The sequence below is a fragment of the Myroides phaeus genome (assembly GCF_900099675.1).
GTDB lineage: Bacteria > Bacteroidota > Bacteroidia > Flavobacteriales > Flavobacteriaceae > Flavobacterium > Flavobacterium phaeum.
Genome location: NZ_FNDQ01000002.1, coordinates 1 through 57,671, shown reverse-complemented (window position 1 = coordinate 57,671; position 57,671 = coordinate 1). Strand labels below are relative to the sequence as shown.

Here is a 57,671-nt window from a genome sequence, read left to right as displayed (position 1 = left end):
GAATAGTTTGTAAAATATTATTTACAACCCCACGTTTTACACCAAGACTTTTAGCTTTACCTAAACCTAAAATCTCAAGTTTGCCATATTCATTCTTTTTACCAATCATTGCAACAATCTTAGTTGTTCCAATGTCTAAACCTACAGCTATATTTTCTTTTTCCATACTCCTTTTTACTATTTAGTGCATATCACTTGCTGGGTAAACTTCAGGTTTACTACTTTGTACTTATTTTGTTCAATATTTTCATTTACCATATACTGCACAAAAGCTTTATAATTCTTCAATTTTTTTTCTTTCTCGTCAAATCCCCCAAATTGAATATCGAAATTATTTGTTCGACTCATCAACTTAAGTGACCTATCTGACTCTACAATAATCCCTGTAATATCTTTTCTTAAAAATTCGTCTTCATTTATCAATTCCAACATTTCTTTAAGGTCTTTTTCATTACTCTGGTTTACTTTTCCTTGCACCATAGGAACCCGATCCGAATAATGAATTGACAAAGGCATTCTCTGTCCGTATTCATCTAAGTAATAGTTTTTAGAATCTTCAATAATTCTACCTATTGCCTTCTTTTGCCAAACATCAACAAACAACCTTCCGTCTACTGTTAAATATACGTCAGCATCCTTGATTAGGTCATTATTTAACACACCTTTTTCCAGATTATTCAAATCTAAAACAGTTCTATTTATCTCGGAAATTTTTGGAAAATTATTTTTAACCAAATCGCGAACTTCTTCAGCTGTAACAAAATGTTCTTCTCCTCCCTTAAATAAAACCTCAATGTCTGTAATCACACGAGAATCATTGCGTTTATTCGTGAATGAATATATAAATAATAAGACTAAACACAATAACAATATGCGAATATCTGACCATTTAATATTTTTTACCCATTTTTTCACTATAAACTAATCTTAATTTTCTAATTCTCTCTTTATTTCACTAACCATCTCACCAATATCTCCAGCTCCAATAGTTAAAATAACATCTGCTTCTACTCCTTTCAAATAATTAATTAATGATTCTTTAGCCACTAATTCCTTATTACTTGAAGTAATATCTTCTAATAATGCAGCAGATGTAATTCCTTCAATAGGTTCCTCTCTTGCAGGATAAATATCTAATAAAACAATATTATCAAATGTTGATAACGCTTTAGCAAACTCCCCCATAAAATCTCTTGTTCTTGAGAATAAATGTGGTTGAAATACTGCCACTATCTTTTTGTCTCCGTATAATTCGTGCACTGCTTGACTAACGGCTAAAATCTCTGTTGGATGATGTGCGTAATCATCTATATAAATCAATTTCCCTGAACGCAATTTATACGAGAATCTACGTCTAACCCCTTGAAAACTTTCAAGTCCTTTTACCAATAAATCTTTATCAACTCCATAAGTATATGCCATAGCAAAAGCAACTAATGCATTTGATAAATTATGATGTCCTGGTAATCCAAAACGTACATCTTTTATTTGTTCTGTTGGTGTAATAATATCAAATACATACCATCCATCAACAATTTTAATATTTGCTACTCTAAATTTAGCATCCTCTGCAAAACCAACCCTTACTCCTTCTAAACTTACACCATCAGCAGTAAAAACTCTTGTTTTATCTTCAACTTTATCCGCGAAATCATGAAATGCAGTAAGCATCTCATCTGCTGTTCCAAAAATATCTAAATGGTCTGCCTCTGTCGATGTAATACATGCAGTGTTCGGATATAACTTTAAGAAAGATCTATCAAACTCATCTGCTTCGACAACAGTAACTGTTGTACCGCTACCAATTAAATTCGTTTGGTAATTTTCTACTACTCCTCCCACAAATGCTGTTACATCAATGTTTGCTTGAAACAACAAGTGTCCCAAAATACTTGTTGTCGTCGTTTTTCCGTGTGTACCAGCTACCGCAAAGCAATAAGTGTCTTTTGTTATCAACCCTAATACCTCTGCACGTTTACGAATATCAAATCCATTATTTTTAAAATAAGCCCACTGCTTATGACTTGAAGGAATCGCAGGTGTTATAACAACTAACGTGCCCTCCTTGTCTTTATACTCTTCTTCTAATAATTCAACATTGTCTTCAAAATGAATGTCAATTCCAGCTTCTTCCAACTCATCAGTTAACTGAGTTGGTGTACGATCATATCCTGCAACATTCTTTCCTAAAAATTTAAAATAACGAGCCAAGGCACTCATTCCAATACCTCCTATACCAATAAAAAAAACGCTCTTTATCTTACTTATTTCCATAATCTTATTTCATTAAAGACTCTATTCGGTCTACTATATCTTTAGTTGCATTCGGCAAGGCTAATTTTTTAAAATTATTACCCAATACTCTTTGGTATTCTTCATCAACAATTAAGTTGCTAAAAACTTGAGAGAACTTATCATCAAGCTCACTTTCCTTTATCATTATAGCTCCATCTTTCTCCACAATGCTATTCGCATTCTTTGTCTGATGGTCTTCTGCTACATTAGGAGAAGGAATAAATATTACTGGCTTTCCAATTAAAGCAAGTTCTGATATTGATGATGCTCCTGCTCTTGAAATAACAAAATCAGCTGAAGCATATGCTAAATCCATTCTATCAATAAACGCTTTTACTTGAACACTTTCCCCTTCATATTTTTTATACTCTTCAAAGTATAATTTACCACACTGCCAAATAACTTGAATATTATTCTGTTTAAAAAAATCAAGATTTTTCTCTATCAGTTGATTTATTCTTCTTGCACCTAAACTTCCACCTAGAACTAATAGTGTCTTCTTATTGTTATCTAAATCTAAAAAAGAAATACCTTCTTCACGTTTTGCATTAACATCAATTAAATCCATTCGAACAGGATTTCCTGTTTTAAAGATCTTATCACTTGGAAAAAAACGTTCTAACTTATCATAAGCTACACATATTGCCTTTGCTTTTTTCCCTAATAATTTATTAGTTATTCCTGGATAAGAGTTTTGCTCTTGTACTACAGTAGGTATTCCTTTATCAGCAGCAACCTTTACGACTGCTCCACTTGCGAAACCACCTGTTCCAATAACAACATCTGGTTTAAATTCCTTTATAATCTTTTTAGACTTCCAAATACTACTCAGTAATTTAAAAGGAAAAGCAAGATTGTCTAAAGTTAACTTACGTTGTATTCCAGAAATCCAAAGACCTTCAATCTGATATCCTGCTTGAGGAACCTTCTGCATTTCCATTTTACCCTTTGCACCAACAAATAATATTTCCGCATCTGCATGTCTCGCCTTAATCTCATTTGCGATAGCTAAAGCAGGATAAATATGTCCTCCTGTTCCACCACCACTCAATATGACTCTCGGTGCTTTTTTCATTGTAATATCTAATTATATTAATTCTCTTTTTTCTAATTCTTGGCGCTCAATATCTAATCGCTCTAACTCCTTTTGAATAGCTTTATCTCTTTCTTTTCTCTCTTCCTCCTGTGCCTTTACTTCTTGCTCTTTCTTAGTTACACTTAAGATAATTCCAAAAGCAAAACACAACATGATTGAAGAAGTTCCACCACTACTTATCAAAGGTAAAGTTTGACCTGTAGTAGGTAAAAAAGACACTGCTACTCCCATATTAATTAAGGCTTGAAAGATGATATAAAAACCAAGACCAATAACTAATAATTTACCAAACATTGTAGGAGCTTTATGAGATGCTATTAAAAATCTATAAAACAACCATAGGTATAATCCTAATATCGTAAGTCCTGCTACCAATCCTAATTCTTCAACTATAATTGCATAGATAAAATCGGAAGAAGACTGTGGTAAGAAGTTCTTCTGAATACTCTTTCCTGGACCAACTCCAAGTAAGCCTCCTGATGCAATAGCTATTTTTGCATTATCAACTTGATATAAATCTTTTGTTCCATCATCTGGTCCTGCAAATCTATCAATACGGCTAATCCACGTATCTACCCTATTAGGCATTGCACCTGGAAATGCTTTAGCTGCTAAAACAAATAATCCCAACATTAATATACCAGCTAATAAAATAACTCCTAAATACTTCTTTGGATAAGGCCCTACAAACACCAGTAAAGCAGCCATAAAAAATATTAATCCGGCAGTTGAAAAATTGGCTGGTAAAATGAGCCCTACAACAATCATTACAGGAACCCACAACTCTAACACCGATGGCCAAAACTCCACAACTTTATCCTTTAAACTCACTAAATACTGAGCAACATACATAATCAATATAATTGCTGCTAAAGCCGAAGGCTGAAACTGTACAAAACCAAGGTTTAACCATCTACTGGCATTAGCTCCATTAATTGTTTGACCCTTTAATAATGTAACGAGTAAAAGAATTATAATAATTGGCATACCAAAAATTGATACTGCCCTAAAATATCTATAATCGCGAGTATGTATAAACCACATTACTCCAAAACCAATACTTAGAAAAGTAAAGTGTTTTAATAAATATGAAAAAGTTGATTTCCCTGTACCAATGGTATACACTAAGTTCGTACTTGCACTATATACAGGCACAAACGAGAATAAGGCCAATAGTAATAATATTGTCCAAATGTATCTATCTCCATATAATGTTGGGAGAAACTTTTTCATTTTACTTCTCTATAAATTATTAACTTCTTCTTTAAATTGTCTTCCTCTATCTTCGTAGTTAGCGAATAAATCAAAACTTGCACAAGCTGGTGATAACAACACTGTATCGCCACTTTCTGAAAAACTTTGTGCCATTTTCACAGCATCATTCATACTTTGTACTTCAACAAATGCATCTACTACATTTGCATAAGCCGTTCTGATCTTTTCATTATCTACACCTAAACAAACAATGCTTTTTACTTTCTCTCTTACTAATGGCATAAGCTCATCATAATCATTCCCCTTATCTACACCTCCTACTATCCAAACTGTTGGAGTTTTCATGCTTTCAAGAGCAAAGAAAGTTGCATTAATATTTGTTGCCTTTGAGTCATTGATGTATTGAACATTATCAATCTTTTGGACTTTTTCCAATCTATGTTCTACCCCTTGAAAATCCGACAAACTTTCACGAATACTTTGCTTTCTTATGCGTTTCAACTGTGCAACAGTTGTAGCAGCCATAGCATTCTTTACGTTGTGCTTCCCTTCAATACCAAGCTCGTTAATAGGCAATACAATAGTTTCCTTATCCATAGCTACAATAATATTTTGCCCCTCTAAATAAGCTCCATATTCTAATTTTTTTGTAATAGAAAATGGCACTTTTTTAGCAGCTGTCTTATGATTTGATAACCAGCGTTGAATCTCTATATCGTCATAATCATAAATCAAATAATCATCGGTGGTTTGATTCATTGTAATCCTAAACTTAGCGTCGATGTAATTTTCATATTTATAATCATATCGATCTAAGTGATCAGGACTAATATTCGTAATCACTGCTATATGTGGTCTGAATTGCTTAATTCCATCTAATTGGAAGCTACTCAGTTCTAACACATAGCATTTATTTGGGTCAACAGCTACTTGTTTAGCATAACTGTCTCCTATATTTCCTGCAAGACCAACATTTACTCCTCCATTACTTAATAAATGGTAAGTCAGCATTGTTGTTGTTGTTTTTCCGTTACTACCTGTAATTGCAACCGATAACTCTGGATTAAAAGCATAAGCAAACTCAATCTCAGAAACAATCTCAATATCTGCTTGCTTTATTTTTTGAATAATAGCTACTTTATCAGGAATTCCAGGACTCTTAACTACTATATTACTATTTAAAATAATATCTTCACTATGCTTTCCTTCTTCCCATTGAATCTTATTCTCTTCTAATAACTGTTTATACTTATCAGCTATTTTTCCGAAATCTGATACAAATACTTCATACCCTTTACTCAAGGCTAATATAGCTGTACCAACGCCGCTTTCTCCTGCTCCTAAAACAACTACTTTCATACTATCTAAGTTTTAAAGATACTACACAGAATACCCCAAGAAGGATTGCTATAATCCAAAAACGAGTAACTATTTTACTTTCGTGATACCCTTTCTTTTGAAAATGGTGATGTAGTGGTGACATTAAGAAAATCCTACGTCCCTCACCATATTTCTTCTTTGTATATTTAAAATATGACACCTGTAAAACAACTGATAAGTTCTCTGCTAAGAAAACACCACATAGTACAGGAATCAATAATTCTTTTCTAACAGCAATAGCCATTACAGCAATAATTCCACCAATAGTTAAACTTCCTGTGTCTCCCATAAATACTTGTGCTGGATACGTATTATACCACAAGAAACCTATGAGGGCACCAACAAAAGCGGAAATAAACACAGTCATCTCTCCGGAGTTAGGAATGTACATTACATTTAGATATGTTGACAATACAACGTTACCAGATATAAATGCAAAAATTCCCAATACTAATGTTGAGATTGCAGAAGTACCTGCGGCCAAACCGTCAATACCATCTGTTAAGTTTGCTCCGTTTGAAACAGCCGTAACAATGAAAATTACAATTGGTATAAAAATTAACCAAGCATATTTTTCATATCCGTCACCTAACCACGAAAGCAATATGCTATAATCAAATTCGTTATCCTTTAAAAAAGGAATTGTCGTTGCTGTAGATTTAACATCATACTTACTAACAACTGTTTCCACTAATGTCCTGTTTGCAGGCATTTCACGTACTGTAACACTCGGGCTAAAATAAAGTACAGCACCAACAATTAGGCCTAATCCTACCTGACCTATAACTTTAAACCTTCCTTTTAACCCTTCTTTATCTTTTTTGAAAACCTTAATGTAATCATCTAAAAATCCAATTACTCCCATCCATATAGTTGTTAATATCAACAACAACACATAGATATTATCTAACTTAGCAAATAATAATACAGGAATAAGTGTCGCTATAATAATGATAACACCCCCCATTGTTGGTGTACCAGCTTTTTCTTTCTGTCCTTCAAGTCCTAATTCACGCACAGTTTCTCCAACTTGCATATTATGTAAAAACCTGATAATCTTCTTTCCGTATATAATAGAGATCAGTAAAGATATAATCAACGCCATTCCTGAACGGAAGGTAATATACTGAAACACTCCTGTTCCAGGAATCTTAAAAAACTCTTCTAAATACTGAAATAAATAATATAACATAACCTAATACTTCTTCTAATCTATTGTTCTAAAAAATCAGTTACCGTCTCTAAGTCATCAAAATGACTTCTCACACCTTTAATCTCTTGATAAGACTCATGTCCTTTACCTGCAATTAAAATTATATCTCCAGGTTCAGCTTGTTGACAAGCAAGCTTTATTGCTTGTTTTCTATCCTCAACAACAATCGTCTTCATTGCATTTTGTGGCTCTACCCCTTTTTCCATATCCTCTAAAATCATATAAGGATCTTCAAAACGAGGATTATCTGAAGTGAATATCACTTTGTTACTCATTTCAGATGCTATTTGCGCCATTTCAGGACGCTTTGTTTTATCTCTATTTCCACCACAACCGACAACTGTAATTAACTTTTCATTGAAAGTTCGGATAGAATTAATTGTTTCAATTACATTTTTCAACGCATCTGGCGTATGAGCATAATCTACAATTGCTGTTACTTTTTTAGAAGAAACTATAAACTGAAATCTACCTGCTACACTATGTAATTTACTTACTTCAAGTAAAGCATCGTCTTCAGAAATACCTAATTCTACAGCAGCTGCATAAACAGCTAATAGGTTATATGCATTAAACGCTCCTATCAATTGTACCCATATTTCTCGTTGATTTACTTTCATCAACATCCCTGAAAACTGACTTTCTAAAATCAGTCCTTTATAATCAGCAACTGTTTTTAGAGCATATGTTTTCAACTTTGCTTTTGAATTCTGAGTCATTACTAACCCATTTTTATCATCAACATTTGTAATTGCAAAAGCCTTTTTCGACAATTGGTCAAAAAAAGCTTGTTTCGCATTTCTATATTCTGCAAATGTTTTATGATAATCTAAATGATCATGTGTCAGGTTTGTAAAAATCCCTCCATCAAAATCAAGACCGAATGTTCGCATTTGAACTATTCCATGTGAACTAACTTCCATGAAACAATAATCACATCCTGCCTTAACCATCTCATTTAAATACTTATTAATAGTTAATGAATCTGGTGTCGTATGTGTAGCTTCATACGCTACTCCTCCAACTTTGATAACAACAGTTGACAACAACCCTGCTTCATAACCTAAATTCCTAAATAAGTTATATAATAATGTAGCTATCGTTGTTTTTCCATTAGTACCAGTAACACCAACTAACTTTATTTTTGCAGAAGGATTATCGTATAAATTGCTCGCAATTACTGCTAAAGCTTTATTACTATCTGCTACAACTATATAAGTAACATCTTCTTGTTTCACTTCTGGCATTATTTCACAAACAATAGCCTTAGCCCCTTGTGAAATTGCTTGTTCAATAAACTCGTGTCCATCAACTACAGAACCAGAAACAGCAACAAACAAACAGTTCTTTTTCACCTTACGTGAATCAAATTCAACTGTTTCTATCCCAAGATCTGTTGACCCAGATACAAGTTTTAATTCTGCTTTATATAGTAACTCTTTTAAATTCTTCACGATAGTTCTAATACTACTTTTTGTTTTTTATTTATTTTCTCTCCAGCAATTATTGATTGCTTTTTCACCTTTCCAATTCCCTTTACAATCACTTCTAATCCTAAATTCTCTAATAAAGGAACAGCATCCATAACATACATTCCCTGAACATTTGGCATTACTCCATTAGGATCATTAATTTGTGTATAATAATCCTCATATGTAGCATCAATCACATTTGGTACTGCATCAATATTTTTCAATTGCTTTGTAGTAGGCACATCCGTATAAATCTTTTGAGCAATTCTTTTAAATACCGGTCCAGAAACATCTGCTCCATAATAACTCTTAGTTCTATCTGGTTTATGAATAACCACAATACACGAATACTTAGGATCGTCTACTGGAAAATAGCCCGCAAAAGAAGATGAATAATACATATCCTTCCCTTTTCCTTTTCCATAATTAACCTGTGCTGTACCTGTTTTACCCGCCATTGAAAAGTTAGGAGAACTCAATTTTCGTCCTGTACCTTTCACAACAACGTTAGCTAAAACATTCTGTACTTGTTTAATTACCTCGGGAGAAGCAATTTGTGGATTTAACACCTCCTTATCAAATTGGACTACCGTTTTATTAAACTCTTTTACTTCAGAAACAAATTGAGGTCTAACCATCTCTCCATTATTTGCTACAGCATTATATAATGTCAATGTATGCAATGGAGTAATAGACAACCCATAACCAAATGCCATCCACGGTAAGGCTAATCCACTCCATCCCTTAACTCCTGGTTTAGGAACATAAGGCACTCCCCCTCCTTTTATTGATATATCTAAGGCTCTATCCATCCAAATAGAACTAATATAATCAGTAAACTCACTTGGCTTATTTTTAAATCCTTCATTTACAGCTTGTGTAATTACTGTATTTGAAGACACTTCAATTCCCCTTGCTAAAGATATTTTTCCATATCCACCCCATTTAGAATCTCTTACTCTGGCATTATAAAATCTCACAACACCATCATAAGTATCATAAATACGTGCAGTGTCCGACTTCCCTTTTTCTAATAATGCCAATAATGATGCTAACTTAAAAGTAGAACCAGGTTCGTGCTTTTCTCCTACAGCATAATTTACTGTCTCGTAATAATCTCCACTTTCAGAACGGCCTAAATTAGAAATAGCTCTAATTGCTCCTGTCTTCACTTCCATTACTACAACACAACCGTGATCTGCACTGTAATACTCCAATTGTTTTAACAATGCATGATGTGCAATATCTTGTATATACACATCTATCGTCGATACTATATCTTGTCCGTCTATTGGCTCGATCTCATTTTCATCATTAATTGGCTTCCATTGATCTTTACCCAAACTCTGCATCTTTCGTCTACCATCAACTCCACTCAAATAATATGTAAATGCTCCTTCTATTCCAACCCTACTATAAGTATTATCTTCGAACTTACGTTCATACCCAATTGTACGTTGCGCAATCTTCCCTATTGGATGTTGTCTCACTGTTTTTTGTAATGAGATAAAGCCTCCTTTATAAGGTCCTCTTCTTAAAAGAGGAAAGTCCTTCACTCTTACATACTGTGTATAGCTCAATCCTTTGGCTATAAAAACATATCTACTTCTGTTTTTACGCGCCTTTCTAAGCATGTTTTCATAATAGCTCGAAGGCTTCTTAAACATTACAGATAAAGAATCTGACAATGGCTTTACATTATCATAAAAATCTTTTTCTGCTGGTGCTACAGCATCAAAACGAATTTCAAAGACCGGAACAGAAGTTGCAAGCAAACTTCCATCTGAAGAATAAACATTCCCTCTATTTGCAGGGATATCTACCTCTTTAATTCTTGTTTTATCTTGTGCTTTCGCTCTTAATTCTTTTCCTTCAATGCCTTGAATCTGAACTAAGCGATAGACAATTCCTCCTGCCATAAGTAATACAAATACAGAAACAAGATAAATATTAGTATAAATATTTTTACCTTTTACTGCCATAGCTTACTCCAAAAACTTTCTTTTCCTTTTTCAATTGAAACCTTAATTTTCATTGGAGGCGTTTCTGATGGAAAAATCCCATCCTCTTCCAAATTCTTTGTGATTGTTGACTCCATCTTCAACTCCATCAATTCTGATCGTGTATCAACAAATTCTGCACGCAACATTTTCACATCGTGTGTAAGCTTTGCTATCTTAAAAACTTTTGACTCATAAGATTGCGTATTCCCTATTAATAATAAACTCAGAACAATAACATAAATAATAAAAGCCCAAGTCTTAGCAGAACCTTCATTTACAAGGATCTTAGCTTTGATTATATCTTTTGGACTTGTTATTTTCATTTCTTATTTCTTTTCAGCAATTCTAAGTTTAGCAGAACGCGCTCTATTATTAATCGCGATTTCTTCATCTGTCGGAATTATTAATTTCCCTAATTGTTTCATAGGAACTTCAAATCTTCCATAAAAATCCTTTTCAGGTTCTCCTTCAAACATTCCATTTTTCATAAAACGTTTTACTAAACGATCTTCTAATGAATGGTATGAAATAATACTCAAGCGTCCTCCTGGTTTTAAAATTTCCAAACTTTGTTCTAACATTTCCTTTAAAACATCCATTTCTTGATTCACCTCAATTCGAATCGCTTGATATATTTGTGCTAATATTTTAGCACTTCTGTGAACTGGTAAAAACCTTGCTAAAACAACTTTTAGTTCATCTGTATTTTTTATTGGATTATCTTGTCTTGCGTTTACAATTGTATTTGCAATTGAACCTGCATTTTTCAATTCACCGTACATAAAGAACATTTGTCTTAAGCTTGCTTCATCGTAATCATTTACAACATGGTAAGCAGACAATTCCCCCGACTGATTCATACGCATATCTAATTCTGCATCAAATCTTGTAGAAAATCCTCTTTCTGCAACATCAAATTGATGAGACGAAACACCTAAATCTCCTAATACTCCATCAACCTCTTTAACACCATAAAATCTTAAATATCTTTTAAGATGTCTAAAATTTTGATTAATCAATGTAAATCTCGGGTCATCAATTGCATTCTCCAATGCATCTTCATCTTGATCAAAAGCAAAAAGTTTTCCATCAGGTCCCAAGCGCTTCATAATCTCTCTCGAATGACCTCCTCCTCCAAAAGTCACATCTACATAAATCCCATTCGGATCAACTATTAAACCATCTATACTTTCAGCCAATAAAACTGGTCTGTGATATCCGTATTCTTCTTCTTTACTCATCAAAACTAATATTACTCATTACATCCTGTGCTAATTCCCCAAAATCATCATCATCTTCGTCAATCAAACTAGCTTCATATAACTTTTTATCCCAAATTTCAATTATTCCTATCTTCGACGAGAAAACCAATTCTTTGTTTATCCCAGCAAATTCTATTAAATCTTTTGCTATTAATAAACGTCCCGCATCATCAATTTCTACATTTTTAACCCCTGCCATGAAACGACGAATAAATTTATCGTTTTTCTTGTCAAATGGATTTAGCTTTTTTAGTTTACCCATCATAACATTCCATTCTTGCATAGGCCAAAGCTCTAAACAGGTTTCAAAAACAGATCTTTTTAACACAAAACCATCGGCAATAGCAGGCAGCTGCTTCTTTAAAGAAGCAGGAACCAACACTCTTCCCTTAGTGTCTATTTTGCATTCATATGTCCCTATTATTGACGTCAAAGCATACTTATAATTGTAATCTTAGCAAATGTAGTCATTTTTTTACCACAATTTACCACTTTTACCCACTTTGTTGATAAGTTTTTCGTATGTATTGTATTTATTGAGATTCCAATGATAATCGATTGACAATTAGCCCTTAATTACCAACTTACAAATCGTTTTACATATCTTTTTAAGAGTAATTCAACACTTTTTCAGCACCAAAAGTTCTTCACAAATTTTATGTTTAAAATAGTTAAATCAAGTAAAATGCATATCTCCCTATAAATTATTACTTTATTTACAAATATTGTCACTTATAAAAGCGTATATTTGTGGGAATTTAAAAATCGCATTTAGAAACTACATGGAGCGAACTTTAAAAGAAGATGGTAAATTCCGTTATGTTGAAATTGGTGAAGGAACACCAATTATCATTCTACACGGATTAATGGGAGGTCTAAGCAACTTTGACGGTGTTACAAATTTTTTCCCTAAACAAGGTTATAAGGTGGTTCTACCAGAACTACCTCTTTATACAAATAGCATTTTGAAAACAAACGTAAAAGCTTTTGCAAAATTTGTAAAAGATTTTATTGATACAAAAGGCTATGAAAAAGTTATCCTGCTTGGAAATTCTCTTGGCGGGCATATTGCGTTATATTTTTCGAAAATGTATCCTGAATACCTTAAAGCTATGGTTTTAACAGGAAGCTCTGGACTATATGAAAGCGCCATGGGAGATAGCTACCCTAAAAGAGGAAACTACGAATACATTAAGAAAAAAGCAGAAGATGTTTTTTATGACCCTACTATAGCTACAAAAGAATTAGTTGATGAAGTTTTTTCGACTGTTAATGATCGAATGAAAGTTATCAAAACAATTACAATTGCTAAAAGTGCTATTAGACACAATATGTCTAAAGACTTACCTAACATTCAAATTCCAACTTGCCTTATCTGGGGAAAAAATGATAAAGTAACTCCTCCTGAAGTTGCTATTGAATTTAATGAACTTCTTCCAGATGCAAGCTTATTCTGGATAGAAAAATGTGGGCACGCCGCAATGATGGAACATCCAGATCAATTCAACGAACTTTTGTTCTCTTGGTTTAATGAAAGAAATATCAAATAATAATGAAAATAAACACTGCTGAATTTGTTGTAAGTAATTCTGAATCTAAGAAGTGCCCTAACGAACCAATACCAGAGTATGCTTTTATTGGTAGATCAAACGTTGGTAAATCTTCGCTTATCAATATGCTTACAAATCAAAAATATTTAGCAAAAACATCTTCTCGCCCAGGAAAGACACAATTAATAAACCACTTTAAGATAAACTCTAATTGGTTTTTAGTCGATTTACCTGGATATGGATATGCTAAAGTTTCTAAAAAAACAAAGTCTACTTTTCAAAAATTCATTACTGACTATTTTGAAACAAGACAACAACTTGTAAGTGCTTTTGTTTTAATTGATATTAGACATGATGCTCAAAAAATCGACTTAGAATTCATGCAATATCTTGGAGAATCTGAAATTCCTTTCAGTATTATCTTCACTAAAGCGGATAAAGTAGGTCGACAAAAGGTACCTCAACTTGTTGCTAAATATCAAAAACAAATGTTAGCTAATAATTGGGCAGAAATGCCTCCTTACTTCGTTACCTCATCTGAAGACAAAACAGGTAGAGATGAAGTGCTAAATTATATTGATGAAATAAATCAAGATATATTTAAAAATCAAGGACCTCTATAAAAAAAACTGCTTATCAGCAGTTTTTTTTATACCTAAAATTAAATGTAATACTCATTTACAGTTATTATTCCCGCTCTAATGGCATAGCGTGTTGCGTCATGAACGTTATTAACACCTAATTTCTTAAATATATTTTTCCGATGTGTAATTACTGTATGCACACTTATGCTTCTATCAGAAGCTATCTCTTTTGTCATCTTTCCTGATGCAATCTCTTTTAAAATTTCTCTTTCAGAATTAGTTAATACTTGCTCAACTTTTTTAATACTCTGCTCGTGCTCTAAAATCTTATTACTTATTCGTGGAGAAACATACCTCTCAGAACAAAGCGTCTTCAATAATCCTTCTTTAATAACAGTTAATCTATCATCTTTAAAAAGAATATTAAATTGTGGCTTTCTATTACCTAAAAACTGCCTTAACCAAGATTCATTCAATTCTTTAAAACACAACAACCACGAAGAAGTTGTAAACTGATTTCGCATACTTACAACCTGCTCTATTTGACTATCAACAGTAGAGCAATACGGATCTAAGATTACTACTCCATTTGAATGTGAAACTAAAAACTGACGCAATTCGACCAAATTTCCTAATTCACTTATCTCAAATGCTGAATTTGTAAGCTCACTTATGATATGCTTTAATGCATACCTCATAATATCTTGACCATCTAAAACTCCTATATGCAACATTTTTCCTCGTAATTATTTTCTCCAACAAAGATATGATATCTAAATTAACAACGTTATTTCTATCAAATATAAACGAAAAAGGTTGTCTGTAGCATTTCTTCTACATAACAACCTTCTTCTAATTTAAAGCTAATTAATTCAATTTATCATTTACTTAATTTAGATATTTCCATTCTCTCTTTCTTCAACCAATGGTACTCTAAATAAATAATATTTACTATTAGGGACAAAATCACTCTGATCTGGAAAATTTAAAATACGATGACCTAATGGCAATAGATTTACTGTTACTATATTCACTTTCCCATTTGAATCTAATACTTCATATGAAAAAGGAACCCTCTTTGTTTGTGGATAACTTTTCCTAACTACACTTTGTTGATTACGTATTATATCAACAAGACTAAACCCTTCTCCAAAAAGCTCTTTTCTTCGCTCGATCCAAATAGCTTCTAACAAATCTTTACCTTGTAATCCACTCACCTGACTTGCTCCACGAGCTACTTTTAGGGCATTCAATCTATTTAACGCATCTCCATCTCCCAATTGTGCTTTTGCTTCCGCATTAATCAAATAAATCTCTGAAGTACGCATTAAAACAATATCTGCTATTTGTCCTGCCTTGAATTTAAACTTTGCATAACGCATATAAGCTTCATCTCCTTCTTTTGGTTTATCATTTGCCGGATCAGGAGCCCAATATATCATCTTCTTTCTATAATCCTCTTCTTCAAACATTTCTCTAAAATAAGGATCTGCATTAAAGCTAAAATAAAAACTCTCTTTTGATGTAACATCTAAAAAGTTAAACTGATAAGAAGCATCACTTTGATTTGGTGTTTGTTGATGTCCCCAAATCCACTCTTTATTTGAAGCATCGTTAAAACCGTCTTTATATTCCTCCTCTGTCATCAAATAACTATTTATTGCTAATAATGCATCTGAATATTTTTTAGCTTTCTCCCAATCCCTTGCATACAAAGTTGCTCTGGACAATAATCCTAATACAACTTCCTGGTCGATTTTATCTTTAGCATTACCACGTTTATATGTCTGCGTATCTGGAATCAAAGACAATGCCTCTTCTAAATCTTTTATAGCTTGATTATACAACTCACTAACACTCGCTAATGCTTTAGGACTACTATTTATAGTTGTAGGTTCTAAATAAATCGGAGCTGTTAATGCGTTTGGATTTACATCTATCGAAAAAGAATAATTTGAAGCTAAATGTAAATACATAAACCCTCTTAATGCTAACGCCTGTCCTTTAATTCTTTTCTTATCATTGACACTTCCTTCTGCAGCATCCACTTTTGCAATAACGTGGTTGACATTATTAATTGTATTATAAGTCAACTCCCAACTATGTGTATTTGTTCCTCCTCTTCCATATAAAGCTTTAAACGCATAATGATCGCGAAAACCATACCTACCATTCAACACTACATCGCTTCCCATAGCATCTCCTGCTCTTAAAAATGCTCCATAACCAGGATTAGCATAGGTATAGAAAGATTCCATTAATTGCCCCCAAGCTCCTGTCAAAACCTTCTCGTTATCAGCGGTAGTCGTAAACACTTTTGACTCTTCAACAGCATCCGTTGGTGAAGTATCTAAACTACAAGACACCAAAGACGTTGAAATTACAAAAACACCAATTATATATTTAAAAATTCTATTTTTCATCTTTTAGTAAATTATAGTTTAACATTCAACCCTAATGAGATTGTTCTCATAGAAGGGTAACGAAAATATGTTGTTCCAGCAAAAGTTTGCTCAGGATCTAAACCTTGTTCTTTTGTCAACGTAAACAAGTTTTCTGCTTGAAAAAACAAGCTCGCTGAGTTTAGTTTTATTTTTCTTAACCACTCTTGTGGTAGGTTATAAGTCAGCGTTATATTTTTTAATTTTAAAAATGATCTATCTACTAAGAAACGATCTGACTCTTTTGTCCAAGAGCTTTTAGGATCAGTCGTTAACCTCACAACATCTGTATTCGGATTTTCCGGTGTCCAACGATCTAACATATCACGACTCCAAGTGCCCCCATCTCCACTTTCTCTATATAGACTTAACTTATCTCTATTGTATATCTTCCCACCAATAGTATAAGTGAAATTAGCTGATAACTCCCAGTTCTTGTAAGCCAACTCTGCTTGAAAACCACCAGTTACATCTGGTAGTGAATTGCCTTTATAAACCTTATCCTTTACTTCTAATTCTGAATAGTCTTCTGTAATTCTTTTTGTACCATCCGTATTCTGAATATACCATTGTGGATTTCCATTTGCTGAATTAACTCCTGCCCATTCTACCATATAGAAATCATAAATTGAGCCTCCTTCTATCCATTTCTTAGAACCACTCCACATCTCTTTGGTTGGAAGTGAAGTAATCTTATTTTTATAAGTTGTCAAATTCAACCCTAAATGCAATCTCCAATCATCAGTTTGTATTGGCGAACCATCTACTGTAAATTCCCAACCATAATTATTAACAGCTCCTACATTTTCTTGTATTGATGAAAAACCTAATGAGGGCGCCAATGCTTTATCAAACAATAAATCTTTTGATCTACGCTCAAAATACTCAATCGAAGTATTTAAACGATTATTGAAGAAACTAAGGTCTAATCCTATGTTTAAGTTCATATTAGTTTCCCAAGACAATTCTGGCGTTTCTAAACGTGAAGCAACTAATCCCGATTCTCCTAAATTATTATAGATAGAAAACAATGACTGATAGGCATAATATCCAATATTATCGTTCCCTTGTGCTCCATAACTTGCTTTAAACAATGCATTTGACAACCAAGTATCTCGGTAGTTACTCATAAAATCCTCATCAATAATTCTCCAAGAAGCACCTACTGACCAAAAATCACCCCATCTATTTTTAGGTGAGAAACGAGAAGAACCATCTCTACGATATGAAGCTGATAAATAATATTTCTTATCGTATGAATATTGCGCATTACCAAAGAAACTCATCATCTTATATGCATCTGCTTTACCGTAAAAATCTACTAACCTCGATGCTGCATCAGGCTCTTCAAACCCTGCCTTAATAATTTGCTGGCGAACACCTCCAAAATAATTTGAATCATATTGATAGTATTCTTGTCCTACCATTAATGACAATGAGTTCTTATCATCAATATCTAAGTTATAGTTCAAAACGTTATTAAAGGTCATACTAACAGTACGCGTATTTCTGCGAGATACACTTCCTCCATTAGCAGCTGATGGTCCGAAATCTGGATTTGACACATTGTGATTGTATGTACTATTATAATCAATGTTCAAAGAAGACTTAAACTTTAAATTCTCTAAAAACTTAATTTGACCATAGGTACGGAAAGTAGCTACATCTTTTTTAATTTCACTTTTATCTTGTGGCAACGTTGCTACTAAATTATACTTGTTATAAGAGGTTTTTCTATAATTCCCATAATCAAAAATACGTTCTCCTGTTGAAGGGTCTATCAGATACTCTCCTGTTGTTAGATTGCGTTCATAAATAGGATAGAAAGAGGGCAAACCACGGGCAAACCCAATTACATTCGTAATCGCACTATCATCTTGTTTTGGATAGTCTTGAATAGAATGAGAAGCTGAAACATTCATTCCTATTTCTAACCAATCTTTCGCATCCATAATGATATTTGAACGAAGATTAAAACGTTTAAAACCTGATTCTAAAACATATCCTTGATCATTCAAGTACCCACCCGAAACATAGTATCGTGATTTTGCACTTCCTCCACTTACTCTTAAGTTCACATCTGTATATCTTGCATTTTGTGACAATGCATCACTCCAATCGTCATTCCACAATGGTTTCAATCCTGGCAATAGTTTTCCGTCTAAACCTACTGGATTTGGATTGTCTAATCCGTAAGGATTAATACCAATAGAGTTTACTAAGTTTGTTGAAGCATAAGCGGCGGCTTCTGAAGCAGACATTTTTGAATTGTCCATTTGCCCGTTTCGAATTGCCTCCCATTGCAACTCCATATATTGATTTGTACTTAACTGTTTATAATCACTTCTGGCGCGATTACTTATACCGTGTTTTGCAGTAATTTCAATCTGTGGTTCTGTTTCTCTTTTCCCTTGCTTAGTTGTAATCATAATCACCCCATTAGCTGCACGAGACCCATATAATGTTGCCGCTGTAGCGTCTTTCAATACAGAGATGGACTCAATATCTGATGCTGCAATTGCAGATAATCCTCCTTCATAAGGAACACCATCTACTACATATAATGGATCACTTTTAGCATTGATAGAACCAACTCCTCTGATGCGAATTGTAGCTTCTGACCCAGGCTGCCCACTTGCTGAAAAAGATTGTAACCCTGCAACAGAACCTTCTAATGCCTTTGATACATTACTCACTTGTGACTTTTCAATTGTTTTGGCTTGAATTAAACCAACAGAACCTGTATACGTCTTTTTGTTTGCTGTACCATAAGGAACTTGAATTACAACCTCAGATAACTCACTTGACTCGTATTGTAATGTTACATTGATTACTTCTTGTCCTTTATAAGTTACTTTCTGGGTTTGATAACCAATAAATGAAAACTCTAAAACTTGTCCTTCATTTACTTTGATCGAATAACCTCCATCAAGATCAGTCATTGTTCCTTGATTGGTTCCTTGAATTATTACGCTCACTCCTGGTAGCGTTCCCCCTGTATCACTAACATTACCGGATACAAGTCTTTCTTGTGCTTGCAACGTAATTATACTCGCAAATACAAATAAAATAGTGTAGATTTTTTGCATATAAATATCCTCACAACAACAGTGAACTGCTATTGTGTATTATTAAAGATTAATGGTATAAAAAAAATGATTAGGCTAAGAAAAGTATGCCTATAAAAAAGATTGGCTACATACAGCAGCACATACACATCGAAGATGATGCTTGCAAAGAAATAAAAGAGTCAGTAACAGTAACTATACGGAAAACACCTTCCCGTTGTAAGTAATTTGAGTTCATACTATTTATTTTTAGATTCACATTCTTTAAAAGCAGAAGGCAGATAACCTTACAATTGTTTAAAGGCCCCGAACCAAAACAACTAATTCACTTAACATATAAAGATTATCTTTCCTCTACTTTCCTGTTACAAATGTATTTTGAATCCATAAAAACTGAAATACCATAAATATGGTAGATTTTTAAATAATGAAAGACAAACTACTCTGCCATACTCTGCACTCAAATCAGAAAACATACCAATAAAAAAGGCCACCTATTTTAGGTGGCCTTGAAGGCAATCACAGTGATTAACCTTTATATTTTAAAGGTAAATAAACTACTTTTTTTGTTTCAAAAAACTCGTTGTCAAAAATGTTCGTTAAATCAAATTCAACCGCCTTTGGAAAATCCTTCAATTCTTCTGTCAAATCTCCTCCTTTTAAATAAAGAATTCCATTCTCAAACTCGTGCTTATTTTCTTTTGCTGTCTTATGTCTTATCCATTTCACAAAATCAGACATATTTGTAACAGCACGGCTTACAATAAAATCAAACTTCTCATCTACTGTTTCAGCACGCTTTTGCTCTGCTACAACATTTTTCAATTCTAATGCTTGAATTACTTCATTAACAACTCTAATCTTCTTAGCAATAATGTCTATTAAGTAAAACTGTGTTTCTGGATACAAAATAGCCAATGGAATTCCAGGAAAACCACCACCTGTACCAACATCCATAATCTTTGCTCCTGGTAAAAACTCCATTACCTTAGCTATTCCTAATGAATGCAATACGTGTTTTGTATATAACTCTTGTATGTCTTTACGTGAAATAACATTAATCTTTGCATTCCACTCAGTATAAACCTCTTCTAATTTTTCGAACTGACTAATCTGTAAAGGTGTCAAATCAGGAAAATATTTTAAGATTTCTTCCATGTCTAAAATTTTGACAAAAGTAGCCTTTTTATTGGTAAAAACAGAAAACTCATAACGATTAAACCACAATTAATAATTACCTTTGAGATAACCGATTAGTAAACCTTTATTTTAATATGAATTCTCAATTTTTATCTGATAGAATTAACAGTTTAACAACATCACAAACTTTAGCAATGGCGGCTAAAGCAAGAGAACTAAAATCTCAAGGAATTGATGTGATTAGTTTAAGTTTAGGAGAACCTGACTTTAATGCTCCTGAGTTTATCAAAGAAGCTGCTATACAAGCAATCAAAGATAACTTCAGCAAATACCCTCCTGTAGACGGATACATGGAGTTAAAAGAGGCTATAAGCAAAAAGTTTAAGAGAGATAACAATCTTAATTATGCTCCAAACCAAATTGTAGTTTCTACAGGTGCGAAACAATCTCTTTATAATGTTGCACAAGTAATGATTAATCCTGGTGATGAAGTTGTTATTCCTGCTCCTTATTGGGTTAGTTATGCTGAAATTGTAAAAATAGCTGGTGGTATTCCTGTGGAAGTTCCAACGTCTATAGACACTGATTTCAAAATTACTCCTGAGCAACTTGAAAGTGCAATTACTCCTAAAACTAAAATGATTTGGTTCTGTTCACCTTGTAATCCAAGTGGTTCTGTGTACAGTCAATCAGAATTTGAAGCGATTGCTACTGTATTAGAAAAACATCCTAATATCTTCATCTTATCGGATGAGATTTATGAACATATCAACTTTACAGGGTCTCATTGCAGTATTGGTACTATTGGTAATTTACAAAACCGTACTATTACTGTAAATGGTATCGCAAAAGCTTTTGCTATGACAGGTTACCGTATTGGATACATCGGTGCTCCTGAATTTATTGCTAAAGCGTGTACTAAAATGCAAGGACAAGTAACTTCGGGTGCTAATAGTATCGCTCAAAGAGCAACTATTACAGCGGTTGAAGCTGATCCAAGTGTTTTAAAAGAAATGGTTCAAGCTTTCCAAAAACGTAGAGACTTAGTTGTTGGTTTAATCAAAGAAATTCCTGGTATGAAGATTAATGTTCCTGAAGGAGCTTTTTACGTCTTCCCTGATGTATCTGCCTTATTTGGAAAAACATACCAAGGTGTTCAAGTAAACAATGCAGATGATTTATCAATGTATCTACTTGAAAAAGCTCACGTTGCTACTGTAACAGGTGATGCTTTTGGTAATCCTAACTGTATTCGTATGTCTTATGCTACAAGTGAAGACCAATTAATCGAAGCATTAAGAAGAGTAAAAGAGGCTTTAAAATAAGCCTAATACTCCTTAGATATATTAAAGGTTCTATAATTATAGAACCTTTTTTTGTTTCCACTACTGAAATTAAGTACTTTTAAATCAACAATAAAACATCACATTTTGGACTTATTACTTTCAAGTATCGCTAAGCACGTTTCTCTTACGAAAGAAGAACAACAAATTGTTTTAGAATCTTTTACTACTACACGATATCCTGCAAAAACTAAATTACTATTAGCTGGTGATGTTTGTGTAAACTCTTGTTTTGTCCTTTCTGGCATCTTGAGAAACTATTGTTTAGATGATCAAACAACTGAACACACTATGAGTTTTGCAACGACCAATTGGTGGATTGCTGATATGTATAGTTTTCTTTCTCAAAAACCAGGAGAGTCATATATAGAAGTAGTAGAAGACGCTATTGTAATGACAATTAGTAGAGATCATCAATTAGCGCTATTTGATCGCGTACCTAAAATTGAACGATATTTTAGAATCTTAATTGAACGCTCACTTGTTGCTAACCAACAACGATTAATGGACAATATGAGACTGACAGCGGAAGAGCGATATGAACGCTTTTGCAATCGTTTCCCTGAGATTAAATACAATCTACCTCAAAAACAAATTGCCTCGTATTTAGGCATTACTCCAGAATTTTTTAGTAAAATGAAAAAACGTTTACTGACAGGTAAATAACCTTTACTGTTTCTTAACCTACGTTAAGCAATAACACCTTTGCTCAGTTGTATCTTTGTACTATCAAAATGAAACAACTATGGAAAATAAAATTTTATACAAAGCAGATACAAGGGGATACGCTAACCACGGTTGGTTAAAATCTCATCATACTTTTAGTTTTGCAAACTATAGAAACAACGATAGAATACACTTTGGTGTACTACGCGTTTTAAATGACGACAATGTTGCTGCTGGTATGGGCTTTGGAACTCATCCTCACGACAATATGGAGATTATCTCTATTCCCCTATCAGGAAGCTTAGAACATAAAGATAGTATGGGAAATGGCACTATAATTCGCCAAGGAAAAATACAAGCAATGAGTGCAGGAACGGGAGTACAACACAGTGAGTTTAACCCAAGTGAAACAGAAGAAAGTAAATTCTTACAAATCTGGTTATTTCCCAATAAATTAAACGTTAAACCCAGATATGACCAAATTCAAATAAACAAAGATGACCGTCATAATAAATGGGACCAAATCTTATCGCCTAATCCAGAGGACAAAGGAGTTTGGATTAATCAAAACGCTTGGTTTCACATGGCTGATTTAGATACTGGAAAAGAATTAACGTATGATCTTAAAGATAAAAGTAATGGTATCTTCCTTTTTGTCTTGGAAGGACAAATTACAATCGACGATATAACACTTGACAAAAGAGATGCTATTGGTTTTTGGAATCAACCTAACTTTACGGTTCACGCACACGAAAATAGTCACATCTTAGTAATGGAAGTTCCGATGGAATTACCTGAATATTTACAATAAAAAAAGGCTCATCAATTGATGAGCCTTTTATATTAATTTCCGTTTTTTAAATTACGTACTTCTTCTTCTGTTAAGAATCTCCATTTACCTCTTGGTAAATTCCATTTAGTCAATCCTCCGTACATTACACGGTCTAATTTGATTACATTGTATTTTAATGACTCAAAAATAGCGCGTACTAACTTTACGTTTGATGCTTTTAATTTAATACCCACCTCTGTTTTTGGTTGGTCATCTACATAAGCAACATCTTCTGCAAATACACGACGCTCGTCAATGTACACACCTTTTTTAATTTTCTCTAAATCTTCATACTTTAAATTCTTATCTAAAGAAACATGGTATAATTTAGAAGAACGTTGTTCTGTTTTATTCAACTTTTGAATTAAATCACTGTCATTTGTAAATAACATTAATCCCATTGTCGTTTTATCCATACGACCAATTGGAGTTAACGGATACTTAGAAGCTCCCTTAATTAAACTTAAAATGTTTTCAGGACTAATTACTGGTTCATTAATACTTGAAAAACCTTTTGGTTTATTCAATAATACATAGATTTTTTTCTCTGGTGTAAGAACAGTTCCATCAAAGTTTACAACATCACTTGGCTTAACTCTATAACCTAACTCTGTTACTACTTCTCCATTCACTTTTACATTACCTGATACAATATATAGATCTGCATCACGACGAGAACATACACCTGAATTACCAATATATTTGTTTAGACGAATTTCATCAGACTCTTTAGAAGAAGACTTTACTTTTGGCTTTTTATCAAAAGATTTTGAAGCAGTAGTATTCGCTTGAATTCTCTTTAAATCTGCACTTTTTCCATCATTGCTTTTCGCAAAAGACTTCTTAGCGCCATCTCCACTCTTACTAAAAGATTTCTTAGCACCATTACCACTTTTCCCAAAAGGCTTTTTACCCGCTCCACTCTTACTCCCTGAGCGACCTGAATTATTATTTCTTGAATTCGACTTACCGTTATTCATATCAAAAAGATTTTTGCAAAGATAGATATTCTCCGCTTTAATTAACATTACAATAAAAGTTTACAAAACTTTTATTACTATAAAGATTCTTTAAGTAGAATCTTACCGCTTACTACTACCTCTGGGTTAATCAATATAATTGAAAACACTCCTAATAGTATTAGCAACTTTAAGCTCACATGCAGACTATGGTACTCACCGATAGCATCTGATTTCCATAACTTGTACAAAAATAAGATCAATACACCAATACTCATATAAAAGTAATACACCATATACCCTACCTCTAAAGCGTGATCACTCACAATCAAATAGATTGGTACAAGTGTTAATACAGTTACTGCTGTGATTATTTGTTTTGCTTTCTTTTCTCCAAACCGAACCGGAATAGTTTGGTAATTGTTAGCAAAATCTCCCTTAATATTTTCCATGTCTTTAATCAACTCGCGTATTAGAATAATCAAATACAAAAAAGAAGCATGTAAAAATATTGTTGAGTAGAAAAATTTAAAATGCATAAGAATACTAAAGAAAGGCAATATGGCAAGTAACGATGCTGTTAAATTACCAATAATTGGATATTTCTTTAGTTTGTGGGAATAGAACCACAACAAAAATATATAACCCGAAAAGAATAAAGAAACATGAAAAGATACAGGTAGTACAATTAAAACAGACAAGAAGTTAAGCGCAAAATACACACGTAACTTAGTCGCTTGACTAACTAACTTATCTAACATAGACTTCGCAGGTCGATTGATCAAATCTTTTTCAGCATCGTAGAAGTTATTAATAATATAACCTCCTGCAATTGCTAATGAAGAAGCGAATATAATCAGGAACAAGCGCCAATCTAATACAACATCAAGTGCTCTTTTCTGAGGGGCAAATATAAATATAGACGCTAAGTATTGCGCCATTACAATGATAAAAATATTATAACCTCTCACTACAGAGAACAAGCTGAATATCTTAGCTAAGAGTAATTTATTTTTCCTAGATAACATTTCTTTCCTTGTATCTAAATTTATTCGCCTAAGCGAAAGGTTATAACATTTCTTCTTTCTAATTAGAATTGATATACAACTTCTAATTTATAATCTTTAAGAGATTCTTTTGCTTTTTCAATATCTGCTGTAAAACCTAAGATGTATCCTCCACCTCCAGATCCACATAACTTCAAATAGTAATCATTTGTCTCAATTCCCTTTTGCCAAACATTGTGGAATTGCTCTGGGATCATTGGTTTAAAATGATTTAATACTACTTTAGATAATTGTTTTGTATTACTAAATAAAGACTTAACATCTCCTTTCAAGAAGTTTTCAACACAAGCATCTGTATGTTTTACAAACTGCTCTTTCAACATCTGACGGAAACCTTGGTCTTTTAAGTTCTCCATAAATATAGTAATCATTGGAGCTGTTTCTCCAACAATACCAGAATCGATCAAGAAAACTCCTCCTTTACCATCTACACTTTGTGAAGGAATACCTGCTGGTTCAATATTGTCTTTTGAATTAATCAATATTGGCAAGCTTAAATAACTGTTTAAAGGATCTAATCCCGAACTCGTACCGTGAAAAAATGCTTCCATTTTTCCAAAGATGCCTTTTAAAACAAGTAACTTGTCTTTCGTCAAGTTCTCCAATACCGTTATCTTCTCAAAAGCATACTGGTCATAAATAGCAGCAACTAATGCTCCACTACTTCCCACACCATATCCTTGTGGAATACTCGAGTCAAAATACAACCCTTCCTCAATCTCGTTATTTAAACGATCTAAATCAAATTGCACTAATGTTGGTTCTGTCTCTTGCAAATCTCTTAAATAAGCAGCAAAATTTCTCAAACTCTCATTTGATTTTAATGCAACACCCTCTAATTTGTCTGCAATTTTCAAAGCTCCCTTATAAAAATTATAAGGAATCGATAAACCTTTTGAATCTCTAATGATTCCATATTCTCCAAAAAGAAGAATCTTCGAATAAAATAATGGTCCTTTCATAGCTATAAAAGTGAATTCACCCTGCAAAAATACATATTATATTCTCACAGGCCTTTCTTTCCTATATATTTTTTTATAAATACCTGTTTTTAAAGCCATAAACACAATGTCTACAACCATTCTGACAACATTGTCCTTTCATCAAATGATATAATTCTGTAAATACAAAGTACTCATTTTCCATATAATAATGTATTCCCTCTTCCATCTCACTTCTTCGCTTTGGAAATTCCTTGCCTTTCGCAAATTCAATCATCTCGTTAAACTTAACTAAACAATCATTACAAAGACATTTGTGATATGAACTTCCTAAAAAAGATCTTGTAGCATTAGAAATCGTTACTTCACTACACGCACAATGAGCAATATCTTCCGTTTTACAATCAATAGGTGCTTTACAATGTGTACATACTTTGTTCTTAGTCATAACTTATCGCATTGTTGCAAAATTATAAAACCTCATCTTACCATTCGCCTCCACTTCAATCGTTTGTTCTGTTCGTTGACCTGTTGGACGTTCAAGTTCAATTGTCAATTTATTCATACCTGTTTGAAGAGGAATACGAACATAGTTAATCTGGGCTGGTAATGTCTGCCAGTTACGAGTATCTGCTTTTTCGGAAAACATATTAAATAACTGTACTCCCAAACCAAGTCCCTCTAACAAAGCATTATTATCTCCGTTTTTACCATTTGAACGAGCTGCTGATTTCAACGCATATTCTGCTGATTTCTTTACAGCTACGCGAGTTAATATCTTACTTAATTCCTTACCTGCGCGTTCATCTAATGTTTTCACAGCTAAAACATCAATATCTTCAACTTTTTCAAATCTATATTTATCTCCAGTATTCGTTTTTACCGTTGCAAAGGTATAGGGTGGTTTCTGAACAATATATTTCGGGTAAGCAATATTCAAACTATGAACATCATTCAAACTTGTCTTTCCTGCTATTCCAAAGTCTATTGGAATCATAATTCCCAAGGCATTTGTAAAGAACACACCTCCATCTTCTCCTTTTACTAAAGAGAAAAATACGTTTTCTTGTTCTTTAATTGGCGCTCTACCATTTTCCCAAAAAACGACTAATTCTCCACCAGCAGTAGCTTGATAATCTTTGAACTTCATATTAAAATCGCGTTCAAACTTATCCAACTCACTTTTAAATCCCATACGCGAAGCCATTCTCATAACATCGTATTTAAGATTTTCAGGCATTGCTACTCCATAATAAAGTCCGCCTTTAGCATTCTGATATACCTCAACTGCATTTCGATAAGCGATAAACGCATCGTTATAATTTCCACTTGCTTCATAAATCAACCCTTGTAAGGTCAATGAAAATGCATCTTTTGAATAACGAGTACTTTTCTCTTTATACTTGTCGCCTTGTGCATAATTCTGTAGTGTAATACGACGAGCCTCAACAATAGCTTCATCAAACTGACCTAAGTACAAATAGTTTAAAGCTTTGTAATAATGTAACATAAAAATTTCAAACTCCTCTCCTTTGTAATTTTGAGACATTGAGTTTAAAAACAATCCTACCGCTACATCACCTGTACTTTTTAAACCATCTTCTATTAATAGATCGGCTTCATTAAGGTACTTATTACTACTCGCATAATCTCCTTTCAAATGAGCTACACGGCCTTTTTCCATATAAAACAACAACTTGTTTCTCGACTTTTGCAACAATGCATTTTTGTCCAAAGCTTTCTCAGCCTCTTCAAATTGAGACGAACCAAGTTTCTGATAATAATCCGTTATCCTATCGTGATAAGAAGCACATCCAAACACGAAAAACATCAGTGCAAATAACACTGATGTTTTTGTGAAAGAATATATGGTTTTGTATGAAACCATCTATAATATTTTAAATTAGTTCTTTACGTATTTAGCAATTTTCTTCTCTCCAATCCAAACAACTTCTCCAGATTGAATGTTTGTTAATTCTAAATTCACTTGGTAGTAAACTACTTTCTTCTTTTTGTGAGAGTCAACAATTGAGTTGATAGAACCTTGAAGAATATAATCTGCTCCATTCTCTAATCCGAATTTCTTCATTGTAGAAACAGAAGAGTTTGTTTGTTGATCAGCTCTTTCAGCTCTCAATTCTTCTCTTTTTGCTCCTCCTTGAACTAAACGTACTCTTTGTGATTGAATAAAAGATCTTTCAACATCTTTTACGAATGTTTCTGCATCAATATGCTCATGACTTTTATTTTGAACCATACCAACAATTACAACTGGTTTTTTTCCAGCATTGCTTTCTTGGTGATCTCCAATCCAAGATCCGCTTAAGATTTGGCTTGTCATTTGCTCTGCAACTTCTCTTGAGTCTGTATTGTTCCATCTACCGCTAATATCGATAGTTTCTTCAATCCCTACTCTTGTTACTTGACGTCCACATGACGTGATAAATATTCCTGATGCAGCCAATATTGTAGCTAACGCAATACGTTTAATTTGCATAATCTTCTTCTTATTATTTTTACTTTGTTCTATTTTACTTTGCAATCAATTAGATAGAAAACATCCAGTTTCCTGTGCGGTATCCTATGCGTGGTAACCAATTCCAACTGTTGTTGTAATAGCTACTACCATAATACCCATTACCATAGTAACCATTATTATAATACCCATTATTATATGAACGGTTTTTAGCGCGAGCCATTCGCTCTTCGTGGCGATATTCTCTTTTCTGAGCTTTGCGCTCTTGTTTTGCTTCATACCAATCATATGCTTTGTACGTGTCTTGTACTGTTGTACTAAGTGTTGCAGTCAACGAATCTTTCGCAGCCATATACTTAGACAAACTCGCTTTATAATTAGGGTTTTGATCTTCAACTAATTCTTGAGCATAAGCACTTTGAAATCCAAACAAACTACTTAATACTAATCCCAAAATTGATAATAACTTTTTCATATTTACAAATTTTAAGTGTTTAACATGCAATATGCATACCATACTATAAATTTACAACTTTTTATTTAATTCTCTCAGAACCAAAGCCTATTTGATCTTCTATGAAGTGTTTTCCCTGACAATGCTCTGCTAATTCTTGACGTATAAATGTCATAACAAAGTCTTTATCTTGTTTTGGAAACAATAAGTGAACATTTGCCCCAGCATCTAATGTAAAACATACCGGTATCTTTGTCTGTTCTCTAAAGCTCCAAATCTTCTCGATAATTTTCAAAGTCTTAGGCTTCATTAAAATAAAATAAGGCATTGAAGTCATCATCATTGCGTGCAATGTCAAAGCTTCACTTTCTACTAACGAAATAAATTCTTCTAAATTACCCTCAACTAAAATATTTTTCAACTTAGCTAAATTTGTATGGGCTTGTGCAAATCTCTCTTTTGCAAAGGGATGATTGTGCATCAAATCGTGTCCTACTGTACTTGATACTTTCTTCTCTCCTTTGTCAACTAATAAAATCACATCACAGTAATCTTTAAATACTTCGTGTACTTCTTCTGGAAAAGCAACCCCGTATAAATCTGAACTATCTGCTATATCCTTGTGCTCTCCCCAAACAACAACACTTCCGACAATACTTCTACAAGCACTTCCCGAACCTAATCTGGCTAAGAAAGATGCCTTCTTATCAAAATATTCGTCTGTCATCTCTGGAAATAATGCTTTTTCTAATGACATTATATTTACTGCCATAGCCGCCATTCCTGACGCTGATGATGCAATTCCTGAACTGTGTGGAAAGGTATTTTCTGTATCTATTACAAAGTGATAATCTTCGATATAAGGACAATAAGACAAAATTCGCTCAAAGAATTTTTGCACTTTCGGTTTAAAGTCTTCTTTTGGTTTTCCTTCAAACAACAAATCAAAGCTTATTCCCTTTTTTGTCTTTACTTTATATTCCAAAGAAGTAATTGTTTTACAATTACTCAATGTAAAACTCAACGATGGATTAGCTGGAATCTGATTATCCTTCTTTCCCCAATACTTCACCAAAGCAATATTACTTGGCGAACTCCACGAGAAAGTTCCTTGAACAACACTTGCCAAGTCAACTTCTCTATCAAATATAAAATCTTTTATTGTCATTTTTACTACTTCTTCTTTAAACAAAAATACTATCTTTTATTGTAAATGTCCTTATCAATGGCATTTTTCATCTAAAAGAGCTTTTTCTAATTTACGGATAATACGGTAATTACCAACCTATAAAAAACTACATTATAGCTTCAAATAATTCTTTCTAATTGCTTGCTCTACTCCTTTTCTAAACTGCACACTTATATACTCTCTTCCAACTGGAGCACTAAACATAAACATTGGGTTTTCAGGAAAACCTTCTGTTGTTCTAAATAGAATAAAATAACTTTTACCTAATTTACCTGCTTCCAACCACTCGTCTAACTTGTAGTAGTCAGGAATAGAACGTCGCTCTCTTACAACGATTAAAACATCTTTTATTTCTTCCCATTGCAATGCTTTTTCTTGAAACAGACTTTTATATAAGACTCCTTTTTCGTCAATAGTCACATTCATAAAGCTACTTTTGTATAAAAACACGACAAATAAGAATAGCATTACTACACTCAAAATAATCGTCAACACATTTCCTATACTCAAAAAGAAAAGAGCACAACCTAAAAAGGGTCCTATACAAATTAGAAATAGCAATATCCTACTGGATACGTTATAGTAGTTAAACTTCATACTTATTGGTTTTCTATTTTATCACAAATAGCATTTGCTGCTATAAATCCTGTTGTCCACGCATTCTGAAAGTTAAACCCTCCTGTAATAGCGTCTATGTTTACAACTTCTCCTGCAAAATACAAATCTGTATTGATTTTACTTTCCATTGTTTTAAAATTAATTTCCTTTAAATCAATTCCTCCAGCAGTTACAAATTCGTCTTTAAATGTACTCTTTCCATTAACCTGCATTTCTGCCTTAGTTAGTTCAGTAGCTAATACTTCTAACTGCTTATTAGTAACATCGGCCCACTTTACGTCGTTTGCAAAACCAGACACCTCAACAATTCTTTCCCATAAACGATTAGGCAAATCAATTTCCACTCTTTTGATGACAGTTTTCTTAGCGTGCTCCTTGCGTATTGTTTGCAATAATTCCATCACAGACTCAAAGTCGTGATTTGGCAACCAATTCACATTAATCTGAAACTGATAATTTTTATCTGCTAAAATACGAGCTCCCCAAGCTGACAAACGCAAAATACCAGGACCGCTCATTCCCCAATGTGTAATCAACAACGGACCACTTGCTTCTAACTTTGTTCCTTTTACTTTTACCTCAGCAGGAGTTGCTACTCCCATTAAATCTTTAATGCGTTTATCTTTGATATTAAATGTAAACAATGACGGAACAGGCGCTACAATTTTATGTCCAAGCTCATTGATTAATCCCCATATTTTAGGATTACTTCCTGTTGTCATCACTAAATGCGAACATTCATACCCTCCATTTGTCGTATCTAATTTCCAAGAGTTCTCTTTTTTAAACACACTTTGTACACTTGTTCCTGTCAAAACATCAATTTTCAACTGTCTTGCTGCCTTTAAAAAACACTCAATAATAGTCTGTGATGAATCTGTATCAGGAAACATTCTACCGTCTTCTTCAATCTTCAAGGTTACACCGTGATCTTCAAACCAAGCTATTGTATCTCCAGCACAAAACTGGTGAAAAGGTCCTAATAACTCCTTTGCTCCTCGCGGATAAAACTGTGTAAGCTCTTTAGGATCAAAGCACGCGTGAGTTACATTACAACGTCCTCCACCAGAAATTCTAACTTTTGAAAGAACTTCTTTTCCCCTTTCTAATATTGCTATTTTAAGCCCTTTTTTTCTCTCTGCAAGATTGATTGCTGTAAAAAATCCAGCGGCCCCTCCTCCTACTAATATGACGTCGTAATTCATTTAAAAATACAGTTTTAACATTATTCGCAACTTTTACAATTTTTTATTCTATTGTAAAAATTTATCTTTACCGCCACAAAGATACTTACTTACGATCGCATACTTATCATCGTTAAATTAAGAATATGAAAAAATTACCCTTCTTAGCATTAATCGTTTTGTTCTCAATGTGTAAATCAGGTTCGTCTGTTTTTACACCTAAAAAGGAACTGACTATTGAAGAAAAGATAGAAAAAATCAAAGAGGAAGAAAGACTTCCTGTCGAAAAAGATGTTGTTGACTTACCAGAATACGCACAAGTGAGAGATGATTTTCGCTCTGTATCTGAACAAACAAGAGACAACTATTTAAAAGGAATGAGAGCTTCTGAAGACAAATATTCTGTTATCATCTTAACAAAAGGATTTAAAGGAGAGAACATTACAGTAAAAAATGGTAGTAAATCTTTTTTTAGAGGAATGACAATGAGTGACCTAAAGTCTGGTATTGCTAAATCTATTCGAATAGAAAACGAACAAGATGTTATTATAACAGATAGCTTTACAGGAGGTGAGTTAACAATTGAGGCTGATCACGCTAAAATGTTTAAATTCATTTATGTAATGAAAAACAATGCAAATAAAGAAATTCCTTTTAAAGTTACTTTCAGCAACACATTAAGACCTGTCAAATAGTGGAAAAAAGGGATATGGTTCTTCGAATGATACAACAAGCGGCTCTTTTACTTAGGGCCGTTTTTAATTCGCTCCCTCTTGAAGATTTTAAATCAGAGGATGAGCTTCAAGCAATGGGCAAAAAACTTTCTGAAGACAACTTTATCCAATTGGATGATTTTATCGCGTTACCAAACAGTAAAGAAGCTATTGACTTTCTTTTGCATACCAAAGCTTTTGACCTAAACAATATTGAACTACTTGCTGATATCCTATTCACAGCCAGTAATAAAGTAAAAGCTATAGCTCCTAAACAGGCTATTGCTTATCAACAAAAAGCTCTACTTCTTTTAAATTATCTATCTCAAGAAACTAAAACATTTGACTGGAACAGAATTCAGAGAATACAACAGTTAGAACAGATATTATCTCAATAAAACATAAAGATTGAACAAGCAATGAAAGAAAAGTGTTCCAAATAAAGAGCAAAGTCTTGCTGAAGTATTGAGTGATTTTTAAAATGAATACATGAAATTTTAAATATAAAACACACAACAAGTGACATTTCTGTGGTACTTGGCGCCAGTTAAAAAATGGCACAACAATACACTAAATAGTTCTCTTTTCAGTCCTCTCTTTTACCTTTAATTTCTAACACTTATATAATATTCATATACAGAAAATACAATAAGTAAAACATGAACAATGTTATAAAATAAGTATTTACTATTCACCTTTCTCTTTTTATTAGCTGTATTTAATCTATATCCACTAACTATGAAATAGAACAAAATAAGTAAGTAAATAATTATAAACAATTTAATATTAATATAATGCATATTGTTATTTTTAAATTTTTACAAATATATAACAGTCTTATTTAATTAACAAAAATAATGTTAATCAAAATACAATCACGCCCATAAAAATCAGCAAAAAACTTCTTTATCCTTGTATAACCCTACAACTTCACAATCCTTTTCATATTTATCGGAACAAAGTCCTTTATCTGGCACAACTACATCTATATTAAAATAGACAAGTTTTATGCTGTCTGTATGTATATCCAATGTTTAATATATGTAGTATGCTTGTATACTTTTACATAGAAAGTATACAAGCAGTATACAAGTACTATACATACACTATACAAGCACTCTTTAAATGAAGTGTAAAAAATAGTGTAATAGCCTTGTTTTAACGTCCCTATCCCAACGCTTAACTCAATTGAAAAGAAACTACTGAAGTAACTAAGATTTTTATTTGACCAACTATTATTAGTTCTCAACTTATAAACAAATAGTAGGTGTAATGAAACAAAAAAAGGGCATCCTTTACGGACACCCTTTTACAATAGTTTAATCTCCCAATTTGCTCATAAAAAACTAAACTATCAAAACTTTGATAACATAGCACTATGTCATTCTTAATCGGGAGCAATATACTGTATTATGATTACAAATAGAACTTTATCTACTAAAAAGCAATCATTTTTTTATATGGTACGATAGTCATATACCCTTTTGCTTCAAAATACGAAGATGGATTTTCTTTAGTGGCTACCAATACAAAATCTCCTCCCCAAGCACCAAGGCTTTTAACTTCTCCATCAAAATCAGCAAACAAGTGCTGTTTCACGGTTTCTTGTTCAAGAATCTGACTCATCAATGCTTCGTGCTCTTTGATCAAATCACAAAAAAAATCAAAACTTACACACGCTTGCATTTCTTTTCCTAATTCTTCAATGCGATTTCCAATATCTCCTAAAGAGTTTTTCTTCTTGCGATAATTGGCAATTGCTTCTTTACTACTCTTCTTTTGATTTAAGTACACAAAATACAAGTGGTCTGTAAAATTAGGCGAAAAAGTAACCGGTGTAACTTCTGGCGAGTTGCCTTGTCTTCTATAAAAAATCGGTTTGTCATATTGTGCACAGGCAATGTCATAGCCACTACCTCCAAACGATTCATCTAACAATTGAAAACCGTTAATTCCAAACCATTGAGCAACATTGTTAATCCACGTTGATGATGTTCCCAGTCCCCAAATTCGAGGAAAAGTTAATTCACAGGTAACATCAAAGCCTTGTGCTTTATTTAACAACACCTCATTTTGTTGATGTGCTGCCCTTAAAACATCAATCAATACACCACGAAATGTAGAAGTATCTGGTTTATTAACATTAATTATTTCGTCAATAGTAACTTCCTCTTGCATCCACATCGTGCCATCTGCATCAAAATTAGTCCAACGAATTAGTCCTGTTGATGTTTCTGTTACTTCCATAGATTGTCCAAAACGAGTAGGCACAGCGAATGCACGTACACCATCTAAAACCAAGTACTCTCCTGTTAGAAGTAATTTTCCGTTACTATAAAACTTTTGTGTCTGCATTATTTTCTAAGGCTTTCTAATAATTCAACTACTGCGCTATGTGAAACAACATGCTTTTCAAAGTGTGCTACTACTTTTACACGCTCAGCATCAGTTGCTTTAAATTGATTTAAGATATTCATCAAGTGCATTTTCATATGTCCTTGTTGAATTCCCGTAGTTGTAAGCGATTTAACAGCTGCAAAGTTCTGTGCTATTCCGGCAACTGCAATTACTTGCATTAACTCAGTAGCTGAAGGTTTTTGCAACATTTGTAAAGCAACTTTCACCATTGGGTGTAATGAAGTCAATCCTCCTACTGTGCCCAAAGCTAACGGTAAATCAATCCAAAATTTAAAAATACCATTCTCTAAGGAAGCGTGTGATAAACTACTATATTGTCCGTTGCGAGCTGCATAGGCGTGAACTCCTGCCTCAATAGCGCGGAAATCATTACCCGTAGCAACAACAACTGCATCTACACCATTCATTACACCTTTATTATGTGTTACAGCTCTAAAAGGTTCTACTTCTGCAATGCGAACAGCTTGTACAAACTTCTCTGCAAATAAAATAGGGTCTTTAATATCCGCTGATTTCAAATCTTCAACCGGACAACTAACTTCAGCGCGAACAACACAATTAGGAACGTAGTTTGATAAAATACTCATTACTACATCTATTTGTTTTTCCTCTTCGGTAAAAGTTATATTAGCAATTGCTTTTGCTTTTAAGGTAGAAGCTATTTGCTCTAAACACGAGTTGATGAAATTAGCCCCCATACTATCTACCGTCTCAAAAGTAACGTGTAGTTGATAGTAATTTGGAATATCAGCAGTCTTATCTCTTAATTCGATTTTTTGAATTCCTCCTCCACGCTTTTGCATGTTCTGAGTAATTGAAAAAGTATCATCTAAAAAAGCTTGTTGCGTATTTGCTATAAATTCTTCCAGTTTTTGTTTATCTCCTTTGTAGATAAAGTGTACTTGACCTATTTTTTCTGTACCTAAAATAGTCGTTTTAAACCCTCCTCTTTCAGACCAAAACTTTGCAGCTTTAGATGCAGCGGCAACAACCGAACTCTCCTCAATTACCATAGGAATTGTGTACCACTTGTCATTGATAAGAAAGTTAGGAGCTACACCAAATGGTAAATAAAAATTCGTAATTGTATTCTCGATAAACTCATCGTGAAGTTTTTGTAACTCCTCGTCTGAATTCCAATATTGCTCGATTAATTCAACTACATCTTCAGGGTTTGAAAAATACGTCTGAGCTATCCAATTGATTTTGTCACGTTTACTTAACTTAGAAAAACCATTAATATTACCTGCCTTCATAATTTTTATTTAAGCGACAAAGATAACTCATTCTTACAAGGTTAAAAAAACTAAAAAATCAACAAACACTCATTTTTGTTTAATTTATTATGACTTTCTTTGGCAAAATTGCGTCAATAGATTTAAGCTTTTATTGCCTATTCCGAAAAATAAATTGGTGTAAATCATATTTTTTCATTAAAATTGGAAGTTTTTTCGATTAAATATATAATGAAACATCTTAAGATTACCCTACTATTTTGCATTATTACATCGCAATTTGGGTTTGCTCAAAAACAAATTGAACAGGAAGAAATTTGGAATGGTTCTTTCAAAACTAAAGTAATGCAATCTGTCAACGCTATGGAAAAATCCAACCAATACTCACGTATTGAGCGCGTTAACAAAGACATGCAAGAAATTAACCTATACAGTTTCCAAACACTACAAAAGGTTAATACAATCTTCTCTACAAGTGATTTTAAAGACATAACTTCTATTGATACGTATGTATTTGACCATAAAGAAGAACAACTGTTAATCGGAACAAATTCTACACCAATCTATCGCCGTTCGGCTTTGGCTGATTATTATTTGTTTAATCCTACAAAAAATACACTTGTCAAAATTGCAGACCATAAAATTTTAGAACCTACTTTTTCTAACGATGGGTCTAAAATTGCTTATGCGTACAAAAATAACTTGTTTATTTACGACATCACTTCTCAAAAAACACAGCAAATAACAAATGACGGAGAAAAAAATCACGTTATTAATGGTATTTCTGATTGGGTTTATGAAGAAGAGTTCAGCATTGTTCGTATGTTCGACTGGAATAAAGATGGTGATAAATTAGCTTATGTTAAGTTTGACGAAACTGACGTTCCTGAATATTCAATGGATGTTTACGGAACAGGTTTATACCCTACACAAGATAAATTCAAATATCCTAAGGCAGGTGAAAACAACTCTTTGGTTTCTATTCACATCTACGATTTAAAACAAAATTCTACAGCACAAGTTGATTTGTCTGAATTCAACGATTTCTACATCCCAAGAATTAAGTGGACAAATGACAGCAACCTTTTAAGTGCTCAGGTTATCAATAGACACCAAAATGATTTAAAATTATTCTTTATCGATGGTAAAACATTGACTAAAAAACTAATCTTAAACGAAACGGATAAAGCTTATGTTGATGTAGCTACGGTTAACTTTTTACAAGACAATAGTTTTGTTTGGTTAAGCGAACGCGATGGTTTCAACCACTTATACTACTATAACAAAGATGGAAAGTTAATTAACCAAGTAACTAAAGGTAACTGGGAAGTAACGGATTATTATGGAATTGATACCAAAGCAAAAAAGCTATTTTATCAATCTGTAGAACGTGGATCTATCTACCGTGATATATACGCAATTGATTTAAACGGAAAAAACAAAACGAGATTAACTGACAATTTAGGAACGAATACAGCTGTGTTTAGTCCTCAGTTTGATTTGTTTATCAATATCTACTCTTCAAGTAAAAATGCACCTACATACACTTTAAACAATTCTAAGAATGGTAAAGTGGTAAAAGAGATTTTAAACAATAAAGAGTTAGAACAAAAACTAACAGCTTACCAACTACCGGCTAAAGAGTTTATCCAAATTCCTACAGTAAACGGTTTAAAGCTAAATGCTTGGATGATGAAACCAGCTGATTTTGACGCTAATAAACAATACCCTGTTTTTATGTATCAATACAGCGGACCAGGTTCACAACAAGTAGCTGACAAATGGTTTGACTCTAATGATTACTGGCACGCAATGCTTACTCAGAAAGGATACATTGTAGTAACAGTTGACGGTAGAGGAACTGGATTCAGAGGAGCTGAGTTTAAAAAAACTACTCAACTTCAATTAGGTAAATACGAAGTAGAAGACCAAATTATAGCTGCTAAATACTTGGGAGAACAAAGTTATGTTGACGCAAGTAGAATTGGTATTTGGGGATGGAGTTACGGAGGCTTTATGTCGTCTAATTGTTTGCTTAAAGGAAATGATGTTTTCAAAATGGCAATTGCTGTTGCACCAGTTATCAACTGGAGATATTACGATAGTATCTACACAGAAAGATACATGACAACACCTCAAGAAAATCCTAAAGGGTATGATGATAACTCTCCTTTTACTCACGCTGACAAGCTTAAAGGACGTTATTTATTAATCCACGGTACGGCAGATGACAACGTTCACGTACAAAATGCTATGGCAATGATTGAAACTTTAGTTCAAAAGAACAAAGATTTTGATTGGCTGATCTATCCAGATAGAAACCACGGTATTTACGGTGGTAACACAAGATTGCAATTGTACACTAAAATGACAAACTTCATTTTAAACAATTTATAATACCTACACCAAACAACAATATACAATCACGTACTAACTTAAAACAAACTAATAAAATTACAATGGCAGCAGAAACAGCTACTAATTCAGACCTCTTTAAATCAAAGGTGCTCGGACACCCTGCAGGTCTTTTCGTTCTATTCTTTACTGAAATGTGGGAGCGATTCTCTTTCTACGGAATGAGAGTATTATTAATTCAATTCTTGACTGCAAAAGTCTTATTTGATGATCCTTTCTCAGGCTGGGGATGGTCCGCAGAACAAGCTGGTGCTTTATATGGTACTTACGCAATGTTGCTTTATTTAACTCCAATTCTTGGTGGAGTTATCGCTGATAAATATATCGGATCGCGTTGGGCGGTTATTGTTGGTGCTATTATAATGACAATAGGACACGCTGCAATGGGATTTGATGCTAAATTTATGTTCTTTATTGGACTTGCTTGTTTAGTTATCGGTACTGGTTTCTTTAAACCTAATATGCCTTCTATGCTTGGTGAGATGTATAAATATCTTCCTGAGAAAAAAGATGCGGCATATACAATCTTCTATATGGGAGTAAACTCAGGAGCTTTCTTCGGTATGATGCTTTGTGGATATATTGCTGAAACGCAAGGATGGCACTATGGATTTACTTTAGCTGGAATTTTTATGTTCTTAGGAACTGTACAATTCTGGTTAGCGAAACCTTTATTTGGTAATGTAGGAGAACTTAAAAAAGTGGATACAACAATACAAAAAACACAAGAAGAGATTAAAGAAGAAGAGGAAACAAGAAATCCTTATACTTCTATCGACTATGTGTTAATTGCATTTGTTTCTATTATCGGTTTATTATACGCATTCAATGACCCTTTATCTAAAAATGGGGTTTATGATATGTTCAAATTCATAGATACTGACGCATTAAGAGGTCAAAATATTATGGCTATTGTTGCTTTAATCGCTTTCTTATACTTAGTAATCTCAAGAATTTTACGTTATGGAAAGATTATTAGAGACAGAATGTTTGCTGTAATTCTATTAGCTTTCTTCTTAATGTTCTTCTTTATGAGTTTTGAACAAGGAGCTACTTCACTTGTATTGGTAGCGAGAGACTACGTAGATAGATCTTTAGAAGGAACATCATTATTGATTTTTAATATCGTAAATACTTGTTTGACAATTATTCCTTTAATCATTATTTCTGGAGTATTAATTATGTTAGCTAAGGCTACTTGGAAAAAAATTGCTTTATCTAACTTGATGCTATTCATCTGTTTTGCGGCAATTTGGACCGCAGCTATCTGGATGTTATCAAATGAATTTTCAAAAGAATCATCAGAAATTACAGTTTCTTGGTTCTCTATCTTAAATTCTTTCTTTATCATTTCTTTTGCTTCATCTGTATCAAAATTATGGGATTCTAAATACAATCCACCTGCTGCATTTAAGTACGGAATTGGACTTATTTTAGTTGCTATTGGTTTCTTAATTCTTGGTCTTGGATCAATGGGAAGTTCTGAAGGCGTAAAAATGTCGATGATATTCCTAATATTAACATACTTATTCCATACCTTAGGGGAATTATTTATTTCGCCAGTAGGTCTGTCTTATGTATCTAAACTTGTACCAGGAAAAATGCTTGCATTTATGTTTGGTATGTGGTACTTGGCACTTGCAATTGCACAGAAATTCGCTGCTATTTTAGGAGGTCAAATTGAAGTTATCAAAAATGACTACTCATTAAGTCACTTCTTCTTCCTATTCACATTAATTCCTGCAGCAGCTGGAATACTGGTTATGTTGATAAACCCAATATTGAAAAAATTCATGCACGGTATCCGTTAGGTATCGTGCATTATACGATAATAAAAATTATTAATTAAAATGAGTCAGACACAGACATTAGAAGAGATTCAGAGTTTCTCGGGTAAATACCCGAAACAAATCTGGAGTTTATTCTTCTCAGAAATGTGGGAACGTTTCAGTTTCTACGGAATGAGAGGGATGTTGGTATTCTTTATGATTGACCAACTTAACTTTGCGGAAGCACAAGCTAACTTACAATACGGAGCTACTCAAGCATTCGTTTATGCATTCACTTTCTTAGGAGGTATTTTTGCAGATAAAATTTTAGGTTTCCGAAAATCTCTATTCTGGGGGGGCTCCTTAATGATCTTAGGTAGTTTAATCTTAGCATACGAACCACATACTTACTTTTTTACGGGTATCGCTTTTACAGTAATTGGTACTGGTTTCTTTAAACCAAATATCTCTACTATGGTTGGATACTTATACAAAAAGGGTGATAGTCGTACAGATGCTGGTTTCTCTTTATTCTATGCAGGTATTAACTTAGGTGCCTTAATTGGAGGTTACTTATGTATTGCTATTGGTAAAGGACACATCTTTGCTGAAACGATTGATCAAGCACACCGTTGGAATGTTGCTTTTGGTCTTGCTGCTTTTGTAATGCTTGTGAGTTTAATCAACTTTACATTTACAAAAAGACACTTAGGTCCAATTGGTATTCAACCGACTGAAGTTGCTGCTGATGGTACTGAAAAAAGAATGGCTCTTTGGAAAGAGATCCTAACGTATGTAGGTACTTTTGCAATGATTCCTTTGATCGTATTAATGATTGACAATACAGCTTATACTGATTATTTCATGATGACTGTTGGTCCGTTGGCTTTAATTTACTTGTTCTATGAAATGTCTAAATTGACACCTTCTGAACGCAAGAAAATTATTGCTGCATTAATCTTTATCTTGTTCTCTATCCTATTCTTTGGTATCTACGAACAAGCTGGAGGATCATTGAGTATTTTCGCTGCTAAAAACTTGAATTCAGACCTTTTAGGTATGCATTTAGATCCTAATGGAGTGAACAACTCTGGAGGGGCTTTCTTTATCATCTTCATTGCTCCTGTTTTGGGATTACTTTGGATTTGGTTAGCTAAAAAAGGAATTGAACCAAACACAATTATTAAATTTGGTTTAGGATTTGTTCTTTTAGGTGCTGGATACTACGCATTATTTGCTACAAGATTATTCGCTGATTTACAAGGGATGACTTCTTTAGATTTCTTCACATTTGCGCTATTAATAATCACATTAGGAGAGTTGTGTTTGTCACCTATTGGTCTTTCAATTATGACAAAATTAGCAACACCTAATTTACAAGGAATGATGATGGGACTTTGGTTCTTAGCAAGTGCGTATGGACAATATGTAGCTGGTATTATCGGTGCTGGTATGTCAACTACTGATACAGAAAATGCTACAAACTATGATGCCCTGATTTCTTATACTGATGGGTACAAAGATTTAGGTCTTTATGCTGTAGTAGCTGGTATAGTGTTAATGGCACTTTCTCCAGTAATTAAAAAGTTAATGCAAGATGTAAGATAATTTCATCTTCTTTTTATAAGATAAAGCGCCTTAGCAAACTAAGGCGCTTTTTTTTGCTTAAAACTGAAACAAGGTTACTTTGCAGCTTAGCAACAGCATATTTAGGCTGTTTCTGCAAATATTTCTCTGTTATTCATTGCTAAATAAAATATACAGCTTAACTTAACCTCCTTAATTATATAAATAATCAATTACCATGTCGCAGAACAATAAAACTTTTGGACAAACGATAAAATCGTTCAATAAAAACTTTTGGATAGCCAGCTTTATGGAGCTTATGGAACGGTGGGCATGGTATGGTATCTACACCCTGTTAGGACTATACTTAGTAGGCTCAACGGACACAGGTGGTCTGGGCTTTGATCACATACAGAAAGGGAGCATCATGGGAGGTATTGTTGGAATATTGTACTTCTTACCGCTTTTCTTTGGTGTTATTGCTGACCGTATTGGTTATAAATTATCCTTGATTATTGCGTTCATCATAATGATTACCGGTTATTATTTGCTGGGAGAAGTAACAGCTTACAACAATGTATACGCGGTATTCTTGTTAGTAGCCATAGGAGCTGCTTTCTTTAAACCTGTTGCTTCTGCTATAATTGCACGTAATACAGATGAATCTACAGGAACTCTTGGTTTCGGTATTTTCTATATGATGGTGAATATTGGTGGGTTTATCGGGCCTGCTATGTCATCAGGATTACGTACAACTTATGGATGGAAAATCATTTTCATACAAGCAGCTGTTGTTATTGGTATCAACCTTTTAATCTTATTGTTGTTTTACAAAGAACCAAAAGTAGAAAAGCCAAAAGACTCGATTGGAAAAGCTATCAAAGATTCGATATTAGGGATTTTTGAGGCGTTGAAAGATATTCGCTTAGGAATTTTATTGTTATTAATGATCGGATTCTGGACAATGTTTAATCAGCTGTTCAACACCCTGCCTAACTTTATTGAAGATTGGGTAAACTCTTCTATCTTGAGTAATTGGATTAATGAGAACGTATCGTTTTTAGGTCCGTTACTAACACAAGACGGACAAGTAAAACCAGAATGGTTTACCAATATTGACTCATTGATGATTATCTTATGTCAAGTATCGATCTCGTACTTCGTTACCAAAATGCGTCATATTAACGCAGTAATTAGAGGTGCTGTAATTGCAAGTATTGGTGTTGGATTAACTTTCTATACCCATAATCCAATATTTACTATTATTGGAACAATGATTTTCTCTATTGGAGAAATGATGTCAAGTCCTACAGTTTCATCTTTTATTGCTCTTATCACTCCTAAAGGAAAAGAAGGTCTTTATCAAGGAACATACTTCTTACCAGTAGCGGCGAGTTACTTTGTTACGAAATACATCTCTGGAGATTTATATCAAGCGTGGTCAGACAAATTATCATTATTAAAAACAGAAATGTCTACACGCAATATAGCAATGCCTGAAGTAGTGAGTCACGAACAATTCGTTGAACAAGGTTCTAAAACCTTAAATATGTCGTTGTCTGCTTTTGAGAAACAATTTAATCTAAAAGCAGATTCTGTTGACTGGACAGTTGTTAAACAATCCTTTATTGACTTCGCTACATCAAAAAATATAGATATTAGCCAAGTTCACTTCCCTTTCTCTAAGAATGAGTATTTTACTTTAGCAGAGCAAAAGTTAGGAATGTCTCATTGGGAAATGGTAGATATGCTTTGGAGTACTTATAACCCTAATAAGATATGGTACGTGGTATGTGGTATCGGAATATTTTCTGTTATTACTTTAGTGATTTACGACCGCTTAGTTATTCGCCCTTTGGAAAATAAAAAAGTATAATTGCTATTAAATCATATATAAAAAAGCACTTTGGTTTATTCCTTAGTGCTTTTTTTGTGGATTCTAAAGCCCATTCACGGTTTAGATTATTACTAATAATCAACCAAAGAGATAAAACATTCTACAGAAATATAGTATTTTTTTTCAAAGAGAATTATTTATGACTTTATTTTATTACTTTTAACGCTTATGTAAACACAACGTTAATAAACTCACAACACCAAACTTTATAAATATAATGAAAACTGACACTACGGCACAGCCGAATTTCTTTGACACAAAAGTACTGGGACATCCAGCAGGATTATTTGTTCTGTTCTTTACTGAAATGTGGGAACGCTTCTCATTTTACGGAATGCGTGTTCTTTTAATTCAGTTCTTAACAATGTCTGTTATTGGTCTAAACCCTGGTTGGGAAATGACTACTGCTAACGCGGGTGCAATCTTTGCAACTTATGCTATGTTACTTTATATTACACCAATCTTCGGTGGTATTATAGCTGATAAATATATCGGTTATCGATGGGCAGTTGTAGTTGGTTCCTTAATTATGACTCTGGGACACGCTGCGATGACTCTTGAAACTGAATTCTTTATGTACTTAGGACTTGTTTGTCTTGTTATAGGTACTGGTTTCTTTAAACCAAATATGACTTCTATCTTATCTGAAATGTACAAGGCTTTCCCTGAAAAGAAAGATGGTGCTTATACTATTTTCTATATGGGGGTAAACACTGGTGCTTTCTTCGGAATGATGCTTTGTGGTTATATTGGTGAGCGTATCGGATGGCATTATGGTTTTGGATTAGCTGGTATTTTTATGCTTTTAGGTACGCTACAATTCTGGTTAGCTAAACCTATCTTTGGAAATATTGGAGATGTTCCTAACAAGAGTATTGAGATTAAACCTGAGGATATTGTCAATGCTCCAACATTAACTCAAGAAGAAAAAGATTCTTTAAAACCTAATCCTTTTACGAAAGTTGACTATATCTTGATTGCTATTTCTACTATCGTTGGATTCTTATATGCTTTTGATGATCCGTTTAGAATTATTGGAAATATACAGTTATTCCCTACTACTCTTTTTGGAATGGATGGTAAAACTGTTGTTATTGTAGGAGGTCTTCTTTTATTCTTATACTTGGTTATTTCTCGTATTATGAGATATACTAAAATTGTAAGGGATAGAATGATTGCAGTAATTATTTTTGCTTTCTTCACTATTTTCTTCTGGATGTCTTTTGAACAAGGAGCCACTTCTTTGGTAATTTTTGCGAGAGATAACACACAGAGAATTTTATCTGGAAATAAAGCTTTATTGTTTAATATATTCAACTTATTGTTAACTGTTATCCCTTTACTTATTGTTTCTTGGGTACTTATTTTGTTGGCAAAAAGAACATATAAAAAAGCATTAGTTTCTAATATCGTTTTAGCTATTACGTTTATTGGCGTATGGGGAGCTGCTATCTGGATGTTAAACAGAGACTGGTCTTCTCACGCGTATGAAGTTCGTTATAGTGCTGTTGAAAAACCGGTATTAGATGAAACTGGTGTTCAAAAGAAAGACGACAACAATAATTTAATGTTTACTTACGTTCCTGTATCTGAGTCTGCTCCTGCAAAGGAAGGAGATGTAGTGGTGGAACAAACAACTATTATTTCTGAATTGGTTAGTTTAGAAAAAGGTGATAAACTAAAAATATACGAAGAACTTGGAAAGTACAATATCCTTGACGCTAAAGCTGAAGAGAAAATAAAAGGAGAGTTACAAGCGTATAATCAAATTACAGACATTGAAAGTCAAAAAGAAATTCACGTTGTACACGCTGAAGTAAAAGAAATTAAAGATAATCAAGTAGAGATTACTGCTTCTTGGTTCTCAATTTTAAACTCGTTCTTTATTATTGCGTTTGCTTCTGTTGTTTCTAAATTATGGGATTCTAAATACAATCCTCCTGCTGCTATTAAATACGGTTTAGGTCTTATTATTATGGCTATCGGATTTGGAGTATTAGCTTATGGAGCACATGGTATTACAGAAGGAACAAGGGTTTCTATGATGTGGTTAGTATTTGGTTACTTATTCCACACACTCGGAGAGCTGTTCTCTTCTCCTGTGGGACTTTCTTATGTTTCTAAATTAGTGCCTGCAAGAATGATTGCACTTATGTTTGGAATGTGGTATCTTGCAATCGCTATTGGTAACAACTTAGCTGCAAAACTTGGAGGACAAATTGAAGTAATTACAGAGAAGTATTCATTGTCTACTTTCTTCTTAATCTTCACTATTGTACCAATTATTGCTGGTATTTTAGTTATCGCTCTTAACCCATTGATGAAGAAATTAATGCACGGAGTAAAATAATTTATAAAATCTAATTACAACTTTATACATGAAAAAACTGTTTTTCTTATTCGCTATCGCTTTATTGAGCTTTTCTATGAACGCTCAAGAAATTAAATGGATGACTTTTAATGAAGCAGTAGCTGCGCAAAAAAAAGAAGCTAAACCTATCTTTATGGATGCATTCACTGATTGGTGTGGTCCTTGTAAAATGTTAGATAAAAACACTTTTACTGATAGTAAGGTGATTGAACATATCAACAAGAATTATTATGCTGTTAAGTTTGATTCGGAAGGTAACGAAGAGATCAGCTATAAGGGAAAAAAATATACTAACCCTGGATACAATAGCAATAGAAAAGGTAGAAATGCGACACACGACTTTACTATGTTCTTAAGAATTCCAGGATATCCTTCTATGGTTATCTTTGATGCTAAAGGTGAAGTTACTAATGTAATCGTTGGATATAAAACTCCTCAACAATTGTTAGAACAGCTTTAATCGCTTTTAAATAATTTAGACCAATATCCCTTTTCAGATATATCGTGAAAAGGGATATTGTTTTTTATACAAGTTTCAATACACTTCTCTTTAAACCACATTGGCATTGAATTATGTAACACTACTTCTTTTGGCTGGTGATAATTCAATACACGTGCTATATTGACCTTAGGATGCTTTGTAAGCAATATAACTTCTGCTTGAAATCCAATGTCATAAATCGTTAGTGAGTCGCTTAAAACTAATAAAAACTGTTCCTCTATTGGCATTAGTGGTTTTAATTCTATACTCTGTATAGTCATATTACTTATTGTACTATTCAAAGCAGTCAATTCTGCTGAGTAACTGCCCTCTCCTTGAGGATCGCTTTCACAATTCAACAAATGACTTCCCTTTTTATACCATAAACTAACTTGCTCTCTATTTTGTGAATACGGAATAATAAGTTCACTCCTTTTTTCTTCTGAGTACCTTGATAGATATGGCACAACTTGTAACGTAAAAAACAATACAAAGCTACTCAAAACCCACACACGCGATTTTCGATAGTAGAATAATAGTAAACACATTAGTAAGGCTAAAAAAATAAACACTTGTGTTTTACTAAACTGCACATTCTTAATAACAATTCCTTCAAACTGAGCTAAAAGGGAAACACTTTTATACATTATATCTGTTAATAGATTAAATGCAATCCCTATCACCTGATTTAAAAACGGAATAAAAAGCGTCATAAAATAAAGAACACCTAATACGATCAAAACTGTAACTAAAGGAATAACGATTAGATTTCCAATTAAAAAAAGTAAAGAAAACTGCTTAAAATAATAGAGCTGTATTGCCATTAAGCCTATTTGAACACTTAATGACACATATACAATGCCTTGTATGTATTTTACTATGCGATTAGCACTATACCTTTTAGCAAATAAAGGCAAAATATAAACGATGCTTATTACAGCTAAATAACTCAGTTGAAAACCAATATCAGTAACCCAATTTGGATAAAAAAACAAACTAAAAAACAATGCAAGACCTACGTTGTGCTCTAATGACTGCTCTCTACGAATTATACGAGCCAATGAAAAAATGGTAAACATAAACACAGCTCTAAAAACAGAAGGAGAAAAACCGGATAAAAAAACAAAAAGCCATAATAACAAGACTACAACCACTTGCTTACTAATAGGTTTAAGAAAACCAAAAGCAGTCAATAACATCAGGTAGATTAGGCCAACGTGTAATCCAGAAATAGCCAAGATATGCATTACACCAAGTTCTTTGAACTGAGCTAAAACACCTTTATCAATATCATTGCGCTTTCCTAATATTAAAGCATTCAATAAACCTTTAGCATTGTCGCTTAAAACATCACTATTCTTTACTTGTTCTGTTAAATAAAACCTCCAACGTAATATCTCATACTTCAAACCATTCGCTCGTGCAACACGTACAAACTCCTTTCCGTATAGTTGAAAGTATACACCTTGCTGTTTAGAATAGGTTTGGTAATCAAATTGACCAATATTTCTTGGAGCTTCAATAGTACGAATAAAAGTATAGGTTGAAATAATATCTCCAGGAATGAAAGAAGTTTCCTGTTCCTTTAAGGTCAAATACGCTTTTGTATAAACAACAGTATCGTTTATTCTAAGCAATTGAACAATGTAACGCTTTCCTGAACTTGAAGCCACTTCCTCCTCTATTCTTACATCTGCTTTTACAGATTGTTTTACAAAACCAGCTACAAAGTCGTTCGTATTTACTCTACTAAAAGCAAACCCTTGTCCTTTCATTACGCTTACGCCTAATGAAATAAAAAGTAGGCCAATTGCAATAACATCACTTACAAAAGAAAATTTAGTTGGATAAAATGTAAACTTATTCTTATAGCTCAACGCTATAAAAAAAATAGCTCCTACCATACACAGGAGCGCTATTACGAATGGTATATAGTCATAAAGGAATATTCCAATGATTAGGAATAAGGTATAAAACAAAAAAGAGAATTTTAATGTCTTCATCTATAGACGAATGCATCAAAATTCTCTCCAAAGAATAAAATTCTTTACTATATTTTAGAAAAAGTTTCTGTTTATTGTACTACTCTATTAATTTGAGCAAAAGTTCTTTGGTAATAATTCTCTTTCGTTGACGAGACAATTACACCTCTACTTGTTGAAGAATGAATAAACTTGATTTCATCATCTAAAACCTCAGTTACTATTCCAACATGACTAATTCTGTTTCCTCGTGTTTTAAAGAATATTAAATCCCCTTTTTGAGCATCTCTTTGTTTCACTCGTTCACCAACTTGAGCCATTTCACTTGAACTACGAGGTAAGCTAATTTCAGTATCTCCAAAAGCAGTTTGAACTAAACCTGAACAATCCATCCCTTTACGAGACATACCTCCAAATCTATATCTCACACCTTCATAATCAAAAGCAGTATTGATTACTTGACTTGTCAAATTATCGAACTCTAATTTGTTGTTATCCATTTCTTTCATGAAATCGTCTAACAAGGCATCTAATTCATTTTGAACCTGATCGTCTACTTTTTTACTTTCGTTTATAATCGCTGTTTTTTTCTTTTTAATAGGGGAAGTTTCTTCCGCCTTAAAATTAAGTACACTATTGTTCTTCACATTAGTGTTCTTTCCTTCTACTTTATTAAAACTAATAAACGTTACAAAACTGAATAGTAAAACCGTAAACTTTCTCATACTCAAAATATTTTAGCTGCTTTTTCTCATAAAATTCTTAATCATTTCTTCTGCTGCATGATCACTTGCTCCTCCGCCCCCTAAAGTACAAATTAATTTGTCATATTTCAATAAAATTTCTTCGCGTTTTTTACCATTTATTATTTTACTGAATTCTGACTCAATTCTTTTTGCATTACAATCACTCTGAATTAGCTCTACAACTACATCATCATCCATAATTAAATTAACCAATGAAATGTATTTTAACTTGATAATTCGCTTTGCTATTTCATAAGAAATCTGATTTCCTTTATACAATACAACTTGAGGAACTCTAAACAAGGCTGTTTCCAACGTTGCTGTACCTGATGTTACTAATGCTGCATGAGCTATATTCAACAACGCATAAGTTTCATTGAATACAAACGATATATTTTTATCTTGTATAAATTGCTCATAGAAAGATGCTTCTTGTCCTGGTGCACCAGCTATCACAAATTGATATTGTGGATAGTGATGAATTACAGACAACATCTCATTTAACAATCTACTTATCTCTTGCTTTCTACTTCCCGGCAATAGTGCAATAACTGGTCGGTCATCTAAATTGTGCTTAGCGCGAAAGTCAACGTGCACTTCTGCTCTATATGTTTCAATTGCATCAATTAAAGGATGGCCAACAAACGTTACAGGAAACTGATGTTTCTTCTCATAAAAGTCCTTCTCAAATGGAAGAATCACATACATAAAATCAACATCGCGTTTAATCGCTTTAATACGATTTTCTTTCCACGCCCAAATCTGTGGAGAAATATAATAATGTGTTGATATACCTTTTTTCTTTGCCCATTCAGCTATACGCATATTGAACCCAGGATAGTCAATAAAAATCAACATATCTGGATTAAAGGCTTCAATGTCATTTTTACAAAAAGATATATTTCGAAGAATTGTACGAAGGTTTTGTAAAACTTCTACAAAGCCCATAAAAGCTAAGTCTTTATAATGTTTCACCAACTTCCCTCCTACGTTCTGCATCAATTCACCTCCCCAAAAACGTATATCTGCCTCTGGATCTTTCTTATAAATCGACTTCATTAAATTAGATCCGTGCAAATCTCCTGATGCTTCTCCTGCTATGATATAATACTTCATCTACAACAAATATGTTACCACTGTTAAAATAATAACGGCTAAAATACAACCTCTCGCTAAAAAATCTAACTTGCGATTAATAAAAAATGTAAACAATAACAGATTTAGTAAACTACCTATAGCAGTAACCCTGCCAAACATTCCCGCTCGTCGAATAAAGTCAAAGTCTACAAATAAATCATAATTTGTAAACAGCCTTAAATAAAGCTCTGTCCCTATTACAGTAACAATAGCCCCGCATAAGAAACCGAGTAATATATGTTTTAACCTTTCGCCCATTACAGATCCCAACTATTAATTCTTTTTATAACTTGATGTGCTGTCATATCAAAATGAACTGGTACTAATGACACATATCCATTGTGTAATGCCCACTCATCTGTATCTTCTCCTTTATCTTGATTAACAAACTCTCCTTTTAACCAATAGTACTCTTTACCGTGTGGACTTACTCGTTTATCAAAATTCTCAACCCAAGTAGCTTTTGCTTGTCTACAAACTCTAACTCCCTTGATGTCTTTTGTCTCTAATTTTGGGAAGTTAACATTCAAAACTACATCAGTAGGAATACCATTCTTCAACGCTTCTAAAGTAATTTTCTTTATAAACGGTTTTATCTGTTCAAAATCTGCATTCCAACTAAAGTCTAATAATGAAAAACCAATTGCAGGAATTCCACTCATCCCAGCTTCTAATGCGGCACTCATCGTACCTGAATAAATAACATTAATAGATGAATTAGATCCGTGATTTACTCCAGAAACACATAAATCAGGTTTGCGGTCTAAGATTTGTCCCAACGCAATCTTTACACAGTCAACGGGTGTCCCAGAACAAGCGTATTCCTTTTCAATTTCGCTATCGATTGTAACCCTTTCTAAGGTCAATGTATTATTAATTGTTACAGCGTGTCCCATTCCTGATTGTGCACTGTCAGGTGCTACCACAACTACATCTCCAATTTCTTTCATTACAGCGATTAAAGCTCTCATACCTGGAGCAGTTATACCATCATCGTTTGTAACTAATATTAAGGGTTTTTGCATCATTTCGTTTTTTTATTTACATTCGCTAAAGTAACAAATATTCGGGGAACTCTATTAATACTCGAATATCATTTTAACCCTAAAACAAGTACATTACTCCCTATATAAAAGGGTTTTAACAAATTATTATCGAAGGCACCATCTAAATCTTCACTTTTTTAACTACTTTAGATGAAAACTAATTAATGAATACTTTTAAGTTATTTATGAAAAGAAATTATAAGGTTATACTTCTTCTAATCGGAGTATCTGCTCTGCTATGGAGCTTCATCCCTAAGAAGGAAAAAGAGACTCCTGAAAAAGACCAATTACTTCTTGAGTTGGTTACTTATTTGCTGGAACGTACTCATTATGACCCAGCTAAAATTGACGACAAATTCTCAGCTACAGTTTATAAAGAATATCTAAAGGCATTAGACCCTATGAAAAGATATTTCTTACAGTCTGATATTGATGAGTTTTCTAAATACGAGTATTTAATCGACGATATGATCGAATTAAAGGAATTATCTTTCTTTGATTTGACTTATGAGCGTATTACTAAACGTATGGAAGAAGCAAAAGGCATTTATACAGATGTACTTAGCACTCCTTTTGAGTTTAATTCAGACGAAGTTTTCGATGCTGATTATGACAAATTAGGGTATGCTAAAGATGAAGACGAATTGAGAGACCGTTGGAGAAAACAATTAAAGCTAAACGTGCTTTCTACTATTACAGATAACCAAAAAATCCAAGAGGGAAAAGAAGTTACTGAAGATGAGGGAGAGATAGATGAGTTTGGTGAGCCAATTGAAAATTCGACTAAAAAGAAAAAAGTTGACGACAAAAAACCTGTTGAAAAGAAAACTTTTGAACAATTAGAGAAAGAAGCTCGTGAAAGTGCGGGTAAATCTTTAGATGAATATTTCGAATTATTAACGGATTTAGAACGTAAAGATTGGTTCTCTATTTACATCAACTCTATTGTTGAACGCTTTGACCCACATACATTCTACTTTGCTCCTGAAGACAAAGAAAAGTTTGATGCAAGTATGAGTGGTAGCTTTGAAGGAATTGGTGCTGTTTTAAGAAAGAAATCTGAAGGGGTTGAAATTAACGAGTTAGTACCTGGTGGTCCTGCTTGGAGAGGTAAAGAAATCGAAGTTGGAGATATAATTCTTAAAGTTGGACAAACAAAAGATGAAGACCCAGTTGATATCGTAGGAATGCGTTTAGATAATGTAGTTAAACTTATCAAAGGAAAAAAAGGAACTACTGTTTATTTAACACTTAAAAAGATTGATGGTACGATAAAAGTTACACCTCTTACACGTGAAGTGATTGAGATGGAAGAAACGTATGCTAAATCAAGTATTATTCAAAACGGAGATAAAAAATACGGATTAATTCATTTACCTAAGTTCTACATTGACTTTGAAAACAAAGACAAGAGAAATGCTTTTACAGATGTTGAAAAAGAGATTATAGAACTTAAAAAACAAAATATTGACGGTATTATAATGGACTTGCGTAACAACGGTGGTGGTTCATTGCAAACTGTTGTTGAAATGGTTGGTCTATTCTCTAAAGAAGGACCTGTTGTTCAAGTAAAATCGTCAAGAGGGAAACAACAAGTATTAGATGACAAAGGTACGCCTATCGTTTGGGAAGGACCACTTGTTGTACTTGTTAATAATTTCTCAGCTTCTGCTTCTGAAATCTTTGCTGCGGCAATTCAAGATTACAAAAGAGGGGTAATTATTGGTAGTAAACACACATACGGTAAAGGTACTGTGCAAAACCTTGTTGACTTAAACGAGTTGTTGAGAAAACAGCCGTTTGGAGATTTAGGTGCGCTTAAAATTACACTTCAGAAGTTCTATCGTATTAATGGGGGATCTACACAAAGAGAAGGTGTTTTAAGTGATATCGTTTTACCAGATCGATATTCTTATATTGATATGGGAGAAAGAGATATGGACAATGCTATGCCTTGGGACAAAATAGACAGAGCTTCTTATGTTGCTTATCCTTACGATTTCTCTAACGTAATTGAATTAAGTAAAAAGCGTATTGCTACTAATGAACAATTTAATTTAATAGATGAAAATGCGAAGTGGATTAATGAAAGAAAGGATGAGAAGACATTTTCTCTAAACATTGATAAATACAAAATCAAACAAAAAGAAACGGAGGAAAAGGCTAAGAAATTTAAAGCTATTTCTAAATATAAAAACACTTTAAAATTCAGCTCTCTTCCAAGTGAATTGGAAAGAATTAAGAATGATACTATCTTAGAAAACAAACGTGAAAGATGGCATGAAATGCTTAACTCTGATGTATATATCGAAGAAGGTGTAAACATCCTTAAAGATTTAGGCAACAAGTCGGCACATAAACAAATAGACAATAAAAACAGAATATCATCTAAACACTAAGATGTATCAAAAAAGTAAATCATATACACAGATTGCGCTCCAAAGATTTAAAAAAGATTTTTGGGGCGTTTTCTGTTTTTGGATAATTATAGTAATTGCTCTTATAGCGACTTTCGCTTATTTCATTATTCCTGATAATTCAAAAAACGCTAATGCTGGAGACTTAGCTCTTCGTTCTGAATCCCCAGGGTTTAAAGTACAAACTATCGTTATTCCTACAAACGAAGGTATCAAGTTTAGTGAATTGTGGTTTGGACGTGAACAGGCAACACAGCATATCGCAATTAACGAGTTTCATATACAACAAGACTCTATCTTTTATAAACCTTATAGCAATCAACCAGAATTAGAAGAATTCAAAGCACTTCCACTATCTCTTTTTAAAAGTGCTAATGAGAAAGATATTGTACAAACAAAAACATACTGGCTCGGAACAGATAATCAAGGTAGAGATTACCTCAGCAGATTAATAATCGGAGCAAGAGTGTCTCTTTCAATCGGTTTTGTAGCTGTTTTGATTTCTTTAGTTATCGGAATTACCTTAGGAGCAATCGCAGGATATTATGGAGGAAAAATAGATGCTTTAATCCTGTGGTTAATCAATGTATTTTGGTCTATTCCTACTCTACTATTAGTAATTGCAATTACCCTGGCTTTAGGAAAGGGGTTTTGGCAAGTATTTATAGCCGTAGGATTAACTATGTGGGTTGAAGTAGCTCGTGTTGTAAGAGGACAAGTCATCAGTGTTAAAGAACAACAATATGTAACTGCAGCCAGAGCATTAGGTTACAATAACTACAGAATTATTACTAAACACATCTTGCCCAATTGTATGGCTCCTGTTATTGTAATTTCAGCAGCTAACTTTGCTTCTGCTATTTTAGTAGAAAGTGGCTTGAGCTTTTTAGGATTAGGAACACAAGTACCCACACCCAGCTGGGGGGCAATGATTAAGGAGAATTACAATTATATCTTGCTTGGCAAACCCTATTTAGCCCTTTTACCAGGCTTTGCTATGTTTATCCTTGTTATAAGCTTTATGCTAATCGGTAATGCCTTAAGAGACGCCTTAGACGTAAAAAAATAAGTATTCAAACTTAATTCCATAAAAAAATGCGAAGACTACTTTAATAGTAGTTTTCGCATTTCTGTTTTATTGCCATTATAAATATTCAAATCTACTTTCCCTTCAATACCATTTACAATCCCTTTTTCCGTAAACTGCCAAAAGTGCCATTCAGGTTTTATTTCTTCTACAAAGAAATTATAGTTTGCAATCCACAATATATGATCAGGAAACCATTGCTTCAAATGATTGGTGTAATAATGTTCTCCAGAATATAAAATTGGCTTAACCTTATAATGTTCTTCCACCAATTCAATCCATCGTTTTAATCCTAAGCGAAGGTTTTCTACTGATTGCTTTTTAGGTAAATCTTCAATATCTAAAACAGGAGGTAAATCTCCAGGTGCTAATTTTACTGTTTTTATAAAATTATTCGCTTGTTCAACTGAATTCTCATCTGGTCTATAGTAGTGATATGCTCCTCTGATAAAATGATTTGCTCCTGCTCCTTTCCAATTCAACTTATAAGCCCTATCAACACCATCAACTCCCATAGTTGCACGAACAAACACAAACTCCAAAGCAGACTTACTTGCAACAGAATCTACTCTCCCCCAATCAATGACTCCTTGATAGTGAGACACGTCAAATCCAATCATTTTACTATCGTGTCGTGCTAACACCTCAGCCGTTCTAAAATCAAATAACGACTTCTCAGGAGCATTCTTTCTATCTTGACTAAAAAAGTACTTAAATCCATCTTGAAAGTGAATACCTAACCATATCCCACCACCCAATAAAACATTGATTATGATTATCCATTTAATCCCTGTCCACGATGATGAAGAGCTCTTTGTTTTCTTCTTAGTATTTCGAGTAGTTTTCTTTCTTGGCTGTTTATTTAACCCTTTTAAAGTTTCACGAGGATTAGATGTATTTCTTTTAGTTGATGTTCGTTCCATAGCACTTTTAAAAGTTCAGCAAAGATATTTAATATAAGTAAATTACAAACTACTTATCTGTATTATCCAAGCGTAAAACAGGCACAGGCAACTGAATATTATTTAATTTAAATTTCTTATCTATTTCGAAGCGAATTTCACTTGCAATACGATCGTTATCAAAAGCATTATCTATAAAGTAATATAATATAAAGCGAATTGACGATTCACCAAACTCATCAATAAAAACAATTGGTTGTGGTGTTTTCAACACATCAGCATTATTTTCAACAGTAGTTAATAAAACCGCTTTTACAAGCTCCACATCTGTACCAATATAAGCTCCAACATCAATACGCGCTCGGATAATTGGGTCTTCGTGTGTCCAGTTATAAACTACGTCATCTATCAACTTTCTGTTTGGTATAACTAAATCCTTTCTATTACGCGTCTCTACAACCGTACAACGCAAACTTATTGTCTTAACTCTTGCAACGTGTCCTCCTGTTTCAATTACATCGCCTACGTTTAGCGTTTTATCTAACAAAATATAAATACCAGCTATTAAATCTCTAAAAATCGATTGAAGTGCTAAACCTAAACCAACAAATAAAGCAGCAGAAGTAGTCAAAAACATACTAATATTAATCCCTATCGCATTTAAGATAAAGAAAAACATAATGACGTAAATAAAGTAATTTACAAAGTTAAACACACTACTTAGGCGCGCAGCTACATCTGGTGTAGCCATATTGATAAACGTCTTTCTTAAAAAGCGTAATCCATATTTTGTAATCACTAAAGTAAATACAATAAACAATATGGTTCCTATTGTTATTGTAAGCGATTTACTTGCATATAATTCGTATTCTAAAAGTGTAGAAAGTATTGTTTTTAAATTCATTATTAACTCAAAAATTGTATTATCAGTTTATCTGGATCAGGTGCAAAAGTTGGGGACTAAGCAAAAAGTTTCGTCAATCTAAACAGGAAAAATGACTTATCTCTTACACCTCTATACATCATTCTAAAGTACTTAAT

Annotated in this window: 49 protein-coding genes (1 of these 49 running past the window's edge); 15 read left to right on the top strand and 34 right to left on the bottom strand. The window is 33.3% G+C overall.

What is annotated here, in order from left to right; translation table 11 throughout:
- The 12 genes in view from ftsA to mraZ are tightly spaced (at most 20 nt apart) and all read right to left on the bottom strand, a layout consistent with a single transcriptional unit that may run on beyond the window.
- A protein-coding gene (ftsA, locus tag BLT46_RS01260; protein WP_090405000.1) for a cell division protein FtsA crosses the window boundary here: on the bottom strand, positions 1-166 show its 5' end (the start). It extends 1,277 nt beyond the left edge of the window; the window shows 166 of its 1,443 coding nt (coding positions 1-166); its start codon is at positions 164-166; its stop codon lies beyond the left edge, outside the window.
- Between the two features lie 11 nt (positions 167-177).
- The gene (locus BLT46_RS01255; RefSeq protein ID WP_090404997.1) at positions 178-915 is read right to left on the bottom strand and encodes a cell division protein FtsQ/DivIB; all 738 of its coding nucleotides are present in this window, start codon (positions 913-915) and stop codon (positions 178-180) included.
- A gap of 12 nt (positions 916-927) precedes the next feature.
- On the bottom strand, positions 928-2,274 hold the full coding sequence (gene murC, locus BLT46_RS01250) for a UDP-N-acetylmuramate--L-alanine ligase (RefSeq protein ID WP_090404994.1): 1,347 nt from the start codon (positions 2,272-2,274) through the stop codon (positions 928-930).
- Positions 2,275-2,278: 4 nt separating this feature from the next.
- Positions 2,279-3,370, bottom strand: coding sequence for an undecaprenyldiphospho-muramoylpentapeptide beta-N-acetylglucosaminyltransferase (murG, locus tag BLT46_RS01245; RefSeq protein WP_090404991.1), 1,092 nt, complete (start codon positions 3,368-3,370; stop codon positions 2,279-2,281).
- Between the two features lie 12 nt (positions 3,371-3,382).
- On the bottom strand, positions 3,383-4,624 hold the full coding sequence (locus BLT46_RS01240) for an FtsW/RodA/SpoVE family cell cycle protein (RefSeq protein ID WP_090404989.1): 1,242 nt from the start codon (positions 4,622-4,624) through the stop codon (positions 3,383-3,385).
- A 9-nt stretch (positions 4,625-4,633) separates the two neighbouring features.
- Positions 4,634-5,965 (bottom strand): UDP-N-acetylmuramoyl-L-alanine--D-glutamate ligase, encoded by a 1,332-nt coding sequence (gene murD / locus BLT46_RS01235; RefSeq protein ID WP_090404986.1) that lies wholly within the window; start codon positions 5,963-5,965, stop codon positions 4,634-4,636.
- Position 5,966: 1 nt separating this feature from the next.
- Positions 5,967-7,178 (bottom strand): phospho-N-acetylmuramoyl-pentapeptide-transferase, encoded by a 1,212-nt coding sequence (mraY, locus tag BLT46_RS01230; protein WP_090404982.1) that lies wholly within the window; start codon positions 7,176-7,178, stop codon positions 5,967-5,969.
- A gap of 20 nt (positions 7,179-7,198) precedes the next feature.
- Positions 7,199-8,653, bottom strand: a complete 1,455-nt coding sequence (locus BLT46_RS01225) for a UDP-N-acetylmuramoyl-L-alanyl-D-glutamate--2,6-diaminopimelate ligase (protein ID WP_090404979.1) — start codon at positions 8,651-8,653, stop codon at positions 7,199-7,201.
- Positions 8,650-10,653, bottom strand: coding sequence for a penicillin-binding protein (locus BLT46_RS01220; RefSeq protein WP_090404976.1), 2,004 nt, complete (start codon positions 10,651-10,653; stop codon positions 8,650-8,652). The genes BLT46_RS01225 and BLT46_RS01220 overlap by 4 nt, the downstream gene beginning before the upstream one ends.
- Entirely contained in the window at positions 10,644-10,997 is a 354-nt protein-coding gene (locus BLT46_RS01215; RefSeq protein WP_090404973.1) for an FtsL-like putative cell division protein, read from the bottom strand. The genes BLT46_RS01220 and BLT46_RS01215 overlap by 10 nt, the downstream gene beginning before the upstream one ends.
- A gap of 3 nt (positions 10,998-11,000) precedes the next feature.
- Entirely contained in the window at positions 11,001-11,915 is a 915-nt protein-coding gene (gene rsmH / locus BLT46_RS01210; protein ID WP_090404970.1) for a 16S rRNA (cytosine(1402)-N(4))-methyltransferase RsmH, read from the bottom strand.
- Positions 11,908-12,369, bottom strand: a complete 462-nt coding sequence (gene mraZ / locus BLT46_RS01205) for a division/cell wall cluster transcriptional repressor MraZ (protein WP_090404967.1) — start codon at positions 12,367-12,369, stop codon at positions 11,908-11,910. The genes rsmH and mraZ overlap by 8 nt, the downstream gene beginning before the upstream one ends.
- Before the next feature lie 349 nt (positions 12,370-12,718).
- On the opposite strand from mraZ, the gene BLT46_RS01200 reads away from it, so the two are divergent.
- Together BLT46_RS01200 and yihA are read left to right on the top strand one after the other, a co-directional pair.
- Entirely contained in the window at positions 12,719-13,486 is a 768-nt protein-coding gene (locus BLT46_RS01200; RefSeq protein WP_090404964.1) for an alpha/beta fold hydrolase, read from the top strand.
- 2 nt (positions 13,487-13,488) lie between these two features.
- A complete protein-coding gene (gene yihA, locus BLT46_RS01195; protein WP_090404961.1) occupies positions 13,489-14,109 on the top strand; it encodes a ribosome biogenesis GTP-binding protein YihA/YsxC in 621 nt (206 codons plus the stop codon).
- A gap of 38 nt (positions 14,110-14,147) precedes the next feature.
- Here the strand turns inward: yihA and BLT46_RS01190 are convergent, their stop codons facing one another.
- The 4 genes from BLT46_RS01190 to rsmG form a co-directional block, all read right to left on the bottom strand.
- The gene (locus BLT46_RS01190; RefSeq protein WP_090404959.1) at positions 14,148-14,804 is read right to left on the bottom strand and encodes a response regulator transcription factor; all 657 of its coding nucleotides are present in this window, start codon (positions 14,802-14,804) and stop codon (positions 14,148-14,150) included.
- Positions 14,805-14,963: 159 nt separating this feature from the next.
- Entirely contained in the window at positions 14,964-16,493 is a 1,530-nt protein-coding gene (locus BLT46_RS01185; RefSeq protein WP_090404956.1) for a RagB/SusD family nutrient uptake outer membrane protein, read from the bottom strand.
- Between the two features lie 11 nt (positions 16,494-16,504).
- Complete coding sequence (locus tag BLT46_RS01180) at positions 16,505-19,600, bottom strand: SusC/RagA family TonB-linked outer membrane protein (RefSeq protein WP_090404953.1); 3,096 nt, start codon at positions 19,598-19,600, stop codon at positions 16,505-16,507.
- Positions 19,601-20,107: 507 nt separating this feature from the next.
- A complete protein-coding gene (gene rsmG / locus BLT46_RS01175; RefSeq protein ID WP_090404951.1) occupies positions 20,108-20,737 on the bottom strand; it encodes a 16S rRNA (guanine(527)-N(7))-methyltransferase RsmG in 630 nt (209 codons plus the stop codon).
- Positions 20,738-20,853: 116 nt separating this feature from the next.
- Here rsmG and BLT46_RS01170 point away from each other — a divergent pair, with 116 nt between their 5' ends.
- From BLT46_RS01170 to BLT46_RS01160, 3 genes are all read left to right on the top strand, one after another.
- Positions 20,854-22,044: a pyridoxal phosphate-dependent aminotransferase gene (locus BLT46_RS01170; RefSeq protein WP_090404948.1), complete on the top strand. Its 1,191-nt coding sequence runs from the start codon at positions 20,854-20,856 to the stop codon at positions 22,042-22,044.
- Positions 22,045-22,149: 105 nt separating this feature from the next.
- A complete protein-coding gene (locus BLT46_RS01165) occupies positions 22,150-22,728 on the top strand; it encodes a Crp/Fnr family transcriptional regulator (RefSeq protein ID WP_090404945.1) in 579 nt (192 codons plus the stop codon).
- Between the two features lie 79 nt (positions 22,729-22,807).
- On the top strand, positions 22,808-23,539 hold the full coding sequence (locus BLT46_RS01160) for a pirin family protein (RefSeq protein WP_090404941.1): 732 nt from the start codon (positions 22,808-22,810) through the stop codon (positions 23,537-23,539).
- 32 nt (positions 23,540-23,571) lie between these two features.
- Here the strand turns inward: BLT46_RS01160 and BLT46_RS01155 are convergent, their stop codons facing one another.
- The 10 genes from BLT46_RS01155 to BLT46_RS01110 all read right to left on the bottom strand — a co-directional run bounded on the left by BLT46_RS01155 (position 23,572) and on the right by BLT46_RS01110 (position 32,469).
- Positions 23,572-24,540 carry a pseudouridine synthase gene (locus tag BLT46_RS01155; RefSeq protein ID WP_090404938.1) on the bottom strand — a complete coding sequence of 323 codons (969 nt, stop codon included), beginning with the start codon at positions 24,538-24,540 and terminating at the stop codon, positions 23,572-23,574.
- A gap of 77 nt (positions 24,541-24,617) precedes the next feature.
- Complete coding sequence (locus tag BLT46_RS01150; protein WP_090404935.1) at positions 24,618-25,547, bottom strand: geranylgeranylglycerol-phosphate geranylgeranyltransferase; 930 nt, start codon at positions 25,545-25,547, stop codon at positions 24,618-24,620.
- A 62-nt stretch (positions 25,548-25,609) separates the two neighbouring features.
- Positions 25,610-26,548 (bottom strand): mevalonate kinase family protein, encoded by a 939-nt coding sequence (locus tag BLT46_RS01145; protein WP_090404932.1) that lies wholly within the window; start codon positions 26,546-26,548, stop codon positions 25,610-25,612.
- A 73-nt stretch (positions 26,549-26,621) separates the two neighbouring features.
- Positions 26,622-26,975, bottom strand: coding sequence for a C1orf53 family protein (locus BLT46_RS01140; RefSeq protein ID WP_090404929.1), 354 nt, complete (start codon positions 26,973-26,975; stop codon positions 26,622-26,624).
- A gap of 3 nt (positions 26,976-26,978) precedes the next feature.
- The gene (locus BLT46_RS01135; RefSeq protein WP_090404926.1) at positions 26,979-28,415 is read right to left on the bottom strand and encodes a COG3014 family protein; all 1,437 of its coding nucleotides are present in this window, start codon (positions 28,413-28,415) and stop codon (positions 26,979-26,981) included.
- Between the two features lie 15 nt (positions 28,416-28,430).
- Entirely contained in the window at positions 28,431-29,024 is a 594-nt protein-coding gene (locus BLT46_RS01130; protein ID WP_090405375.1) for a penicillin-binding protein activator LpoB, read from the bottom strand.
- Between the two features lie 49 nt (positions 29,025-29,073).
- Entirely contained in the window at positions 29,074-29,478 is a 405-nt protein-coding gene (locus tag BLT46_RS01125; protein WP_090404924.1) for a hypothetical protein, read from the bottom strand.
- A 61-nt stretch (positions 29,479-29,539) separates the two neighbouring features.
- Complete coding sequence (locus BLT46_RS01120) at positions 29,540-30,625, bottom strand: diphosphomevalonate decarboxylase (RefSeq protein ID WP_090404921.1); 1,086 nt, start codon at positions 30,623-30,625, stop codon at positions 29,540-29,542.
- Between the two features lie 132 nt (positions 30,626-30,757).
- The gene (locus tag BLT46_RS13225) at positions 30,758-31,072 is read right to left on the bottom strand and encodes a hypothetical protein (protein WP_233269302.1); all 315 of its coding nucleotides are present in this window, start codon (positions 31,070-31,072) and stop codon (positions 30,758-30,760) included.
- Positions 31,073-31,245: 173 nt separating this feature from the next.
- On the bottom strand, positions 31,246-32,469 hold the full coding sequence (locus BLT46_RS01110) for a BaiN/RdsA family NAD(P)/FAD-dependent oxidoreductase (protein WP_090404915.1): 1,224 nt from the start codon (positions 32,467-32,469) through the stop codon (positions 31,246-31,248).
- A 125-nt stretch (positions 32,470-32,594) separates the two neighbouring features.
- On the opposite strand from BLT46_RS01110, the gene BLT46_RS01105 reads away from it, so the two are divergent.
- Both BLT46_RS01105 and BLT46_RS01100 read left to right on the top strand, forming a co-directional pair.
- Entirely contained in the window at positions 32,595-33,143 is a 549-nt protein-coding gene (locus BLT46_RS01105; protein WP_090404912.1) for a hypothetical protein, read from the top strand.
- A gap of 26 nt (positions 33,144-33,169) precedes the next feature.
- Positions 33,170-33,559 carry a hypothetical protein gene (locus tag BLT46_RS01100; protein ID WP_143021847.1) on the top strand — a complete coding sequence of 130 codons (390 nt, stop codon included), beginning with the start codon at positions 33,170-33,172 and terminating at the stop codon, positions 33,557-33,559.
- 1,039 nt (positions 33,560-34,598) lie between these two features.
- On the opposite strand, the gene BLT46_RS01095 is transcribed toward BLT46_RS01100, so the two are convergent.
- The gene (locus tag BLT46_RS01095; RefSeq protein ID WP_090404907.1) at positions 34,599-35,516 is read right to left on the bottom strand and encodes a GYDIA family GHMP kinase; all 918 of its coding nucleotides are present in this window, start codon (positions 35,514-35,516) and stop codon (positions 34,599-34,601) included.
- On the bottom strand, positions 35,516-36,835 hold the full coding sequence (locus BLT46_RS01090; protein ID WP_090404904.1) for a hydroxymethylglutaryl-CoA reductase, degradative: 1,320 nt from the start codon (positions 36,833-36,835) through the stop codon (positions 35,516-35,518). Before BLT46_RS01090 ends, BLT46_RS01095 begins: the two co-directional genes overlap by 1 nt.
- Positions 36,836-37,045: 210 nt before the next feature.
- Here BLT46_RS01090 and BLT46_RS01085 point away from each other — a divergent pair, with 210 nt between their 5' ends.
- From BLT46_RS01085 to BLT46_RS01060, 6 genes are all read left to right on the top strand, one after another.
- Positions 37,046-39,211 (top strand): S9 family peptidase, encoded by a 2,166-nt coding sequence (locus tag BLT46_RS01085; RefSeq protein ID WP_090404901.1) that lies wholly within the window; start codon positions 37,046-37,048, stop codon positions 39,209-39,211.
- A gap of 62 nt (positions 39,212-39,273) precedes the next feature.
- Positions 39,274-41,040 (top strand): peptide MFS transporter, encoded by a 1,767-nt coding sequence (locus BLT46_RS01080; protein ID WP_090404898.1) that lies wholly within the window; start codon positions 39,274-39,276, stop codon positions 41,038-41,040.
- 39 nt (positions 41,041-41,079) lie between these two features.
- Positions 41,080-42,606, top strand: coding sequence for a peptide MFS transporter (locus tag BLT46_RS01075; RefSeq protein WP_090404896.1), 1,527 nt, complete (start codon positions 41,080-41,082; stop codon positions 42,604-42,606).
- A gap of 196 nt (positions 42,607-42,802) precedes the next feature.
- A complete protein-coding gene (locus tag BLT46_RS01070; RefSeq protein ID WP_090404893.1) occupies positions 42,803-44,440 on the top strand; it encodes an MFS transporter in 1,638 nt (545 codons plus the stop codon).
- 238 nt (positions 44,441-44,678) lie between these two features.
- A complete protein-coding gene (locus BLT46_RS01065) occupies positions 44,679-46,811 on the top strand; it encodes a peptide MFS transporter (protein ID WP_090404890.1) in 2,133 nt (710 codons plus the stop codon).
- Positions 46,812-46,839: 28 nt separating this feature from the next.
- The gene (locus BLT46_RS01060) at positions 46,840-47,292 is read left to right on the top strand and encodes a thioredoxin family protein (RefSeq protein ID WP_090404888.1); all 453 of its coding nucleotides are present in this window, start codon (positions 46,840-46,842) and stop codon (positions 47,290-47,292) included.
- On the opposite strand, the gene BLT46_RS01055 is transcribed toward BLT46_RS01060, so the two are convergent.
- From BLT46_RS01055 to surE, 4 genes are all read right to left on the bottom strand, one after another.
- Positions 47,289-49,316, bottom strand: a complete 2,028-nt coding sequence (locus BLT46_RS01055; protein ID WP_090404885.1) for a ComEC/Rec2 family competence protein — start codon at positions 49,314-49,316, stop codon at positions 47,289-47,291. The genes BLT46_RS01060 and BLT46_RS01055 overlap by 4 nt on opposite strands.
- Before the next feature lie 71 nt (positions 49,317-49,387).
- A complete protein-coding gene (locus BLT46_RS01050) occupies positions 49,388-50,020 on the bottom strand; it encodes a C40 family peptidase (protein ID WP_090404882.1) in 633 nt (210 codons plus the stop codon).
- Between the two features lie 12 nt (positions 50,021-50,032).
- Positions 50,033-51,157 carry a lipid-A-disaccharide synthase gene (gene lpxB / locus BLT46_RS01045; RefSeq protein ID WP_090404877.1) on the bottom strand — a complete coding sequence of 375 codons (1,125 nt, stop codon included), beginning with the start codon at positions 51,155-51,157 and terminating at the stop codon, positions 50,033-50,035.
- A 278-nt stretch (positions 51,158-51,435) separates the two neighbouring features.
- Entirely contained in the window at positions 51,436-52,203 is a 768-nt protein-coding gene (gene surE / locus BLT46_RS01035) for a 5'/3'-nucleotidase SurE (RefSeq protein WP_090404871.1), read from the bottom strand.
- Between the two features lie 185 nt (positions 52,204-52,388).
- On the opposite strand from surE, the gene BLT46_RS01030 reads away from it, so the two are divergent.
- Positions 52,389-54,623, top strand: coding sequence for a carboxy terminal-processing peptidase (locus tag BLT46_RS01030; RefSeq protein ID WP_090404868.1), 2,235 nt, complete (start codon positions 52,389-52,391; stop codon positions 54,621-54,623).
- Between the two features lies 1 nt (position 54,624).
- Positions 54,625-55,710, top strand: a complete 1,086-nt coding sequence (locus BLT46_RS01025) for an ABC transporter permease (protein ID WP_090404865.1) — start codon at positions 54,625-54,627, stop codon at positions 55,708-55,710.
- A 35-nt stretch (positions 55,711-55,745) separates the two neighbouring features.
- Here the strand turns inward: BLT46_RS01025 and BLT46_RS01020 are convergent, their stop codons facing one another.
- Positions 55,746-56,651: a glycoside hydrolase family 25 protein gene (locus tag BLT46_RS01020; RefSeq protein WP_090404863.1), complete on the bottom strand. Its 906-nt coding sequence runs from the start codon at positions 56,649-56,651 to the stop codon at positions 55,746-55,748.
- Between the two features lie 49 nt (positions 56,652-56,700).
- Positions 56,701-57,534, bottom strand: a complete 834-nt coding sequence (locus tag BLT46_RS01015) for a mechanosensitive ion channel family protein (RefSeq protein WP_090404861.1) — start codon at positions 57,532-57,534, stop codon at positions 56,701-56,703.
- Positions 57,535-57,671: the final 137 nt, after the last annotated feature.

What these genes read in the sequence shown, in the direction of transcription:
- BLT46_RS01075 (WP_090404896.1), top strand. Translation starts at nt 41,080, where the DNA reads ATGAGTCAGACACAGACATTAGAAGAGATTCAGAGTTTCTCGGGTAAA.
- BLT46_RS01025 (WP_090404865.1), top strand. Translation starts at nt 54,625, where the DNA reads ATGTATCAAAAAAGTAAATCATATACACAGATTGCGCTCCAAAGATTT.
- BLT46_RS01090 (WP_090404904.1), bottom strand. Translation starts at nt 36,835, where the DNA reads ATGAAGGCAGGTAATATTAATGGTTTTTCTAAGTTAAGTAAACGTGAC.
- BLT46_RS01130 (WP_090405375.1), bottom strand. Translation starts at nt 29,024, where the DNA reads ATGCAAATTAAACGTATTGCGTTAGCTACAATATTGGCTGCATCAGGA.
- rsmG (WP_090404951.1), bottom strand. Translation starts at nt 20,737, where the DNA reads ATGGAAGAAATCTTAAAATATTTTCCTGATTTGACACCTTTACAGATT.
- BLT46_RS13225 (WP_233269302.1), bottom strand. Translation starts at nt 31,072, where the DNA reads ATGAATGTGACTATTGACGAAAAAGGAGTCTTATATAAAAGTCTGTTT.
- BLT46_RS01150 (WP_090404935.1), bottom strand. Translation starts at nt 25,547, where the DNA reads ATGTTATCTAGGAAAAATAAATTACTCTTAGCTAAGATATTCAGCTTG.
- BLT46_RS01105 (WP_090404912.1), top strand. Translation starts at nt 32,595, where the DNA reads ATGAAAAAATTACCCTTCTTAGCATTAATCGTTTTGTTCTCAATGTGT.
- BLT46_RS01125 (WP_090404924.1), bottom strand. Translation starts at nt 29,478, where the DNA reads ATGAAAAAGTTATTATCAATTTTGGGATTAGTATTAAGTAGTTTGTTT.
- murG (WP_090404991.1), bottom strand. Translation starts at nt 3,370, where the DNA reads ATGAAAAAAGCACCGAGAGTCATATTGAGTGGTGGTGGAACAGGAGGA.
- BLT46_RS01155 (WP_090404938.1), bottom strand. Translation starts at nt 24,540, where the DNA reads ATGAATAACGGTAAGTCGAATTCAAGAAATAATAATTCAGGTCGCTCA.
- murC (WP_090404994.1), bottom strand. Translation starts at nt 2,274, where the DNA reads ATGGAAATAAGTAAGATAAAGAGCGTTTTTTTTATTGGTATAGGAGGT.
- surE (WP_090404871.1), bottom strand. Translation starts at nt 52,203, where the DNA reads ATGCAAAAACCCTTAATATTAGTTACAAACGATGATGGTATAACTGCT.
- BLT46_RS01100 (WP_143021847.1), top strand. Translation starts at nt 33,170, where the DNA reads ATGATACAACAAGCGGCTCTTTTACTTAGGGCCGTTTTTAATTCGCTC.
- BLT46_RS01160 (WP_090404941.1), top strand. Translation starts at nt 22,808, where the DNA reads ATGGAAAATAAAATTTTATACAAAGCAGATACAAGGGGATACGCTAAC.
- BLT46_RS01185 (WP_090404956.1), bottom strand. Translation starts at nt 16,493, where the DNA reads ATGAAAAATAGAATTTTTAAATATATAATTGGTGTTTTTGTAATTTCA.
- BLT46_RS01060 (WP_090404888.1), top strand. Translation starts at nt 46,840, where the DNA reads ATGAAAAAACTGTTTTTCTTATTCGCTATCGCTTTATTGAGCTTTTCT.
- BLT46_RS01240 (WP_090404989.1), bottom strand. Translation starts at nt 4,624, where the DNA reads ATGAAAAAGTTTCTCCCAACATTATATGGAGATAGATACATTTGGACA.
- yihA (WP_090404961.1), top strand. Translation starts at nt 13,489, where the DNA reads ATGAAAATAAACACTGCTGAATTTGTTGTAAGTAATTCTGAATCTAAG.
- BLT46_RS01050 (WP_090404882.1), bottom strand. Translation starts at nt 50,020, where the DNA reads ATGAGAAAGTTTACGGTTTTACTATTCAGTTTTGTAACGTTTATTAGT.
- BLT46_RS01200 (WP_090404964.1), top strand. Translation starts at nt 12,719, where the DNA reads ATGGAGCGAACTTTAAAAGAAGATGGTAAATTCCGTTATGTTGAAATT.
- BLT46_RS01180 (WP_090404953.1), bottom strand. Translation starts at nt 19,600, where the DNA reads ATGCAAAAAATCTACACTATTTTATTTGTATTTGCGAGTATAATTACG.
- BLT46_RS01140 (WP_090404929.1), bottom strand. Translation starts at nt 26,975, where the DNA reads ATGACTAAGAACAAAGTATGTACACATTGTAAAGCACCTATTGATTGT.
- rsmH (WP_090404970.1), bottom strand. Translation starts at nt 11,915, where the DNA reads ATGAGTAAAGAAGAAGAATACGGATATCACAGACCAGTTTTATTGGCT.
- BLT46_RS01120 (WP_090404921.1), bottom strand. Translation starts at nt 30,625, where the DNA reads ATGACAATAAAAGATTTTATATTTGATAGAGAAGTTGACTTGGCAAGT.
- BLT46_RS01015 (WP_090404861.1), bottom strand. Translation starts at nt 57,534, where the DNA reads ATGAATTTAAAAACAATACTTTCTACACTTTTAGAATACGAATTATAT.
- lpxB (WP_090404877.1), bottom strand. Translation starts at nt 51,157, where the DNA reads ATGAAGTATTATATCATAGCAGGAGAAGCATCAGGAGATTTGCACGGA.
- BLT46_RS01055 (WP_090404885.1), bottom strand. Translation starts at nt 49,316, where the DNA reads ATGAAGACATTAAAATTCTCTTTTTTGTTTTATACCTTATTCCTAATC.
- murD (WP_090404986.1), bottom strand. Translation starts at nt 5,965, where the DNA reads ATGAAAGTAGTTGTTTTAGGAGCAGGAGAAAGCGGCGTTGGTACAGCT.
- BLT46_RS01170 (WP_090404948.1), top strand. Translation starts at nt 20,854, where the DNA reads ATGAATTCTCAATTTTTATCTGATAGAATTAACAGTTTAACAACATCA.
- BLT46_RS01135 (WP_090404926.1), bottom strand. Translation starts at nt 28,415, where the DNA reads ATGGTTTCATACAAAACCATATATTCTTTCACAAAAACATCAGTGTTA.
- BLT46_RS01215 (WP_090404973.1), bottom strand. Translation starts at nt 10,997, where the DNA reads ATGAAAATAACAAGTCCAAAAGATATAATCAAAGCTAAGATCCTTGTA.
- mraY (WP_090404982.1), bottom strand. Translation starts at nt 7,178, where the DNA reads ATGTTATATTATTTATTTCAGTATTTAGAAGAGTTTTTTAAGATTCCT.
- BLT46_RS01085 (WP_090404901.1), top strand. Translation starts at nt 37,046, where the DNA reads ATGAAACATCTTAAGATTACCCTACTATTTTGCATTATTACATCGCAA.
- BLT46_RS01030 (WP_090404868.1), top strand. Translation starts at nt 52,389, where the DNA reads ATGAATACTTTTAAGTTATTTATGAAAAGAAATTATAAGGTTATACTT.
- BLT46_RS01065 (WP_090404890.1), top strand. Translation starts at nt 44,679, where the DNA reads ATGAAAACTGACACTACGGCACAGCCGAATTTCTTTGACACAAAAGTA.
- BLT46_RS01070 (WP_090404893.1), top strand. Translation starts at nt 42,803, where the DNA reads ATGTCGCAGAACAATAAAACTTTTGGACAAACGATAAAATCGTTCAAT.
- BLT46_RS01110 (WP_090404915.1), bottom strand. Translation starts at nt 32,469, where the DNA reads ATGAATTACGACGTCATATTAGTAGGAGGAGGGGCCGCTGGATTTTTT.
- BLT46_RS01020 (WP_090404863.1), bottom strand. Translation starts at nt 56,651, where the DNA reads ATGGAACGAACATCAACTAAAAGAAATACATCTAATCCTCGTGAAACT.
- BLT46_RS01220 (WP_090404976.1), bottom strand. Translation starts at nt 10,653, where the DNA reads ATGGCAGTAAAAGGTAAAAATATTTATACTAATATTTATCTTGTTTCT.
- BLT46_RS01145 (WP_090404932.1), bottom strand. Translation starts at nt 26,548, where the DNA reads ATGAAAGGACCATTATTTTATTCGAAGATTCTTCTTTTTGGAGAATAT.
- BLT46_RS01080 (WP_090404898.1), top strand. Translation starts at nt 39,274, where the DNA reads ATGGCAGCAGAAACAGCTACTAATTCAGACCTCTTTAAATCAAAGGTG.
- BLT46_RS01190 (WP_090404959.1), bottom strand. Translation starts at nt 14,804, where the DNA reads ATGTTGCATATAGGAGTTTTAGATGGTCAAGATATTATGAGGTATGCA.
- BLT46_RS01095 (WP_090404907.1), bottom strand. Translation starts at nt 35,516, where the DNA reads ATGCAGACACAAAAGTTTTATAGTAACGGAAAATTACTTCTAACAGGA.